This window comes from Flagellimonas flava (genome assembly GCF_900129665.1).
In the GTDB taxonomy this organism is placed as follows: domain Bacteria; phylum Bacteroidota; class Bacteroidia; order Flavobacteriales; family Flavobacteriaceae; genus Flagellimonas; species Flagellimonas flava.
The window spans coordinates 806,440-864,110 of the sequence record NZ_FQWL01000001.1 but is presented as its reverse complement, the minus strand read 5'-3'; the positions used below and the strand labels follow the sequence as shown (position 1 = coordinate 864,110).

General features: G+C 41.4%; 63 protein-coding genes (1 of these 63 running past the window's edge). 44 read left to right on the top strand and 19 right to left on the bottom strand.

Annotation, left to right across the window (positions count from 1 at the left end; all coding sequences use genetic code 11):
• The first annotated feature begins 118 nt into the window (after positions 1–118).
• On the top strand, positions 119–2,554 hold the full coding sequence (locus BUC10_RS03975) for a TonB-dependent receptor (protein WP_084732524.1): 2,436 nt from the start codon (positions 119–121) through the stop codon (positions 2,552–2,554).
• 9 nt (positions 2,555–2,563) lie between these two features.
• Here BUC10_RS03975 and BUC10_RS03970 read toward each other — a convergent pair whose 3' ends face one another.
• Entirely contained in the window at positions 2,564–3,757 is a 1,194-nt protein-coding gene (locus BUC10_RS03970; protein ID WP_073176581.1) for an MFS transporter, read from the bottom strand.
• Positions 3,758–3,838: 81 nt separating this feature from the next.
• Here BUC10_RS03970 and BUC10_RS03965 point away from each other — a divergent pair, with 81 nt between their 5' ends.
• Entirely contained in the window at positions 3,839–4,417 is a 579-nt protein-coding gene (locus BUC10_RS03965; RefSeq protein ID WP_073176580.1) for a Crp/Fnr family transcriptional regulator, read from the top strand.
• A 4-nt stretch (positions 4,418–4,421) separates the two neighbouring features.
• Here the strand turns inward: BUC10_RS03965 and BUC10_RS03960 are convergent, their stop codons facing one another.
• Together BUC10_RS03960 and BUC10_RS03955 are read right to left on the bottom strand one after the other, a co-directional pair.
• A complete protein-coding gene (locus tag BUC10_RS03960; RefSeq protein ID WP_073176579.1) occupies positions 4,422–5,339 on the bottom strand; it encodes an EamA family transporter in 918 nt (305 codons plus the stop codon).
• A gap of 110 nt (positions 5,340–5,449) precedes the next feature.
• A complete protein-coding gene (locus BUC10_RS03955; RefSeq protein WP_073176578.1) occupies positions 5,450–5,779 on the bottom strand; it encodes a hypothetical protein in 330 nt (109 codons plus the stop codon).
• A gap of 223 nt (positions 5,780–6,002) precedes the next feature.
• Here BUC10_RS03955 and BUC10_RS03950 point away from each other — a divergent pair, with 223 nt between their 5' ends.
• Positions 6,003–6,515 carry a YceI family protein gene (locus BUC10_RS03950; protein ID WP_073176577.1) on the top strand — a complete coding sequence of 171 codons (513 nt, stop codon included), beginning with the start codon at positions 6,003–6,005 and terminating at the stop codon, positions 6,513–6,515.
• 163 nt (positions 6,516–6,678) lie between these two features.
• On the opposite strand, the gene BUC10_RS03945 is transcribed toward BUC10_RS03950, so the two are convergent.
• From BUC10_RS03945 to BUC10_RS03895, 11 genes are all read right to left on the bottom strand, one after another.
• The gene (locus tag BUC10_RS03945; RefSeq protein ID WP_073176576.1) at positions 6,679–7,110 is read right to left on the bottom strand and encodes a hypothetical protein; all 432 of its coding nucleotides are present in this window, start codon (positions 7,108–7,110) and stop codon (positions 6,679–6,681) included.
• Positions 7,111–7,120: 10 nt separating this feature from the next.
• Positions 7,121–7,372 (bottom strand): acyl carrier protein, encoded by a 252-nt coding sequence (locus BUC10_RS03940; RefSeq protein WP_073176575.1) that lies wholly within the window; start codon positions 7,370–7,372, stop codon positions 7,121–7,123.
• Positions 7,373–7,378: 6 nt separating this feature from the next.
• Positions 7,379–8,650, bottom strand: a complete 1,272-nt coding sequence (locus BUC10_RS03935; protein ID WP_073176574.1) for a beta-ketoacyl-[acyl-carrier-protein] synthase family protein — start codon at positions 8,648–8,650, stop codon at positions 7,379–7,381.
• On the bottom strand, positions 8,640–9,098 hold the full coding sequence (locus BUC10_RS03930; protein WP_073176573.1) for a 3-hydroxyacyl-ACP dehydratase FabZ family protein: 459 nt from the start codon (positions 9,096–9,098) through the stop codon (positions 8,640–8,642). Before BUC10_RS03930 ends, BUC10_RS03935 begins: the two co-directional genes overlap by 11 nt.
• Positions 9,099–9,100: 2 nt before the next feature.
• Positions 9,101–9,883, bottom strand: a complete 783-nt coding sequence (locus tag BUC10_RS03925) for an SDR family oxidoreductase (protein WP_073176572.1) — start codon at positions 9,881–9,883, stop codon at positions 9,101–9,103.
• A 9-nt stretch (positions 9,884–9,892) separates the two neighbouring features.
• A complete protein-coding gene (locus BUC10_RS03920) occupies positions 9,893–10,948 on the bottom strand; it encodes a type III polyketide synthase (protein ID WP_073176571.1) in 1,056 nt (351 codons plus the stop codon).
• Positions 10,948–11,661, bottom strand: a complete 714-nt coding sequence (locus tag BUC10_RS03915) for a methyltransferase domain-containing protein (protein WP_073176570.1) — start codon at positions 11,659–11,661, stop codon at positions 10,948–10,950. The genes BUC10_RS03920 and BUC10_RS03915 overlap by 1 nt, the downstream gene beginning before the upstream one ends.
• The gene (locus tag BUC10_RS03910) at positions 11,661–12,827 is read right to left on the bottom strand and encodes an NAD(P)/FAD-dependent oxidoreductase (protein WP_262493184.1); all 1,167 of its coding nucleotides are present in this window, start codon (positions 12,825–12,827) and stop codon (positions 11,661–11,663) included. The genes BUC10_RS03915 and BUC10_RS03910 overlap by 1 nt, the downstream gene beginning before the upstream one ends.
• A 34-nt stretch (positions 12,828–12,861) precedes the next feature.
• Entirely contained in the window at positions 12,862–13,557 is a 696-nt protein-coding gene (locus BUC10_RS03905) for a YiaD family glycine zipper/OmpA-like lipoprotein (protein ID WP_073177157.1), read from the bottom strand.
• A gap of 4 nt (positions 13,558–13,561) precedes the next feature.
• Positions 13,562–14,047: a lipocalin family protein gene (locus BUC10_RS03900; protein ID WP_073176569.1), complete on the bottom strand. Its 486-nt coding sequence runs from the start codon at positions 14,045–14,047 to the stop codon at positions 13,562–13,564.
• 89 nt (positions 14,048–14,136) lie between these two features.
• A complete protein-coding gene (locus tag BUC10_RS03895) occupies positions 14,137–16,113 on the bottom strand; it encodes an alpha-ketoacid dehydrogenase subunit alpha/beta (RefSeq protein ID WP_073177155.1) in 1,977 nt (658 codons plus the stop codon).
• Positions 16,114–16,224: 111 nt separating this feature from the next.
• On the opposite strand from BUC10_RS03895, the gene BUC10_RS03890 reads away from it, so the two are divergent.
• The 5 genes from BUC10_RS03890 (at position 16,225) to BUC10_RS03870 (ending at position 20,410) form a co-directional block, all read left to right on the top strand.
• A complete protein-coding gene (locus BUC10_RS03890; RefSeq protein ID WP_073176568.1) occupies positions 16,225–17,175 on the top strand; it encodes an isopenicillin N synthase family dioxygenase in 951 nt (316 codons plus the stop codon).
• A 3-nt stretch (positions 17,176–17,178) separates the two neighbouring features.
• On the top strand, positions 17,179–17,508 hold the full coding sequence (locus tag BUC10_RS03885; protein ID WP_073176567.1) for a translation initiation factor: 330 nt from the start codon (positions 17,179–17,181) through the stop codon (positions 17,506–17,508).
• 145 nt (positions 17,509–17,653) lie between these two features.
• Entirely contained in the window at positions 17,654–18,586 is a 933-nt protein-coding gene (locus BUC10_RS03880; RefSeq protein WP_073176566.1) for a DUF1835 domain-containing protein, read from the top strand.
• Position 18,587: 1 nt separating this feature from the next.
• Entirely contained in the window at positions 18,588–19,454 is an 867-nt protein-coding gene (locus tag BUC10_RS03875) for a nucleoside phosphorylase (protein WP_073176565.1), read from the top strand.
• Positions 19,455–19,561: 107 nt separating this feature from the next.
• Positions 19,562–20,410 (top strand): substrate-binding domain-containing protein, encoded by an 849-nt coding sequence (locus BUC10_RS03870; protein ID WP_073176564.1) that lies wholly within the window; start codon positions 19,562–19,564, stop codon positions 20,408–20,410.
• A 1-nt stretch (position 20,411) separates the two neighbouring features.
• On the opposite strand, the gene BUC10_RS03865 is transcribed toward BUC10_RS03870, so the two are convergent.
• On the bottom strand, positions 20,412–20,816 hold the full coding sequence (locus BUC10_RS03865) for a response regulator (RefSeq protein WP_073176563.1): 405 nt from the start codon (positions 20,814–20,816) through the stop codon (positions 20,412–20,414).
• Positions 20,817–20,899: 83 nt separating this feature from the next.
• On the bottom strand, positions 20,900–21,565 hold the full coding sequence (locus BUC10_RS03860; protein WP_073177153.1) for a uracil-DNA glycosylase: 666 nt from the start codon (positions 21,563–21,565) through the stop codon (positions 20,900–20,902).
• Positions 21,566–21,641: 76 nt separating this feature from the next.
• Between BUC10_RS03860 and BUC10_RS03855 the strand changes: the two genes are divergently transcribed.
• Genes BUC10_RS03855 through BUC10_RS03845 form a run of 3 tightly spaced genes read left to right on the top strand, consistent with a single transcriptional unit; the run spans position 21,642 to position 26,006 of the window.
• Complete coding sequence (locus BUC10_RS03855; protein ID WP_073176562.1) at positions 21,642–23,147, top strand: YfcC family protein; 1,506 nt, start codon at positions 21,642–21,644, stop codon at positions 23,145–23,147.
• A gap of 32 nt (positions 23,148–23,179) precedes the next feature.
• On the top strand, positions 23,180–23,782 hold the full coding sequence (locus tag BUC10_RS03850; protein WP_073176561.1) for a short chain dehydrogenase: 603 nt from the start codon (positions 23,180–23,182) through the stop codon (positions 23,780–23,782).
• Positions 23,783–23,834: 52 nt separating this feature from the next.
• On the top strand, positions 23,835–26,006 hold the full coding sequence (locus BUC10_RS03845; protein ID WP_073176560.1) for an endonuclease MutS2: 2,172 nt from the start codon (positions 23,835–23,837) through the stop codon (positions 26,004–26,006).
• 139 nt (positions 26,007–26,145) lie between these two features.
• Here BUC10_RS03845 and BUC10_RS03840 read toward each other — a convergent pair whose 3' ends face one another.
• Positions 26,146–27,759: a thiol-activated cytolysin family protein gene (locus BUC10_RS03840; protein WP_131819039.1), complete on the bottom strand. Its 1,614-nt coding sequence runs from the start codon at positions 27,757–27,759 to the stop codon at positions 26,146–26,148.
• Positions 27,760–28,067: 308 nt separating this feature from the next.
• Between BUC10_RS03840 and BUC10_RS03835 the strand changes: the two genes are divergently transcribed.
• On the top strand, positions 28,068–29,933 hold the full coding sequence (locus BUC10_RS03835; protein WP_073176558.1) for a tetratricopeptide repeat protein: 1,866 nt from the start codon (positions 28,068–28,070) through the stop codon (positions 29,931–29,933).
• Between the two features lie 12 nt (positions 29,934–29,945).
• Here BUC10_RS03835 and BUC10_RS03830 read toward each other — a convergent pair whose 3' ends face one another.
• Positions 29,946–30,188 carry a hypothetical protein gene (locus tag BUC10_RS03830; RefSeq protein ID WP_073176557.1) on the bottom strand — a complete coding sequence of 81 codons (243 nt, stop codon included), beginning with the start codon at positions 30,186–30,188 and terminating at the stop codon, positions 29,946–29,948.
• A 250-nt stretch (positions 30,189–30,438) separates the two neighbouring features.
• Here BUC10_RS03830 and BUC10_RS03825 point away from each other — a divergent pair, with 250 nt between their 5' ends.
• Both BUC10_RS03825 and BUC10_RS03820 read left to right on the top strand, forming a co-directional pair.
• Complete coding sequence (locus BUC10_RS03825; RefSeq protein ID WP_073176556.1) at positions 30,439–31,938, top strand: S10 family peptidase; 1,500 nt, start codon at positions 30,439–30,441, stop codon at positions 31,936–31,938.
• A gap of 433 nt (positions 31,939–32,371) precedes the next feature.
• Positions 32,372–33,457 carry a putative porin gene (locus BUC10_RS03820; protein WP_073176555.1) on the top strand — a complete coding sequence of 362 codons (1,086 nt, stop codon included), beginning with the start codon at positions 32,372–32,374 and terminating at the stop codon, positions 33,455–33,457.
• Between the two features lie 296 nt (positions 33,458–33,753).
• Here BUC10_RS03820 and BUC10_RS03815 read toward each other — a convergent pair whose 3' ends face one another.
• Positions 33,754–34,002 carry a hypothetical protein gene (locus BUC10_RS03815; protein ID WP_073176554.1) on the bottom strand — a complete coding sequence of 83 codons (249 nt, stop codon included), beginning with the start codon at positions 34,000–34,002 and terminating at the stop codon, positions 33,754–33,756.
• A gap of 218 nt (positions 34,003–34,220) precedes the next feature.
• Between BUC10_RS03815 and BUC10_RS03810 the strand changes: the two genes are divergently transcribed.
• From BUC10_RS03810 to BUC10_RS03665, 30 genes are all read left to right on the top strand, one after another.
• Positions 34,221–35,249 carry a PIN domain-containing protein gene (locus BUC10_RS03810; protein WP_073176553.1) on the top strand — a complete coding sequence of 343 codons (1,029 nt, stop codon included), beginning with the start codon at positions 34,221–34,223 and terminating at the stop codon, positions 35,247–35,249.
• Positions 35,250–35,363: 114 nt separating this feature from the next.
• On the top strand, positions 35,364–35,792 hold the full coding sequence (locus tag BUC10_RS03805) for a hypothetical protein (protein WP_073176552.1): 429 nt from the start codon (positions 35,364–35,366) through the stop codon (positions 35,790–35,792).
• A gap of 189 nt (positions 35,793–35,981) precedes the next feature.
• Positions 35,982–36,557 carry a Crp/Fnr family transcriptional regulator gene (locus tag BUC10_RS03800; RefSeq protein WP_073176551.1) on the top strand — a complete coding sequence of 192 codons (576 nt, stop codon included), beginning with the start codon at positions 35,982–35,984 and terminating at the stop codon, positions 36,555–36,557.
• Positions 36,558–36,630: 73 nt separating this feature from the next.
• Positions 36,631–37,332 (top strand): hypothetical protein, encoded by a 702-nt coding sequence (locus tag BUC10_RS03795; RefSeq protein ID WP_073176550.1) that lies wholly within the window; start codon positions 36,631–36,633, stop codon positions 37,330–37,332.
• A 131-nt stretch (positions 37,333–37,463) separates the two neighbouring features.
• Complete coding sequence (locus BUC10_RS03790) at positions 37,464–37,886, top strand: VOC family protein (RefSeq protein ID WP_073176549.1); 423 nt, start codon at positions 37,464–37,466, stop codon at positions 37,884–37,886.
• A 157-nt stretch (positions 37,887–38,043) separates the two neighbouring features.
• On the top strand, positions 38,044–38,898 hold the full coding sequence (locus tag BUC10_RS03785; RefSeq protein WP_073176548.1) for a CPBP family intramembrane glutamic endopeptidase: 855 nt from the start codon (positions 38,044–38,046) through the stop codon (positions 38,896–38,898).
• 51 nt (positions 38,899–38,949) lie between these two features.
• A complete protein-coding gene (locus tag BUC10_RS03780; protein WP_073176547.1) occupies positions 38,950–39,516 on the top strand; it encodes a Crp/Fnr family transcriptional regulator in 567 nt (188 codons plus the stop codon).
• A 64-nt stretch (positions 39,517–39,580) separates the two neighbouring features.
• Entirely contained in the window at positions 39,581–40,036 is a 456-nt protein-coding gene (locus BUC10_RS03775) for a DoxX family protein (RefSeq protein WP_073176546.1), read from the top strand.
• Positions 40,037–40,135: 99 nt separating this feature from the next.
• Positions 40,136–41,128 carry a TlpA disulfide reductase family protein gene (locus BUC10_RS03770; RefSeq protein ID WP_073176545.1) on the top strand — a complete coding sequence of 331 codons (993 nt, stop codon included), beginning with the start codon at positions 40,136–40,138 and terminating at the stop codon, positions 41,126–41,128.
• 125 nt (positions 41,129–41,253) lie between these two features.
• Entirely contained in the window at positions 41,254–41,664 is a 411-nt protein-coding gene (locus tag BUC10_RS03765; protein ID WP_073176544.1) for a hypothetical protein, read from the top strand.
• 117 nt (positions 41,665–41,781) lie between these two features.
• Entirely contained in the window at positions 41,782–42,153 is a 372-nt protein-coding gene (locus BUC10_RS03760; RefSeq protein WP_073176543.1) for a YybH family protein, read from the top strand.
• 115 nt (positions 42,154–42,268) lie between these two features.
• Entirely contained in the window at positions 42,269–43,201 is a 933-nt protein-coding gene (locus BUC10_RS03755; protein ID WP_073176542.1) for a carbon-nitrogen hydrolase family protein, read from the top strand.
• A gap of 31 nt (positions 43,202–43,232) precedes the next feature.
• Positions 43,233–43,412, top strand: coding sequence for a hypothetical protein (locus tag BUC10_RS03750; protein WP_073176541.1), 180 nt, complete (start codon positions 43,233–43,235; stop codon positions 43,410–43,412).
• 54 nt (positions 43,413–43,466) lie between these two features.
• Positions 43,467–44,234 carry a hypothetical protein gene (locus BUC10_RS03745; RefSeq protein ID WP_073176540.1) on the top strand — a complete coding sequence of 256 codons (768 nt, stop codon included), beginning with the start codon at positions 43,467–43,469 and terminating at the stop codon, positions 44,232–44,234.
• Positions 44,235–44,328: 94 nt separating this feature from the next.
• Positions 44,329–45,114: an alpha/beta hydrolase gene (locus tag BUC10_RS03740; protein WP_073176539.1), complete on the top strand. Its 786-nt coding sequence runs from the start codon at positions 44,329–44,331 to the stop codon at positions 45,112–45,114.
• A 118-nt stretch (positions 45,115–45,232) separates the two neighbouring features.
• Positions 45,233–45,613, top strand: coding sequence for a DUF1428 domain-containing protein (locus BUC10_RS03735; protein WP_073176538.1), 381 nt, complete (start codon positions 45,233–45,235; stop codon positions 45,611–45,613).
• Positions 45,614–45,744: 131 nt separating this feature from the next.
• A complete protein-coding gene (locus BUC10_RS03730; protein ID WP_073176537.1) occupies positions 45,745–46,317 on the top strand; it encodes a hypothetical protein in 573 nt (190 codons plus the stop codon).
• Positions 46,318–46,356: 39 nt separating this feature from the next.
• Entirely contained in the window at positions 46,357–47,247 is an 891-nt protein-coding gene (locus BUC10_RS03725) for a TolB family protein (RefSeq protein WP_073176536.1), read from the top strand.
• A 146-nt stretch (positions 47,248–47,393) separates the two neighbouring features.
• Complete coding sequence (locus BUC10_RS03720; RefSeq protein ID WP_073176535.1) at positions 47,394–48,773, top strand: S41 family peptidase; 1,380 nt, start codon at positions 47,394–47,396, stop codon at positions 48,771–48,773.
• A 29-nt stretch (positions 48,774–48,802) separates the two neighbouring features.
• On the top strand, positions 48,803–49,486 hold the full coding sequence (locus BUC10_RS03715) for a hypothetical protein (RefSeq protein WP_073176534.1): 684 nt from the start codon (positions 48,803–48,805) through the stop codon (positions 49,484–49,486).
• A gap of 69 nt (positions 49,487–49,555) precedes the next feature.
• On the top strand, positions 49,556–49,924 hold the full coding sequence (locus BUC10_RS03710; protein ID WP_073176533.1) for a hypothetical protein: 369 nt from the start codon (positions 49,556–49,558) through the stop codon (positions 49,922–49,924).
• A 248-nt stretch (positions 49,925–50,172) separates the two neighbouring features.
• Positions 50,173–51,237: a ribosome small subunit-dependent GTPase A gene (gene rsgA / locus BUC10_RS03705; protein ID WP_073176532.1), complete on the top strand. Its 1,065-nt coding sequence runs from the start codon at positions 50,173–50,175 to the stop codon at positions 51,235–51,237.
• A gap of 64 nt (positions 51,238–51,301) precedes the next feature.
• Positions 51,302–52,357 (top strand): succinylglutamate desuccinylase/aspartoacylase family protein, encoded by a 1,056-nt coding sequence (locus tag BUC10_RS03700; RefSeq protein ID WP_073176531.1) that lies wholly within the window; start codon positions 51,302–51,304, stop codon positions 52,355–52,357.
• A 33-nt stretch (positions 52,358–52,390) separates the two neighbouring features.
• Positions 52,391–53,239, top strand: a complete 849-nt coding sequence (locus BUC10_RS03695; protein WP_116465736.1) for a DUF5694 domain-containing protein — start codon at positions 52,391–52,393, stop codon at positions 53,237–53,239.
• Positions 53,240–53,350: 111 nt separating this feature from the next.
• Entirely contained in the window at positions 53,351–54,220 is an 870-nt protein-coding gene (locus tag BUC10_RS03690; RefSeq protein ID WP_073176530.1) for a nuclear transport factor 2 family protein, read from the top strand.
• A complete protein-coding gene (locus BUC10_RS03685) occupies positions 54,217–54,420 on the top strand; it encodes a DUF4345 family protein (protein WP_313785461.1) in 204 nt (67 codons plus the stop codon). Before BUC10_RS03690 ends, BUC10_RS03685 begins: the two co-directional genes overlap by 4 nt.
• Before the next feature lie 86 nt (positions 54,421–54,506).
• Complete coding sequence (locus BUC10_RS03680; protein WP_073176529.1) at positions 54,507–55,745, top strand: amidohydrolase family protein; 1,239 nt, start codon at positions 54,507–54,509, stop codon at positions 55,743–55,745.
• Positions 55,746–55,846: 101 nt separating this feature from the next.
• Positions 55,847–56,407, top strand: coding sequence for a Crp/Fnr family transcriptional regulator (locus BUC10_RS03675; RefSeq protein ID WP_073176528.1), 561 nt, complete (start codon positions 55,847–55,849; stop codon positions 56,405–56,407).
• A 68-nt stretch (positions 56,408–56,475) separates the two neighbouring features.
• Entirely contained in the window at positions 56,476–57,354 is an 879-nt protein-coding gene (locus BUC10_RS03670) for a sterol desaturase family protein (protein ID WP_084732521.1), read from the top strand.
• Positions 57,344–57,671: the start of an ABC transporter six-transmembrane domain-containing protein gene (locus BUC10_RS03665; protein WP_073176527.1), read on the top strand. Its footprint extends 518 nt past the window's final position; the window shows 328 of its 846 coding nt (coding positions 1–328); its start codon is at positions 57,344–57,346; its stop codon lies off the right edge, out of view. The genes BUC10_RS03670 and BUC10_RS03665 overlap by 11 nt, the downstream gene beginning before the upstream one ends.

Below are 57,671 nucleotides of genomic sequence, written 5' to 3'. Positions count from 1 at the left end.
AGCTCGAAAAAATGATGGATGTATTCCAAAATCCCCTCTCATAAATCAATTCCATACCGTGGTCATTCTCTTTTGAAGAAGCAAGTGGAAATAGGCTTCTTGCCTTCAAAACACAACAATGCAACGTATTCAAATTCTTTTTTTAATAGGTTTTCTGGGAATTCATGGTATGTATTCTCAGTTAAGCGGTTCCATAACCGATGAACAAGGCACAGCCATTGCCTACGCCAATGTTCTGCTCTTACGGCAAACGGACCAAGAGATATTGACCGGTGGGACCAGCGACGAGTCTGGGCACTTTCGACTGGACCAACCTCAACCTGGTCAGTATATCTTAAGAGTGAGCCTGCTTTCTTACGAGAACTGGGAGTCGGAACCCTTTGAAGTGGTTTCAAATTCAAAGGAACGCACCTTCCCTCCTGTTACCCTGGCAGAATCCGTAACCCAACTGGATGGTGTTTCCATTACCGCACAACGAAAACTAATCCAGCGTACACCAGAAGGCAATGTGATCAACGTACAGCAAAGCATACTGACCAAAGGCAGTAGCGCACTTCAATTGCTTGAGCGTTCTCCCGGGGTTATCCTGGACCAGCGAAACAACAGCTTCTCTTTAAACGGTAGAAGCGGTACACTGATTCTTATCAATGGAAAAACACAACGTATCCCTACCGAAGATCTTATAGCCCTGCTCAATGGCATGAGCGCGGACAGCATAGAAAAGATTGAACTGCTCACCAATCCATCCGCCAGATATGATGTGGATGGCAATGCCGGAATCATCAATATTGTATTGGCCAAAAATGAAAACACTGGACTACGGGGCTCATTTGGAGCCAATCTGGGCTATGGGGAAGGGTTGAAAGAAGGGCACAATTTTTCCTTGACCTATGGTGGGGAACGGGGCAGTTTATTTGCATCTTATAATTTTTTATATGATGACACTTTCAGTGGTTGGATCGCTAAGGGCGTTTCGGATATTCCCGTACTTGGCGGCAATACATCTATTGAGTTTAAAAGTGACCGCTTTGAAATCAACCGAAGTCACAATACCAATTTAGGCTATGAACACCAGCTATCGGAACATTCAATTTTAGGCGGAGGATTACTCTATAACCATTCCAGACCTAAGCAAAGGATTCAAAATCGCGGGCTTTACGAGTTTCAGGTCAATCCTTTCCTGGAGGCACAAATAGAACTCAATGGGGCAGGAAGATGGTCCAATATAAATCCATCCCTGTTTTTTGAGAGCGCTAACGAAAAACGCTCGTTTCAGATTGGAGCGGATTTTATCGGCTATCGCAGCAAAACTCCAAACCAAGTAAGAAGCGATTATTTTGATCGGGAGGGCCTCCCTTTCGACCCAGAGAATGAAATATATAACCGTGGAAATCGGGGTCTTAATGAGACCGATATTAACATTGGGGTCTTAAAGTTTGATTATCAAAAGCAACTTAGTGAAGCGGTATCCTTGGAAGGTGGGATTAAGGCATCTTTGAGCGAGACCATAAATGACGCCCGTATAGAAATCCAACAAGGTGATGTTTTTATTTCCGATGAACGCTTTATCAGCACTATTGAGAACCGGGAAAAAATTGGTGCCATCTACGGGATTGCGGCTTTTTTACCCAACACCAAAACGGATGTACAGCTAGGGCTTCGCTATGAATATTGGGATCAGGCCTTTGACGATTCCAGCTTGGATAGAAGTTTCGGTAAGCTCTTCCCTTCCGTGTTCTTAACTCGATCATTTTCCGATACCACTTCCCTGAACTTGGTGTACAATAAGCGTATCACCCGTCCCAACTATTCTGATTTGGCCTCTTATCTGAGTTATAACGGTCCCACCTCCGTCTTTAGCGGAAATCCACAGCTACTGCCGGCAATTACGGATAATGTTAGCCTTACCTACAACAACAAGGGTTTTAACATCTCACTAATGGCAACCAACGAACAGAACCCTATAGCACGCTTTCAGATTACCAGAAACGACCTAAGCAATATAGCGGTGATTGCTCCAGTGAATCTGGACTACCAGCGCAGTGTGGATATGCAAACTAACCTTCCAATCCGACTGAGTCATTGGTGGAACCTGAACCTGAACGGCACCATAGGTGTACGGAACTTTAAATTGCTGCATACCGTGGGCCAAGTGGCACATTCCTACTTTCATTACAATTTTAATGGGAACCAGACCATGCTGCTTCCAGGAGATTTTTCTTTTGAACTTTCTGGTTGGTATACCTCTGAGCATTTTAATGGAAGTATTCGCATAGATGGTTTTGGAGCTTTAAATGCGGGTATTAAAAAAGACTTTGCCAACGGAAGCAGTCTTCAATTTGCTGTGACCGATATTTTTCAAAGTGTGGATATCCGTTCTCGAATTGGTGTTTTGGATGAGGAGGTATACGGCGATGTTTTTACCGTGGACTATAGTCCAGAATCCGGTTTTTCACGAATTTATAGGATCAGCTTTACCTACCCCTTTGGAAACTCAAAAGTGAAAAAGGGTAAAACCCGTTCTGGAGCGTCCACAGAGAAATCAAGGATTTAGACCAAAGTTTTAGCTTCTTTTTTTTCGTTTAGACCTAAGTAGTAGATAACATATACCGATAAAAGATAGGAAAGCGCATACAACCAAAATAATTGGAATTCGTTGTAAACTTTGACCGTAATACCAACCTGAGACCAGGGCGCCCAATCCAATCCCTGCTTCAAGAGCAATGAACATGGTGGCAATAGCCTTTCCTTTATAGTTAGGTTTACTTAGGTCGATAGTCCAAGCATTGATTCCAGGGGAGACAATGCCCATACCCAAACCATAAACAGTTGCGCCTAAAATCAATCCATTCTTTGAAGGTATTCCCGCTAACAAGGTCAATCCAACGCAGAGTAACGCCATTCCAATCCCAATGACCTTGGTTCTCCCATGGATATCGGAAAGCTTACCCGCAACTACTCGTACCAAAAGAGATGCCACAGTAAAAACGATAAAAAATACCCCTTTGTTGGTATAACCAACTGCTTCCGTCCAATCAGGAATCAATGTCAGTACCACCCCAAAAGCAATATAAGAAAGGAAAGTAACCACTGCCGAAGGCAAGGCCTCCTTGGCGATGATTTCATGCTTGTGAACTCGAAGTAGGTTCCATTTAAATCGGCGCCTAGTGGATAACGTCTCTCCAAGGTTAGCGATAAGAACCAACGCCACTAGGGACACTAGGGATGAGCTGTAGAATAGTACCTCATGGGAGAAATGAAGTTTGATGAGGCTACCTAGTGCTGGACCTAACGCTAAACCTGTACTGAAAGCAATTCCTTGAATGCCCATGGCTTCCCCCAATCTATTTGGCGGAACAATATCGGAAACATAGGTTGAGGCAGCCGTAGGGGTAAAACCCGTTGAAAAACCATGAAACAATCGGAGCAATAAAAACCCGAACACCGAGGTGAAAACCGTGTAGAGTCCACCGCATACCAAACAGACCAAACCCCCAATGAGCATGACCGGTTTTCTACCGATGGTATCCGTGAGTTTTCCACTAAAAGGTCTGGAAACTCCGGCGGTAAGGGTAAACAAGGAGATAATCAGTCCAATGTATTCTGCTCCTCCCATGCTAGCCAAATAAGAGGGCAATTCTGGGATGAGCATGTTATAACTCGCCGAAAAAAACAAGGAACCTAAACAGACCAAAATAAATTTGGGGGAATACAAACGTTTCTTGGATGATTTTATGTTGATTTCAGCTGTTGACATCGGCATGCGGATGTTGTAATTTTATGGGCAAAGGAATGATATCCTCTAAACAAGCAAAAGGACATTTGTCCCGGTTATACTATGATCAGAACCAACATCACCCTATCCAATTACATGAACAAGCTCTGGGAAGCCGGAAATGTCGGGGTGCGACGAGAAGCCTTTGGACCCAAACAAGAAATAATAGCTCAGGACAGAAGGTATACCAAAGTGCATGTGATTACAGAAGGCATTGTCAAGTGCTTTATTTCCGATGAGAACGGTAAAGAATTTATCCAGGAATTTTTGGGGGTTGGCATGGAATTCGGTGAGCTGGAAGCTTTTAATAATCTAACCACAATTTGCTCTGTGACCTCCATTACCAACTTGGAAACCTTGTCACTAAGTCATAATCTCTACAATAAACTTTTAGATGAGGATAGAGTATTCAATAAACTTATAATGAAATCTTTAGCAGACAAAATAAGATATAAAGCTCCGCGTCATTCCTATCAACACGCCTACCCTATTGAGGACAATATTATTCGCCTTAAAGAAACGTTTCCAGAGTTTACCGAGGTGATATCCAAGAAAGATATTGCCAACTATATCGGGGTCACTCCAAGAAGTCTAAATAGGGCTTTAAAAGAGCTCAAGGAAAAATCGGATCGCTCCAAATAGCAAACTACCGCTTGAAACGCTCGAAAATGGCTATTTTCTTTTTGGTATTGATAAAATAAACCCCGGTTAACAAGATAGCTGCCGCCAAAATGGACTGCTCCGTAATCTCCTCTTCTAAAAAATACCAGCCCAAAATCAGTGCCACAATGGGATTAACATATGTAGAGGTAGCTACCTTTTCTGGTGACACTCGCTTTAGCAAGTAGTTAAAGGAAGTAAAGGCAACAATACTACCGAAAACAACCAACAGGATCATCGCCCATTGCACATTGCGGCTCCAGGTCAAGGGTGAAGACCACTCTTCCCCGAAACCGACACTCATCAACGCCAACATAATACCGCCGGTGAACATTTGATACCCGGTATTTACAAAGTAATTGGAAGGTAGGTCGGCCTTGGCCACAAAAATACTGGCATAGGCCCAACTGATCATGCAGGCAAAAATCATAATCATGCCAAGAACAGAACCTTCCTTGGTAATAATCTGTTTTTGACTTACCAGTAAATAGATACCTACTACACCAAAGAAGACTCCTATCAACGATGTGGGCTGAATTTTCTTTCCCTGCAGTATCCACATCATTAGAAGAATGATCAGGGGCTGGGCAGAAATTTCAAGTGCAGCAAAACCAGAATCTACAAATCTTAGTGCCCACACCACCACTCCGTTCCCAAAACTTAGAAACAGGAAACCTGCCAAAATGGTGTTCAAAAATTGCTTTTTGGTGATGGTAATGGGTATACCCATCAAACGCGCCAGTCCGAAAATCAGCAATCCCGCCGTTACAAACCGAAAAGACGCTAGCATAAATGGGGGAAGCTCAAGAACCGCAATCTTGTTCAGCAGATAGGTAGATCCCCAAATGACATAAATCGCAAAAAAAGCAAGGATAACAAGGGTGGTGTTTGAAGACTTTCCCATACGCAAATGGTCGGTTTTGGCCCTACAATATTACGCATGTTTACGCCAGCAAAAAATAAATCGCCCCGAAAGTTTAAACGATGGTTTTAAATGAAAAATGAACTGCTATACTAGTGATATTGACCCGTAGCCAATAGGTAGGCCGCGATGTCCCTTTCCAATTCCTTAAAGCGCTCCAAATGGGACTGGATGTCCCCATGGAGTTTCTTTCCTTGCCCGGTATTTTGATTTATTAGCGAGACAATTTGTTTCTGTTGGGCCGAAAATACCTTAAAACTGTGTCTCAAATCGTATAGCTTTTCAAAGCAGGAAGAATTATTGGGTTCGCAGGTATAGGAGTTTACTTTTTTGGAGAGCCGTTGAATGATATTGTTGTTTCGTTCCAAACGAATCACAAGTTCTTGGAACCGCTCCCTTCGCTGTTCAGTTGCACTTGCCATAGCTTTTTTGTTTACATATTTAGAGTCCCCTAAATTCTTCCTTTAAATTAGTAATTATCCTACATTTATCCACTAAATAAACTTTAATTTTTTGCTAATTAACATCCACTATTGACATTTTGAACCCCTTCCAAATTGAGGAATAACAAAAATGTCCACTATCCAATATATCCAGATCCGCTCCTTTGGGACAAGGTTTTCCTTATTTTTGGACTAAAAGCCTATGATACGCACCATTTTTGTTTGTCTTTTACTATGTTCACTCTCCTCTATCCTTTTACAAGCTCAGGAAGCAAAAATCAGTTCTGGGGACATTGGTTTCGAATTTGTCCATAATGGTGTTAAGGGCACGTTCGGAGGATTCAAGTCAGAGTCTACCATCAATTGGGATGCTTTAGATCAATCAGTGTTTAAAGGCAGTGTTGAATCCAAAACCATTAGTACCCGAAACGGTCTGCGAAACTGGTCCCTGCGAAGCAGCAAATATTTTGATGTTGATGACTACCCATTCATCTCCTTTGAGAGCACCAAAGTTGAGCAACAAGGTTCCAATATTTTGGCTACAGGGAATCTGACCATAAAGTCCACCACCAAAACAGTGACCATTAACTTTTCGCGGGAGAAGAGTCAATTGGTCGGACTATTCTCACTATACAGTAGTGATTATGATATAAAAATTAAAAAGAAACGGGAAGACAATTTGGTGAAAGTCAGGATGGAGTTCGATTTGGAATAGATTTTAGATAGGAGACTTGAGAAGCAAGAACCAAGACTCAGAACTCAGAACTCAGAACGCAGAAATCAGAACGCAGAAATCAGAACTTTTTCAGGCAAAGGGTAAAGGGTTAGATTATTGGCTACTCGGATTTTCCGACTACTCTTTACTATAGACGCAAGACTCAAGACTCCTTGCGAAAAAGTGCTGTATAAATTTTCCCAACAAGCCAATTTCCCAATGGAAAATACAGTGCAAAGAAAAGCGCCATTCCCAAGCTAAAGTTTCGGATATTAAAGAGTTGGTCCAAGATATTATCTGGATAGGCATAAGATGTTTGCAGGGCATACCCACCAAATTCGAGCAGTCCCATGGCCACCAAGCCGTAGGCATATTGCATATGGAATGGAAGTCCGCGAAATATCAAAGAAATGGGAACCATATACAGAATGTAACAGCTTATCACCTGCCACCAGTAGGTGAACTGGGCAATTTCCACTTGTTTCCCAAACCAGTCCATACCCATGCCCCAAGCAAAGTATACTAAACAATAAACAGCCAACAATCTTTTATCGACATTTACTTTTTGGAGCACAAAATTCACAAATTCCTTCATGGCTATGGGGTTATTTATCAGCGATTTTTTTGTCGATAATATTCAGTGCATCAGAAACGGTTTGCATCCCGTCCATATCTTCATTTTCCAACATAATATCAAAAGTGTCTTCCACATCCAAGACAATGTCGACAAGGTTGGCCGAATTGATATTCAGTTCCTCTATGAAATTACTTTCCGGTTGGATGTCCATAGGAGAAAGGTCATCTGGAAGATAGGTACTTACAATGGTCTTGAGTTTTTGATAGCGCTCTTCTTGCATTTGAATTCAATTGGGATAGGTCCTAAAAATAACACAGGCGTTTACATCTCCAAAGCCAAAACTGGCTTTTGCCAAAATTTTTACTGGATGTCCCCTGGTTTTCAAAGGAATTTTAGAGTCTGCGATCATCGATTTGATTTCTGGATGCAGGTCTTCGCAATTTACATTTCCATAAATACGCTGTTCCTTCAATTGAAGTAATGCCCCAACACATTCAATGCTTCCTGCCGCTGCCAAACAATGACCGATCATACCTTTGAATGAATTTATATGAGGGAAATCTTCGCCTGATCGGTTCAAGGCAGTGCTCCAGTTTTTGATTTCCTGGGCATCCCGACTGGTTGCCGTAAGATGTCCATTAATGGCGTCCACCTGATTGGGTTCAACTTCGGCATCCTTTAGTGCTTCTAGGATGCATCGGACAACCGCAGTGTTGTTGGCGGCCGTCATACTTCCGGTTCCCCGCTGTCCCCCACTATTGCAATGACCTCCCAAAACCTCTCCATAGATTTTGGCACCCCTGTTTTTTGCACTTTCCAAGGATTCCAAAACCAAGGCCCCAGACCCGCTTCCGGGGACAAAACCCGAGGCCGAGGCGCTCATAGGCCTACTTGCCAGCTCAGGGTTATCATTATAATTCCTTGGCAGAATCCGCATCGCGTCAAAACCGCCCCAGACGTACGGTCCGCTATCACTACAACTTCCCACTAACATTCGGGTCGCTTTCCCAGCTTGTATGCGCTCATACCCCATTAGAAGTGCCTCAGTACCAGTGGTACAGGCCGAAGAATTGGTAGTGACCTGGTTTCCGCATCCCAACATGCCTCCCAAGTAGGCGCTTATTCCACTGGCCATAGTCTGGACTACGGACGTACTGCCCAAACGCCTTACATTCCCTTCGTCTACGCGGTAAATGGCCTCTCGAAACTTATCCACCCCAAGTATTCCTGTTCCAAAAATGATTCCGCTGTCCCAATCGGGCTTCACCTCCGCTGCACCCAATCCTGCGTCTGTCCAGGCATCCCTGCCGGCGATAACCCCATAAATTAGGCCATTAGAATTCAGTCCTTTCAATTGAACATTAGTAAAGTAAGAGTTTAGTTGAATAGATTCAATGTTCGGTTTTCCAGCAATTTGACATGAAAAATTTAATTCTTGTAATTGAGGCTGGAAGTTTATTCCCGATTCCAAGTTCCCCAACGCCTTAGCGAATTCTTGAAGCCTAACACCATTGGGGGCGCACACACCCATTCCCGTAACAACTACCCTATTTCTCATCCGCATTGCTTTTGAACATTCCCTCCAAGATTCCCTTGCAGACCAATCTATCCTCCGCATTAAAAAGTTTGACCTTACACTTCAATTTATTAAAGCGGAAATACTCTTTTTCGGACTTCACGGTCACCTTCTCTCCTGGAAGCACGGGTAAGTAAAAATCCATTTGGGAACGGCTCATGGCAATTTTCAGGTTTGTAACCGCCACAAGGTCCATTTGTTGGTCGAGCAAATAAATCCCCAAACAAACCAGACCTATCTGAGCACAACACTCCGTCAACAATACTCCCGGAGTAACGGGGCTGTTTTTAAAATGACCTTGGTAAAACAAGGCATCAGCTTTGAACGTATAATGGCCACACACCGAATTTTGGTCAAGATTTGTGAGCCCATCAACGAAAAGAAAAGGTTCCTGATACGGTAAATGAGATAAAACTTCCTTTTTAGTCATAATTACTGTAAGCTTTCGCCTCCGTCCACTTTTATCACTGTTCCCGTAATCCATTTAGCCTCATCCAATGTCAAGAGATAGGCCGCGTTCGCCACATCTTCAGGGGAAGTGAGCCTGTTGTTCGGATTTCTGAGGAGTGCCGCCTTCTTAATGGTCTCGCTATTGGGAATCATTCGAAGCGATTTGGTGTCCGTTACACCTGCCTGAATACAATTCGCCTTGATGCCCATTGTCGCAAACTCCAAAGCAATGTTGCGCACAATGGCCTCCAAAGCAGTTTTGGCAGCCGAAACCGCTGCGTAGTTGCGAATAGCCCGGGTATTCCCTTCACTGGTAAACGCAATGATTCGCGTATCCAAAGCCATCGCCTCAGCATAAACCAAATCACGGACCCAGTCATAAAGGCTGATGGCCATGGCATCGATGGTGATTCGGAAATCCTGTCCCGTAAGTAAAAATGAATCCTGGCCAAGCATAGGTTTGACATTGCCTTTCGCAATACTATGCACCACAACGGAAATGGCTTTATCTGCTGTCAACTTCCGCACTTCCTCAATGAGTTCCCTGCGAGTTTCAGGGTTTACGGCATCTTTATTGTAGGAAACCAACTGAATACCATAAGAAGCAATCCGTTGAAAGCTATGTTGGATTTCTTCCATGTCGGATTTCCTATCCCTGTGGACGATGATCAGGTTAAACCCATGTTTCCCAAGTTTTTCGGCGGTAGCCAACCCCAGTCCACTACTACCACCCAAAACCAAAGCCCATTTTGAAGAATTCTGCATCTCTACTATTTACCACTCCAATAATACCCTTTGGGCAGAGAAACCAGGCCCAAAACTCAACACCAGTCCTTGCTCACCTTGAACAATTGCTCTCTCCAGAAATCGCTCCAACACATATAGCACGGTAACGCTACTCATATTTCCATAGTTTTTGAGCACCTCTCGGGTATCATCAATATTCTTCCCTAATTTACCAAACAATTCCTCAACAGTCCGCACGATTTTCTTCCCTCCAGGATGAAAAATCAAGTGGTCCACATTTTCGATATGGGTTCCATGTCGTTCCAAAAATGGGTGAACAATGGCAGGGAAATGCTCCGCTATCACTTCGGGGACAGCTGGGTCCAGTATCATTTTTAATCCAGTATTTGTCAAATCAAAACCCATTAAATGGGTAGCGTCCTTAAAATGATACATTTCTTCCCCAACTATTCTTGGACCATAAGCATCCTTTTCCGAGGACAACAGAGCGCAGGCCGCACCATCCCCAAAAATGGCGGCACTCACCATGTTCGCCATAGAAAAATCATTCAACTGAAAGGTTGCCGTAGGGCTTTCTACCGCCACTATTGCAGCTCTCTTCCCGGGATTGGCCCGAAGAAAATTGGCCGCATATATCAATCCGGAAACCCCAGCAGCACATCCCATTTCAGTTACCGGCAGTCTAACAATATCCCGTTTTAGCCCAAGAGCATTGACCAAATAGGCGTCCAAAGAGGGAATCATGATTCCAGTACAGCTAACGGTAATGATAAAATCCAGGGAATCACTTTTCCAACCGGCATTTAAAAGCGCTTTTTCAAGAGCTTGCGTACCCAACGCCTTGACCTCCCGTGCATAGATCGCATTTTTTTCTTCAAAAGAGGTAGCTGTGAATACATCCTTGATGTTCATGATTCCATACCTTCGGTCCACTCCAGCACCTTCAAATATTTTAACCACCTTACGGTGATATCGTTCTTCCTGATCGGCCAACCAGATTTCCACAAAAGGGAGGATATCCGAAGTGCTTCTACTATACTTCGGCAACTGTTTGGCCACTTCAACTATACGAACTCCCTCCATTATTTGTTATGTCGATTGAATTCCATAACCCATACATACCGAAATGCCCATTTCCACTGGATAGTATGTGTTACGTTCGGTATATTTTTGGACAACTCCTCTAATTCCTCTTTTCTAAATCCTTTACTAATGGAAACCAACCCATCATTTTTGGCTACATCAGTTTTAATAAAAAAATAGCTGAAAACCTTAAATAAGTGGTATGCCCACTTACTGCGTTGAAGGTCATTGATGACGACTCCAACCCGAGCCAATTGTACAAACTTGTTCAAAAAGGTTTCGATACGTTCTGCCTCAAAGTGGTGCATGGTCAATGTATTGATGAGGATATCACAGGAAAGGTCATTTCCTGCTTCGAGGATGTCCACTTTATGGAACGATATGTGGGATAAATTTTCCGTTTTACACCTAGCAATATGCAGCACATCATCCCGTTGGTCTACCCCGATCATTTGATGCGAAACCCCATTTTCGCTAAGGAAACGGGATAATTTAACCAACATGGAGCCATCACCACAGCCCATATCCAAAATCGTATACGATTTTTTGAGGTCTTTTTTCACCAATTCCCAGACCCCATTCAAGGTTATCGACTCCCCACCCAGTATCTTGTTACATAAGTTGATGTCTGCATAGGCATTCTGAAGAACCTCAAATGGCATATTGGGGTCATCCATCAACTCATCTTTCCTACTTCTTAAGCTAAAATCCATTAGTTTATAATCGGAGAGCCGTGGGTATTTTTGATTAGAGATTCCAATACCAGTTTTGAACGAGCTACGGTATCCATTCCAAGATTAAACCACTTGGTATGCATCATAAGTGCTTGGAGCCGCCTTCCCATCCAAAGTCGTTTCCCAAATTCTTTTCGCCATTGTTTTTGATATCCCAATTCCATACTTTTTCTCGTTTTGTGAACTCCATTAAGAAACCGCTCAACTTCTGCCGAGGCTATTTTGGCACTATGTATGGCCATAGCCATTCCATTACCACATAACGGATGGATCATCCCGGCCGTATCACCGCACATTACGATGTGATTTTCAACTTGGGACTTTACATCAAATGAAATCTGGGCAATGCTCATTGGCTTCCCAAAAACAGGCCTGGCTCTAGCAATGAAATCCTTCAAAAAACGATTCTGTCCCAACACTTCCCTATTGAACCTCTCAATGTTACTTATTTTTCGAAACTGTTCCTCCTGAACCAAGTAACATAAATTGACAATCTCATTTTCCACCTTGGAAATTCCTGCATATCCACCCGGAAAGTTATGTAGGGCCACCACATTTTCGGGATGGTTATAGCCCTTATAATGACATTTTATACCGACCCAAGGAGATTTCTGCTCCAAATCTCTCCTGCCCATTGCAACATCCAATTTAGAACGCTTCCCATAGGCCCCAAGGACCACCTTAGCCTTTAATTTGGCTTTGGAAGCCAATTCCACTACAAAATCATTTGCATTGCATTGAATGTTTGTTACCGTACCAAAAAGAAAATGGACTCCTTTGGCCTTTGCTGTTTGATAGAGTAGATTGTCAAACGTATACCGGCTGATACCAAAACCTCCAAGAGGAAGTTTCACCTCAACCAATTTGCCATTTTTTGTGCTAAGTTGGAATCGATTTATTTCCGGGAGTCGCATAGAGTCCAAATCAACTCCCAAATAGTCCAAGTAGGGCCTCACTTCATTAGATACATATTCTCCACAGACCTTATGCCGGGGATATTCCTTTTTCTCCACAACGGTGACCTGCTTTCCCTTACCTGCTAAATCCAAGGCAGCCGTTAAACCAGCCAAGCCTCCCCCTACAACGAGCACTTCTGAGTCCTTCACTCCATGAAGATAGGGTATTGAAACAAAAATCCCGGCCAAAAGCCGGGATTAAAATTATGCTCGGAAGGAACTTTTAATTTTTTGTGCTCTGGTAGGCCTCTTGCTTGAGCTCATCACTTGCGACGATGGCCAATTCCACACGTCTGTTCTTCGCCTTACCTTCGGAGGTTTCGTTGCTTTCCCTGGGTTGGGTTTCCCCATACCACTTTGTGGTGAATCTTCCTGCAGAAATTCCTTTGCTCACCAAATAATCCGTAACTGATTCCGCTCGCTGTTGAGACAGATTCCAATTGTACTCTTCGCTTCCAGCACTATCGGTATGCCCTTCAACTAGAATCACGGATTTTGGATATTCCTTGAAGATTCCAGCCAACTTATCCAACGTTGTGGCAGAAGTTCCTTTTACATCCGACTTGTTGGTATCAAAATACACTCCAGCATCTTCATTAAATGTAACGTTGATACCTTCCCCAACTCTTTTGACCTCTGCGCCAGGGATTTCTTCCTCAATACGCTCGGCTTGGCGATCCATGCGGTTTCCAATGTAACCTCCAGCCGCACCACCAACAACGGCGCCAATGATAGCGCCAAGTGCCGTGTTTCCTTTTTTGCCAACGTTGTTGCCAATGATACCTCCTATAACGGCACCACCTGCAGCACCAATGGCCGCTCCCTTCTGGGTGTTATTGGCGTTTTTAACCGTATTACAACTTATTATCAATCCTAGGGCCAAAACAACGGCCATACTTTTTCTTACTATGTTTTTCATCTGCCTATTTTTTTGAGAATTCATATACAATTGTTACCAGTTCGCCCTCAACGGATACATTGGATTTCAGCACCATATTCTGTTCCGTCAGACTTGCTATATTCAAACGGTAACCAAGACCCCCTGAAATATCCTTCCTGTTCTCGTCAATAAATTTGAATTGTAGTTGACTGCTATAATTCTGGGAAGGCTCTACTACGGACCACCTAAAGAAGCGGTCACCACCTTGACAAAGAGAACTTTGTGAAATGGTGTATCTGCCTGTACTGTTGTTATCTCGAAAAAACCAGTCGCTGCCCTCAAAGCAGATGTCCTCAGCGTCATTAAAGATTACAGATTTGAAGTTTCCAGTATTGTTTTCATACGAAATGTTGTCCAGACTCCAAGAGCCACTGAAAAGGTTGCGCTGTGTTCTTGCACTTTTTGATACAGAACACGAAGTAAGTAATAGTCCAGCAAGAGCTATTACAAATAATCCTTGTTTTACCATAAGAATTGGAATTTAATTTTGAGTATATACGATTGAGACACCGTATCGACTCTTTTGAGTTGTTAAATAATTGTTAAAACACCTATTTATTAGTAAGCGTAGAGCGCAAGCATTGCCTTTTCAAAACGTTGCTTTGGCAAATAATGCGCTTCCAAGGCCTTGGCAAATGGCACCGGAGTCTCCAAACTACCCACCCTTTTAACGGGAGCATCCAAAAACTCAAAACAATTTTCCATCACCATGGCCGAAATATCGCTTGCAATTCCACCAAACAGCGTGTCTTCCTGTAAAATAATCAGTTTACCCGTTTTACGAACTGAGTCATAAACGGTTTCTATGTCAAGAGGTTGAAGTGTGCGCAAATCTATAAGATCTGCTTGAATCTCTGGGTGATTTTCCAAAATTTCGAGTGCCCAATGCACCCCAGCCCCATAGGTTACTATGGAAATTCGCTCTCCTCGTGTAAGTAAATTGGCCTTGCCCAATGGCAAGGTGTAGTAATCTGTTGGCACATCACCATAAACACTACGATAGAGTCCTTTATGCTCGAAGAAGAGCACAGGATTAGGATCATTAATAGCAGTATTCAACAGACCTTTTGCATCGTTGGGAAAGGCTGGGTAGACCACTTTAAGGCCAGGAGTCTTGGTAAACCAAGCCTCATTGGTCTGTGAATGAAAGGGGCCTGCCCCCACTCCCGCCCCACAGGGCATCCGAATGACCACATCCGCCGCTTGGCCCCAACGATAATGGACTTTGGCCAGATAATTTACGATAGGGTTGAACCCTGAACTGACAAAATCTGCGAATTGCATTTCCACCACAGCTTTCATGCCGTTTATAGACAACCCCATCGCGGCCGAGACAATAGCAGATTCGCAGATGGGGGTATTTCTAACCCTGCTTTTTCCAAACTTAGGAACGAAGCCCTCAGTGATTTTGAAAACCCCTCCGTATTCCGCAATATCCTGTCCCATTATGATAAGTTCATTGTGGGCATACATGGATTGCTCCAAACTCTCGGAAATGGCATCCACCAATCTTATATTTTTTGACTTTTTATCACAATCAACTTCCTTATATACAAATTCTTGATACACATTACTTAATTCTTTACTTTCATCAAATGAAACTGGACTTTCATCGAAGGCCCGCTTTAAATTTTCATTGATTTCATCACTAATGCCCTTTTTTGTGGCCTCAATAGACTCCAAATCCAAAACTCCCTCTTTAACCAAGAAATCCTCATAATTGGAAATCGGGTCCTTCTTGGCCCATTTTTTCATCAACTTTTCGGGAACATATTTTGTTCCACTTGCCTCTTCATGTCCACGCATACGAAAGGTCTTGAACTCTACCAAAATTGGACGCGGCCTTTTCCGCATCGCCTTACATAGCTCACTTACCTTTCTGTATACCTCAAGAATGTTATTCCCATCAATTATTCTAGATTCCATACCATACCCCTTGGCCCTATCCGCCAAGTTTTCACAATGGTATTGTTCGTTTGTGGGTGTAGAAAGCCCATAACCATTGTTTTCAATACAGAAAAGAACCGGCAAGTTCCATACCGAAGCCACATTCAGTGCTTCGTGGAAATCCCCTTCACTGGTAGCGCCTTCTCCCGTAAAAACAGCCGTGACCCTTTTTTTTCTGCGCAGTAAATCGGCTAATGCAATCCCATCGGCTACACCTAATTGTGGTCCCAAGTGGGATATCATACCAACAATCTTATGTTCCTGACTCCCAAAGTGGAAACTCCTATCCCTGCCGTTGGTGAATCCACTTTCTTTACCCTGCCACTGCCCAAAAAGACGGTGCAGGGGTACATTTCGTGAAGTGAAAACTCCCAAATTACGGTGCATGGGAAGAATATATTCTTCTGTTTTTAATGACTGGGTCACGCCTACGGAAATTGCTTCTTGACCAATTCCACTAAACCATTTTGAAATTTTACCCTGTCTAAGGAGTACCAACATTTTTTCTTCTATCATCCTGGGCTTCAACATGCCCTTGTATAGGTTCACCAATTCCTCCTGGGCCAAATCTCCAATATGGTATCTCATACGTTCAAATTCAATGGGGTTAAATGTAGTAAAAAAGCCGTCCATCATAGCTTAAACTTTATGAACGTCCATCAATATTTCATACCTTTGATAGACCAATAAATAACAATTATGAGTGCAATTCCAAGTGTTGACCTTCGCGATTTCGTGTCCGGTGATTCCGCAAGAAAAGAGAAATTTATCAAGGAAATTGGTGGTGCTTTTGAAGATATAGGGTTTGTGGCGCTCAGCGGGCATTTTCTGTCCGACGAGCTAGTGGATAAGCTCTATACCGAGATTAAGGGTTTTTTTCAGTTGCCCCAACAAGTGAAAGATAGATATGAGATTGACGGAATAGGTGGACAACGTGGTTATACATCATTTGGAAAAGAACATGCCAAAGGCAGAAAGGAAGGAGATCTGAAGGAATTTTGGCATTTTGGCCAATATGTTGAAAACGACCCAAAACTTGAACAGGAATATCCGGACAATGTATTGGTGTCGGAACTGCCAGAGTTCAATGCAACAGGCAAGGAAACCTACAAGATGCTGGAAAAAACAGCAAAGTATGTGCTTCGTGCACTGGCATTGCACCTTAAACTAGAGGAGACTTATTTTGACGATTGGATTAAAAATGGAAATTCCATTTTAAGACCAATTCACTATCCTCCAATTAAGACTGAGCCCAAAAATGCGGTAAGGGCGGCTGCCCATGGAGATATTAATTTGATTACCCTTTTGATGGGGGCTCACGGTAAAGGTCTCCAGGTACAAAATCATGAGGGCGAATGGGTAGATGCCATCGCTAAACCAGATCAACTCATGATCAATGTTGGTGATATGCTCTCCCGCTTGTCCAACAACAAGCTTAAGTCCACGATTCACCAAGTTGTGAATCCGCCAAAAGAACTTTGGGGTACTTCCCGTTACTCAATCCCGTTCTTCATGCATCCGATAAGTGAAATGCCGTTGAACTGCCTGGAACATTGTATTGATGAAGAAAATCCCAAAGGTTTTGAGGATACCACCGCCGGGGAATATCTGCATGAGCGACTCATAGAACTTGGTCTTGTCAAAAATTAAATCATGGATTTACAGGACCAATTGAAAAACCTCTTTCCGGATCATGTGTCTGATGAAAGGGAGCCTATGGAAGCTGAGAAATCTAAATATTGGCTTCAGGACGACCCAATTATTTGCAAATACGAAAAACGCAAAGGAAAGCCCGTGACCATCTTAGAAGGCTATAATGGAGCTGACAGTGATTTTAAAAAATTGACCAAGGATTTAAAGTCGCTTTTAAGCGTTGGGGGTAGTTACAAAAACGAAACAATCATTATCCAAGGGGATTATCGTGAAAAAATCATGACGTATTTAAAAAGCCAAGGTTTTAAGGTAAAACGTGTAGGAGGTTAGCAAGGAAGTTCCTTTTAAGAACTTTATGCCAATCAGTCTCTGTTAAAATTACTCCTTGACAACCAAGGTTTTACGAAAAAAGTTTTTGAGTTCTTGGTTTAAATCTTACATTTAATGCTCCTAACCGACGAAAACTAAGTTGAAAATGAAATCACTGTTGCATATTACCAACGGGGACTCTTTCACGTCAAAACTTCAATCGCTGCATCTTAAGGGAGATATCATTACTTGGAGGGAAATGCTCTGCGAGGGCAAAACCCTGTGCGCTGTGGGTAGTGAGTCTTTTTGGAAAACCCGTTTCGAATTTTTGAATAAGAATTACAAGGTTACCAAATCTTGGTTTGTGGAAAAGACCCTTAAGGAATACCGCTCCCTTTGTAACCATAAACAGCAGGACCAAATTGTGCTGTGGTTTGAGTACGACCTATTTTGCCAAATCAACATGCTAGCGGTACTAAGTTGGCTGAAAATGCATAGGAGGCATGCCGAAATTTCTTTGGTCTGTAGCGGCAGGGAGGACGAAAGTGAAAAATTATACGGTCTTAGTGAGTTAAGCGATGAAAGACTGCTTGAGCTTTATGAAAATAGAACCGTTCTATCCCAAGACGATATTGAGTTTGCGGATTATGTATGGCAACTTTATTGCAGTGATAATCCAATCCGTTTGGAAAATTTAATTGCCCATAACAACTTTCAATTTGAATACCTTTCGGAAGCCCTAAGAGCACATCTAAAACGTTTCCCTACCATCAAGAATGGACTTAATGAGCTTGAAAACAAGATTTTGCAAACCGCATTATCCGAGAAGCCAAAATCTAAAAGGGAATTGATGGGCAAAATATTGTCCAATCAAGGAGTTTATGGCTTTGGTGATACCCAATATGAACGAATTATTGGTTCCTTAAAACCGCTTTTTAGCTCGTTCAATCCTGTGAGGTTAACTAAAAAGGGAAAAGAGGTCCTGACCAATCAAACCAACTACTACTCGCAAATAAGCGAAAATCAGTTGTATTTGGGCGGTTCATTAAAGTATAGTTTTCTTTACAATTCATCTACAGACCGCATATTAAAATTGTAGTATGGCATTGGGCCACTCAGAGCTGATTCTGAATCCTGACGGCAGTATCTACCATCTGAACCTTCTACCAGAAGACATTGCCCAGACTATTATCACCGTTGGAGACCCTGATAGGGTTCTTCAGGTTTCCAAATATTTCGATTCCATTGAAATTAAAAAGGGGAAACGAGAATTTCTGACCCACACCGGTACACTTAACGGAAAAAGACTGACCGTTATCTCGACAGGTATTGGAACGGACAATATTGACATTGTTTTCAACGAATTGGATGCCTTGGCCAATGTAGATTTTACAACCAGAAAAGTTAAAGAGCAAATTACAGCTTTGGATTTTATACGGATTGGTACATCTGGTGCGATACAAGCTGACATCCCAATTGATTCCTTTCTACTGAGCGATTCGGCCATAGGCTTTGAGGGACTTTTGCACTTTTATGACACTGGACAACAAGACAATCATCAACTGGCAGGTGAACTCAATTCGTTCTTGGGCTGGAGTGGACAAAATATTACCCCTTATGCCTTTGATTGCGACAACACCCTCAAGGATAAATTTACCGATAATCGTATACGATTTGGTATAACTGCCACTAATTCAGGATTTTATGGTCCGCAAGGACGAAGCATACGGCTAAAGCCCCGCATTTCCGATTTCAATGAAAAATTGGCGTCGTTCTCATACCAAAATCAGCATATTACAAACCTAGAAATGGAGACGGCGGGAATCTATGGGTTGGCCAAATTACATGGACACCGGGCAATTTCACTAAATGCAATCCTCGCCAATAGGGCCACGGGTGAATTTTCAAAAAAAGCCTTACATACTGTGGATAGTCTCATTCGTTTTGCCCTGAAGAAACTTGGATAAGCCCTTTTTTGCGACCTCAATAGCTAATCCCGGGAAGAGTTAAATTCCGGAGAAAAGCCTAATTTGGTCCCACTATGGAATAATTGACTATTTGAAGAGCGAATTGAATGAAAAAAGTTAGAATTGTTGGTGTACCGGAACACTTTAACCTTCCCTGGCATATGGCCATAAATGAAGGAGCTTTTGAGGAACGTGGCTTGCACTTACAATGGACAGATATCCCTGAAGGTACGGGCAGAATGTGCAAAATGCTACAAAATAATGAAACGGATTTGGCTATTGTACTGACCGAGGGTATTGTAAAAAGTATCGCCTTGGAAGGAGGTGCCAAAATTATACAAGAATATGTCTCCTCTCCCCTGCTCTGGGGCATTCATGTAGCTGCGAATAGCAAGCGTTCAGTCATTGACCAATTAAAGAACGACCCGGTGGCTATCAGTAGAATGGGCAGTGGGAGCCACCTGATGGCCTATGTGCATGCCCAGGATCAAAATTGGGATACGGAAACACTACAGTTCGATATCATCAACAACCTGCAAGGCGCCATTGAAAGCCTTAGTAATGGTTCCGATGCCTATTTTCTTTGGGAATACTTTACAACCAAACCTTTGGTGGAACAAGGCATATTTAAACGATTGGGGCATTATGCTACCCCATGGCCCTGTTTTATGGTTGCTGCAAATGAAAAGTTTTTAGCCACCAATCCCGGTTTGGTGGATCATATCTTGGAAGTAATCAATACATATACCTCCGAATTCAAACGGATTCCCAGTATAGATCGGACATTAGCCAATAGATATGGTCAGCGCTTGGAAGATATTCAGGACTGGCTTTCCAAAACCAATTGGGGCAATTCCCAAATCTCTCCGGAAATTTTGAATAACGTACAACAACGTTTATTAAGCTTGGGGTTAATAGAAGATGTAAAACCAGAAAGCACCTTTTTTCATGGTTGACTCAGGAGAAGTGCTTGTTAATCAACACTCTAAACTTTAAGTCCGACAACGGTTTCTGTGCAGTATCCCTTACATTCGGGTTTGACATGGCTAAAGCTGTTGTTTTTTCGGTGTCCAAAGCAGTCAACATGACTACGACCACGTTTTTCTTTAATCGATCATCAAATTGTGCCTCATAGGAATCTAAAAATTCCCAACCGTTCATTACGGGCATGTTAGTGTCAAGAATCAACAAGCAAGGTAAGGTTTCTTCGGGGGCAGCCGTTGTCAAAAAATCGATGGCCTCCTTCCCATTTTCAACCGTATTCACCACCAAATTATTATCCAACTGTCTTAGAAAAAACTTATTCAGGAAGTTGGTGGTTTCATCATCATCAACAAGTAAAACCGATTTCAGTCTGCGCAACGTATCAGAATTTTCGTATGGAGTTATTTATGTAAACGTAAGAATTTACCTTATATTTTTGCCAAAGTACCCAAAGAATTAATTCACCAACTTATCAACGGCTTGCCCATCTGGGCTAAAAGCTGATTTGTTTTGCTAAAATGCTGGTTCCCAAACCAAAGTCCTCTGTTGGCACTTAAGGGGGATGGATGACCAGAAGTAAGGATATGATGTTTTGATTGATCAATAAGCGAAGCTTTCTTCTTAGCGAAGCCTCCCCAGAGCAGAAAAACAACACCTTCCTGTTGCATGGAAACTGTTCGGATAACCGCATTTGTAAATTGTTCCCATCCCTTTTTCTGATGACTTCCCGCCTGATGAGCCCTAACGGTCAAAGTGGCATTCAATAATAACACTCCTTGTTGAGCCCAACGTTCCAAATTTCCGCTCTTGGGATAGGGCTGTTCCACATCTGTCTTGATTTCCTTAAAAATGTTGACCAGCGAAGGTGGATGGGGAATACCGTCCTTAACAGAAAAACATAAACCATTGGCTTGGTCGGGGCCATGATAAGGGTCTTGCCCAATAATAACCACCTTGGTCCCGTAAAATGGACAGTGGTCAAAAGCGGCGAAAATATCCTGTCCTTTTGGGTAGCAAGTGTGGTTTCGATATTCCTGTTTCACAAATTGCGTTAACTTTTGAAAATAAGGCTGCTCAAACTCATTTTCCAATTTCGCCTTCCAACTGGGTTCTATAGTTACGTTCATGCCTTCCTTATGCTTGCTTTTAGCGGATAAAACTAAAAATAATATCTTTCGGTCGTTCTTAAAAAATCCTCCTAGCATGAGTGTCCTCGAAAAATTCAAATTTCCCACTGCACATACGGTTCTGTTTATTATTGCAGGTGTTGTAGCTATATTGACCTGGCTAGTTCCTTCCGGGCAATATGACCGATTGTCGTACGATGCAAATGCCAATGTATTTCTAAAGTTAGGCCGTTCGGTGCAAACGGAGCTTCCCGCAACGCAGGAGACTCTAGATAACCTGCACATCCAAATCCCAGTAGAGAAGTTTAAGGAGGGTGCCATTTCCAAACCCATCAGTATTCCCGATACCTACATGAAGCTCGATGGGAACCCCCAAGGTTTTGTGGGGTTCATTCAAGCCCCACTTAAAGGTATTATGCAATCAGCAGACATTATACTTTTGGTGCTCATTATTGGCGGATTAATCAGTATTGTAAACGCCACCAGAGCCTTTGAAGCCGGGATTGCTTGGCTGGCAGAAAGACTAAAGGGCAGGGAATTTATTCTTATTATTATGGTGACCACTCTTGTGGCCTTAGGGGGAACAACCTTTGGTTTGGAAGAGGAAACTATAGCCTTTTACCCCATTTTAATCCCCATTTTTTTGGCTGCCCGCTATGATGCTTTGGTCTGCATAGCCTCTATATATATTGGCTCTTCCATTGGTACTTTAGCTTCAACCATAAATCCGTTCAGCACCATCATTGCCTCAGATGCAGCGGGAATCAACTGGACGGAAGGACTAAACGGTAGGCTTATCATGCTGCTTTTGGGATTGGTGCTTTGTATCGGTTATATCATCCGCTATGCCAATAAGGTCAAAAAGAATCCCTCCCACTCGCTTATCTATGACCAATTGGAGGAAATAACCCAACTGTTTTCCCTGTCCAACACCGCAGCAACCATCAAGCTGAACGGAAAGTTGAGATTGGTGCTGATCATATTTGCAAGCTGCTTTTTCATTATGGTGTATGGGGTTTCGCAATTGGGTTGGTGGTTTCTGGAAATGACCTCGGCCTTCCTAGCAGCCGCTTTGCTAATTGGGGTCATAGCTCGAATTAACGAAAAAAAATTCGTGACAGAGTTCATGAACGGGGCCAAGGACTTGTTGGGTGTTGCCTTCATTATTGGGATTGCGAGAGGAATCACCGTTTTAATGGAAGATGGTCAGGTGAGCGACACTCTATTGTATTATGCCACCCAAATTACTACAGGAATGCATAAAGGCTTGTTCATCAACGTCACATTTTTGATGTATAGCGGCCTAACCTTTTTTATCCCCTCTTCCTCGGGAATGGCGGTTTTGACCATGCCCATCATGTCGCCCTTGGCGGACAGCGTTGGCATTGGTAGGGAAATTATGGTGAACGCTTACCAATATGGGGTTGGACTCTTTAAATTCATTAACCCCACGGGAATTATTTTGGCATCCCTGGCTTTGGTCAACGTAGGGTACGATAAATGGCTTCGCTTTACTTTGCCCCTAGTTTTACTGCTGGCAATTTTAGCAATGGCAATGTTGACGATTGGTGTTTATTTTTAATAATTTCGACTAAAAATAAACAGCATAATAAAATGAAAATACTCATCATAGGTGGCAAGGGTACCATTGGAAAGACAGTTACGGAATATCTTAATCAAAATCACGAAGTGATGATTGCGGGCAGAACTTCAGGGGATTTTATGGTTGATATTGCAGATAGCGGTTCTATTGAAGCTTTGTTTTCTCAAGCGGGGAAGTTTGATGCTATTGTCTGTATTGCAGGAGAAGCCAAATGGGCGGACTTTGACGCTTTAACCGAAGAAGATTATTATATAGGCCTGAAGAGCAAGCTCATGGGACAAGTCAATTTGGTCAGAGTTGGGCAACATGCTTTGAACCCAGGGGGTTCCATTACGCTCTCCGCAGGTATTCTTGCGGATGACCCCGTAGTGAAGACGGCCAGCGCTGCCATGGTCAACGGGGGTATTCATAGTTTTGTACAGGCAGCTGCCCTGGAGACAAACGGCAAATACAGACTGAACGTGGTTTCCTTGGGACTGGTGGAAGATGCCTATGAGCGCTACAAGGACTACTTTCCTGGCCATACACCTATATCCATGCGGAAGGCAGTGGACACTTATGTGAAAAGTATTATGGGAAAAGAAAATGGAAAAGTTTTCAGAACCTACAACTAAAGCCCTTTGTCAACAGGTGCTTTCCCTATCTTTGCCGGGCTAGGAAACGAAAATGCAACACATTCATCCCAAAACCCTCCAAGATTTAGAATTCCCAGTCGTAACTGAACAGGTTGCGGCTCGATGCAATACCGAATTGGGAAAGGCAGGGGCGATTAACATTGCTCCCATCCAGAATTTGGATACCCTCATGGCCGTTTTGGGTCAGACCTCGGAATATCTAGCCTCCTTTTCCAATGATAATCGCATTCCCAACCATAGCTTTGATACCATCAATGCGGAACTTAAGTTATTAGACATTGAAAATACCACCTTGGAAGTGCAAGGTTTCAGACGAATTGGAGCCATTTGCAAAACGGCCGAAATCCATCAGAAATTCTTTAAAAAATTCAAGGAATATTATCCGTTACTGTCCTCCTATGCCCATGAACTGGAACTCCAGCCGCAAATTCCGGCTGCAATTGATGCCGTTATTGATAAGTTTGGGGAAATCAGGGACAACGCATCTGATGAGTTAAAAAGCATCCGAATTCAAATCAATGAGGTGCGCGGCAAAATCAATCAAAGCTTTGCTGCCGCTCTGGGGCGATACCAAGGTCAGGACTTTCTGGATGAAATCCGAGAATCTGTAGTGGAAAACCGAAGGGTACTTGCCGTAAAGGCCATGCACCGCAAAAAGGTCAAAGGCACTGTTATGGGCAGCTCCAAGACGGGAAGCATTGTGTACATTGTACCAGAAGCCACCCTTTCCTATGCTAGGGAACTGAACAATCTGGAGTTTGAGGAGAAAGAGGAAATCCAACGTATCCTCAACCAATTGACCAATGAAATACGCCCCCACTCCTATTTGTTGAAGCTTCAACAAGCTTACCTTACCCACATTGATGTCACCGCCGCCAAAGCCAAGTATGCTGATGAAATGAATGCCCTACTCCCTGAAATCAATAGCAAAAAGGAACTTTTTCTTAGGGATGCCTATCATCCTTTGTTGTTTTTGACGAATAAGCTTAAAAACGAAAAAACCTGGCCCCAGACCATTCAGTTGCACAAGGAGAATAGGATTATTGTCATTTCAGGACCTAATGCTGGAGGAAAAAGTATTACCCTTAAAACCATTGGACTACTTCAAGTAATGCTTCAATCTGGGCTGTTAATTCCCGTTCATGAAAGAAGTTCCGTTTGTTTGTTCGATAAAATTTTGACGGATATTGGGGACAACCAATCGATTGAAAATCATCTCAGCACCTACAGCTATCGATTGAAGAACATGAACCAGTTCCTCAAAAAGTGCAACAGCAAAACACTGTTCCTTATCGATGAATTTGGGACAGGGAGTGATCCTGAATTAGGAGGAGCTTTGGCAGAGGCCTTTTTGGAAGTGTTCTATGAACGTGAGGCCTATGGGGTCATTACCACCCATTATGCCAACCTAAAGGCACTGGCCAACGAATTGCCACATGCCACCAACGCCAATATGCTGTTCAATTCCAAGACTTTGGAGCCTACTTTTCAGTTGATTCTGGGCGAAGCAGGAAGCTCGTTCACTTTTGAGGTAGCCCAAAAAAATGGGATTCCCTATAGCCTGATCAATAAGGCGAAGAAAAAAATTGAGCGAGGTAAGGTACGCTTTGATGCCACCATTGCCAAATTACAAAAAGAACGCTCCAAGATGGTGCAGACGGGCTCTAGACTACAAGATGAAGAGACAAAAGCCCGTGAAGAAGCAGAACGTTTGGAAAAACTAAATGCCAAGATCAAATCCAAATTGGAGAATTATCAGGAATTGTATGACCATAACCAACGAATGATCCATTTGGGCGATAAGGTCAACACTGCAGCCGAACGTTACTTCATCGACAACAAAAAAAGGCCCTTGATTTCTGAGCTCCTTCGCATTGTGGAAACCGAGAACAGCAAACGGAAAAAGACAACCGCAAAGCAAGCCAAGGCCAAACAAGCACAGAAAAAACAGGTAGCACAAGAGTTGGAAAAGAAAATCGTAAAGGTCCGCCAGGAAAAAAAGGTAGAGAAGAAAAAATCCGTCCAAAAGGAAAAGAACAAACCTAGACCCGTTTTCAAAATTGGTGACCGTGTTCGTATGCAGGATGGAAAGGCAGTGGGCAGCATCGACACTCTGGAAAAAGGAAAGGCCGTTGTCAATTATGGGATGTTCACCACCCAGGTGAGTGTGGACCAGTTAGAGTTGGTCGAAGCTAAAAAATAAACCCTTGTGTCATTCCCGCGAAAGCAGGAAACTTTATTGGACTCCACATTAAGTGCGGAATGACAATTAGAATAAAAGAACAGCCGGCATCAAGTTGTTGAACCCAACCTGAGCGGCCGACTGCTTGCATTATCTTGTCCTAATTACAATTTACACTCTGGAACGTGTACTCAGTGCAGAGACCTAAAACACGCTTGGAACAATAGGCCTCATAACAATATTCTTTATCCAAATACCCAAGCTTTTTTTCCCCAAGGGTTCTCCAAGCCAGGTCCCAGAACTGGAATTGAATCGTGACATCATGTGCGCCCTTGGGTGGGGCCATGCTAAAGAATATGTTCTGTTTATCCACTTTTTCCCATTCAGTCTCTTTTACCGTCTGCGTGCCCTTCACTTTGTAAGAGAATCGGAATCGTACATCCACCAGAATCTCTTTTCTAAGCTTTGCATTCTTATGGACATACTCAAATGTGGTGCATTTTTCAACACGGTAGTCGGTGTTATACCCCATTTTCGCAATTCTGTTATCCTTTAAATACTTTACGGTATAACCAATTGGTGCTCCAGGGTTATCACGACTATAGAGCGCTCCTTCTGAAATGACATAGTTAAGACCTCCTTTACCTTCTTCTATTTCACTACCAGTGATTACTTCAGTGGCTACTTGTGCGTTTCCACCGATAGTCACCACATTAATGGTCGATTCTTTGATGATTTTCTCATACTCCGCATTAATTTCAACAGTAGCGCCTTTTTTAGCGGTTTTATATTCCAAAACAGCTTCTAGGTTTACATCGGTTTCCGTATCCGTAGTTTCCATGCGCATCATAATAATTCTTCCATACTGCACCGAGCTGACATAGGCTGGTGGATTTTCATTGGAAAGAATGGACTGAGCCGTTGCCAAATCTACATCATTGCCAAAAACGGCAGCAGGACTTTCCGGGGTTTCCATGACCACATCATAAAAAACCTGTCTATACAACAACGTAGCTACTCTTTTCTCTGTGGTCTTTGTATAATCAAATTGAGATTCAAAAGATGACCCTTTGGACCATTCGGTGCTTACACCCAGATCAAGGCTCATTTGTTCCCTGCTATATGCGGTAGTTTTCTCAAAATAAGTGTCCGCATCTATTTCATAACCCTGAGGTTGGATTTGGGAATTCCAATATTCCAGAGCCTCATCAATGCTCGCCTGTGTATTCTGAAAGGTGGGATCATCCACGGTGATATTGCCGCCCTCTCCTATCCCGGGTAAATCTACCCTAAGTTTTGTCGGTGCCTTGGAAACTTGCAAGGGCAATGGAGCTCCATTCAATAATTCTCCATTTCCAATGACCAACGCTCCGGGGTAAATTACACCTATAGTTGGATCAAAGACCACTACGTCCTCAAAGTTTGAACGGATATTATAGTCAATAGTTCTACATTCTGTAACCCAACCCAAATCGGTATTTTTATTGGTTCGGTCATTGGTCGGCACCGTGCCGGTGGTGCTTTGAACATTTAAAATTTGTTCGGGATCATAGCTTAAGTTAGCTATTGCCTCATTGATTGCATCAAGATCTTGATTGTTTTCTGGTTCAGGAGTTGGCTCTTCTGGAGTCTCAGTCTCAGGGTTTTCTCCTCCACCGGTTTCAACTGGTGGTTCAACAGGCTCAATTTCGCTACCACAGGAAATTACACCTAATAACGATACACTTACCAGCATTATCATAAATACCCTTAAGGCTTGGTGTTTTGTTTTCATAACTTTTTGGTTTTTAGGATTCAACACCCTAAACCTAGAGGAGAAAAACGCCCATCCCTAATTTTCACCATGGACAAAGTATGGACAAGCAGCATGGATTTCATTGAAAACCACCATGGACAGCAGGTTTTTACCAAAAGCTAAAAATACCTGTGAATATCAATAAAATCAGCACTTAATGAGCTTTATTGATTTTTGTGAATTGGATAATTTCATGGACTTTTTATGGACAAGCACTTTTCACCCTCTGGAATCGAGCATTTTGGTAAATGATATAATTGGTATCTTGGTAAAACAATCATCATTCCATGAAAAAACAGATAACTCTTTTTACGATTATCATGTTTTGGCCAATTTTTACATTTTCTCAGCTGCAGGGTCAAAAGCGTATCGACAGTTTACATACCGTTTTAAAAAGTCAAAAAGAAATTGCATCCAAAGTTTCCACTTTAGAAAAATTATATGAAACCGCAAGTTATCTGGATTCAGAAAAAGGGAAACAGTATGCTTTGGAAATTATCTCCCTTTCTGAAGGTGATTCATATCCATTGGGCATGATCATTGGAAATTTTAGCCTAGGTGGATACTACTTCACCATAAGAAAAATGGATTCTGCAACGCTTCACTTTCAAAAAACCCTTGATTTAGCTTCCCAACATGACTTAAAAGATAACGTTGCTGGAGCATTGTCCAATCTATCGATAATTGAAGGTGATAAAGGTAACTATAGGAATGCCATACGACTAATGGACTCTGTAACACAAATTTCGTGGGACAATAAAGACTTCCTTAGGTATGGTGTTTCATTAAATACCAATGGTAACAATTATTATGAGCTCGGACAATATTTGAATGCGATGAACTCGTTTAAGAAGGCCCTTGAAGTATTAGATACTATAGATAGGGAAGTTTACCGAAGGGGTGACGTCTATAGAAATATTGGAAAGCTCAACTATCAGCAAAAAGATTTTAATCAGGCGATAGAAAATTTTACAAATGCCTATGAAATTTACAGGGAAGTTTCAGATAACCAATATAGTGCCCATGTTCTCAATGATATAGGCAATGTTTATATTTACTTTAAGGATTACTATAAGGCTATTGAATACTTTAATGAAAGTTTTGAAATCAGTCAAGAATTTAACTTTCCTGAAGCTGCGGCAAATGCCCTTTTCAACATTGGATATGCTCAAAGGGAAAATGGGAACTACCAAGAAGCGCTGAACTATTTCACTAAAGCAGGCGAGATCAACACTTATGACCAGTCTTCTTTAAACTATGTACTGGAACTATATCATGTAGGCTTAACGTATTCACTTTTAGGTAATAATAAAAGAGCTATAGAATATCTGGACAAATCTGTGCGTTTGGCCGACTCCCTTAAGATTTCCAATGAACTTAAACATGCATTGGGTTACAGGTCCAAAGCATATGTTAATGCAGGCAATTACAAATCGGCCTTTGAAGATTATGTCGCTTCGCAAAAAATCAAGGACAGTCTGTTCTCTATTGAGAAAACCAAGGCAATTGAGGAATTGGAGACTATCTACGAAACTGAAAAGAAGGAAGAAGAAATCAACACCCTAAACGAAAAAGCAAAGGTGGACAAACTCACCAAAGGCCTCTATGCCGGCGGTATGGCCTCTGCCCTAGCCTTTTCAGGGCTTTTGGTATTTGGTTTTAGACAACGCATCAAAAAGAACAAAATAGCTCGGGAAAAACAAGAGGAAATATACAAACAGGAAATTGAGCACAAGAAAAAAGAACTGACCAGCCAAACTTTGCATTTGGTGCAAAAGAATACCTTTATCCAAGAGCTCAAAGAAAACCTGGAAAGCCTTAAAAACTCTCCGGAAAAGTTCAAGATGGAGTTCCGGCGCATCGTCATGCTCCTTAAAAAGCAAAATGCCTCCGACAAGGATTGGGAGGTCTTTAAATCCTATTTCTCCGAAGTCCATAACGACTTTGACCAAAAACTAAAGACCCTTTATCCTGATATTTCAGAAAAAGAAATTCGTCTTGCCGCCTTTTTACGGATGAACCTTACCACCAAGGAGATTGCAGCTACGTTAAATGTATTGCCAGACAGTATCTTGAAGTCCAAATACCGATTAAAAAAGAAATTAGAATTGGACAAGGAAATGGATTTAAGCAGTTTTTTAAATACCCTTTAAGAATTGATCTCTTTAATTACTTTTCATGGTTTGCACCCTGCTATTGCTGCTGACATTACTTTGTGCGCTCATAGGTCGCGATGAGGAACCACTACTTCTCATTGAATTTGGCCTTGAAGAACTGTTGGTAGCTGAAGAAGATGATTGAACCTCCAAAACCTGAAGATTTTCTGCCTCTTCCATGCTTTCCGTTGTACAAGCTACAAACGAAGCAAAGACAAACATTATGGCCGACAAATAAAATAGTTTTTTCATTTTTGAAGTTTTAACTGGCTGAATATATCAATTTATAAGGTTATTCTTACTAGTTTTTCCGAATTTATCTGAACCTTTTTTCCATAAAATCTAATACACGGTGGTTTCCTAAAGTCCAAATACCGCCTGAAAAGGAAATTGGAGTTGGACAAAGACATGGACCTGAACACTTTCTTAAATACCCTCTTGAAAACCACATTAAATCAATTTTTAGTCTTATTTTGAGGTCAAATCAAAACAACCCAACCTCATGAAAAAATTGGCTTTTGCCCTAGTCCTGGCTTTCCTTGCATTTCCATGCTTTGCACAAGAAAAAACAACCAAAAAGGAAATCCCTGATGGGGAAATTTTTAGCTCCACCCAATCGGTTACCATCAATGGAAAGACGATATCCTTGGCCACAGAAACTGGAACGGTGCAGCTCCGGGACGAAAACGACAAGCCCATCGCCCTATTTGGCTTTACCCACTACAGAAAAACAAATGCCACCAACAGGCCTATTGTGTTTGCCTTTAACGGAGGGCCTTTGTCCGCTTCCTTCTGGCTACATTTTGGGGTCTTGGGGCCAAAGCGTATAGAAATCAATGATCCCGCCTATACCAAGCCAGCTCCTTATAAGGTGGTGAACAATCAATATTCCATTTTGGACAAGGCCGATTTGGTCATGATAGACCCCGTAGGGGTAGGCTTTAGCAAACCCATTGGCGATGCCAAGTGGGAGGACTTCTGGGGCGTGGACCAAGATATTCGCAGTATTGGTCTGTTCATAGAGCAATTCATTATCCGAAGCGGCAAAATGAACGCACCCAAGTATTTGTTGGGCGAAAGCTACGGTACCTTCCGAAATGCGGGATTGGTAAAACATTTGCAAGACAAGGGCATTGCCATGAACGGGGTAATCATGGTATCCGCCGTTTTTGATCTACAACATTTGCTATTTGGACCTGGAGACGATACCGCTTACCTTATTCATTATCCCACCTATGCAGCAACGGCCTGGTATCACAACAAAGTAAAAAACAAAGGGGAAAGTTTGGAGGCCTTTTTGGACGAAGTACGTGCCTTTACCCAAAACGAGTATGCTCCTGCCCTGCTCAAGGGCGACCAATTGAGCGCTGCCGAACGAAATGCAGTGGCCCAAAAGCTGGCCGATTATTCCGGGCTGAGCCAAGACTTCTATCTCAAGGCCGACCTACGGGTTACGAATGGAGAATATTTTCAGGAACTCCTTAGGGATAAGGGACTTACAGTGGGTCGTTTAGACTCAAGGTTCACAGGTGTAAATGAGGATTTATTATCGCAAAACTCCTTGACCGACCCTCAAAGTGATGCTATTTCTCCACCCTATATTGCCGCCTTTAAAGACTATCTGTACAACGACCTTAAGGTGCGAAAGGATTTGAGCTACACCACAACCGCCAGCACCCGTAAAGGCTTCAAATGGGACTGGAATCACAATGGGAACATCATTTGGAACATGCAGGTGGCCGTGACCACCCTGCCGGACATGACCTCCGCCATGAAACGCAATCCGGACCTAAAAATCCTGATTTTGAACGGCTACTACGATCTTGCAACCGTTTTTTACGGCGTGGAACGTTCCATAGACCATATGGGATTGGATGCCGAACTCAAAAAGAACATCATCATGAAATACTATGAGGCCGGCCACATGATGTACACCCATATTCCTTCCATGGCCAAGTTTAAAAAGGATGTGGACGAGTTTATTGATCAGACTTCTAACTAAAAGTTCAAACTCAATCTCAAATTCAAGAGCTAAATGTCAGTTCGAGTGATTCCAACAAGGTTGGAATTGTATCGAGAACCAAATGGTTTCCGAAGGAAACTGTATCGAGAACCAGGTGGTTCCAATGGTAGGATGACCATTTCTCGATACAAATTTTCCGTTCCGAAAAATTCACTCTAAATGACGCCAATTGTTAAACTCAAGCTCAAGTTCAAATTCAGTGTTGCGGTATCCTTGGCCCTTTCAACTTGGGAAATCAACTCAAAAAGTTGGAAAATAAAATGCTAAAACATGACATTTGTTCTTTATTGAACGCTGACATTCCACGAGCTTAGCAACATAATCTAACGGAACACCAATAACAACCAACCCGGACCACAATTTGAAGCGGACATTAGTTTTTCTGTTTTGCACCGGCCTATTGTCATTTCCAATGCAGGCCCAGGTAGATTCGCTTTTGTCCAAATTGGATTTTGCGGCCGACTTTCGCTTTAGGGCAGAACAGGACTGGAATTCCCAAAAATCCGACGGCAGTTTTAGGGATGACCGCTCACGGCTCCGATACCGAGCACGGGTTGGGGTTACCTACGAGGACGACTGGTACGAAGTCGGTCTGCGCATCCGTACGGGAAACCCCAGAAAACAGCAGGACCCCCAACTCACCTTAGGTGATAACTTTCGGGAATTTGGCACCCTGCCCATCGCCCTGGAAAAAGCCTACTTTAAGGGTGAATGGTCCAACTTTATGTTCTGGCTGGGCAAAAACTCCTTTCCTTTTGTTAAGAGTAACGAGCTTTTTTGGAGCGACAATGTGTTCCCAGAAGGGGTTGCTTTGAGCAAGGGTTTTTCGTTTCAATCCGGGGTTTTGGACCTTTTGGAACTAAAAGCAGGGCATTTTATCATTTCCACCTCGGGCAAGTCCTTTGATCAAGATGCTTATTTTCAAGGGTACCAGGTCTACAGTTCGTTTGCAAAGAAACAGGTGGAGCTGTTTCCGTCTATCTATCTATTTAAAAATGTGCCCAATATTCCTGATGGTGCAGATACCTTTGTGTTGGATTATACCATTTTACACCTAGGGTCACGGGTAAAGCTTCTGGACCACCCGGGGATTTCCATGGAACTGGACCTATACCAAAACATCCAAGACTACGGCACGTTGGAATCTATCCCCGAAGATTTTAAAGATGAACGATCGGGTTGGGTCTTGGGTTTAGCCTACGGAGGTCTAAAACAAAAAAAGGACTGGTTCTTTAAGGCCAGCTATGCCTGGTTGCAACGCTATGCAGCCGTTGACTTTTTGGCACAGAACGATTGGGCCCGATGGGACTACTCCGCCTTTGACTCCCCGGATGGCCGACTCACCAACCTTAAGGGTATAGAATTGGTGGCCAGCCATTCGATTCACAAGAACATAAGCCTTACCACCAAATACTATTTTGTGGAGCAGTTGGTTCCCTTGGGCCCAGCCTTGGAAACCGGCAGCCGAATCCGTTTTGATATTGATGTGAGGTTTTAAGAAGTTCAAATTCAAAGCTCAAATTCAAAGCTCAAATTCAAGAGCCAAATGTCAGTTCGAGCGCAGTCGAGAACCCATTTGTCCAATGGCACCATAACCATTTCTCGATACAAATTTTCCGTTCCGAAAAATCCACTCGAAATGACGTCGATTGTTAAACCTAAAGCTCAAACTCAAGTCCAAATGCAAAACTCAAGCTCAAATTCAAGAGCCAAATGTCAGTTCGAGTGGTTCCGACGAAGTCGGAAGTGTATCGAGAACCAAAATCAAAAATTTAAAATTACTTGGACTGTCAATTATCCATTTTCAATTTCGGCTATCCGTTCCCAAAGCCCTTTCATCCAATAGAGGGCCACTTTTTCAGGGTCGTCCAAGGGGCCTTCGGAGTGGTACAGCGCTATGTTATGGATGTGTTTAAGGGAATGCACCAAATCTGGGGCATCTAGGGGATTGATAAAATCCAAGAGTTGGGTTTGTGCCGGGCTAAGCGGCGTTAAGACCGCTTTGCAGTGCGGACATCGCTTATGACTTTTTCCGTTAGGCATAAGTTCATATTTTGAAAGTTACGCATTGCGAGATTCTCAAAATGTGTTGACGCTTCAAATATACAGTTTCTTAGAAAATAGAAAGTGACAGCAAGTTGATAACTCCTAATAACTATGACGGAAAACCGCTTGGAAGTGAAGGAAATTTCGGGGAACTTAGTTTTTAATGTTACAGGTGAATAAAGTAGGGGCTTGAAACTTAAAATTAAATATCATCAATGCGAAGGACTATTGTTTTTGATACCAACATTTTAAGAAGTGATTTTCTTTTGGTGTCGCATAACTTTCGGGTTTTTCTAGATTTTTGTAAAAAAACCAATTCTACAATCCTCATACCGACTATTGTTTGGGAAGAATTATCGGAACTTTATAGGCAAGAACTTAAAACAAGACTTGACAATTTAAATAAAAGTAGACAGAGTCTAAATAATCTACTAACAAATCCTAAACAGTTTGAGAAGGAAACTTTAGATATCGAATCCCTTGTTAGCGATTACATTTCCCATCTTAAGCTTAAGTTTGACCATCACCTTAAAACAATTGAATACAGAAACATTTTCCTCCCTGAATTAGTTAAAAGGTCAATACAAAGAATAAAGCCAATTTCAACAAAAGGTGAAGAATTTAGAGATGCAATCCTTTGGCTTTCTATCATAGACTATCTAAAAGAACGTAATTTTGAATTTGAAGTTTCTTTTATAACCGGAAACATCAAAGATTTTTCCAATAAGGATAACACTGATTTGCACCCAGATCTTTATCACGAATTGGAGGAATTAAGGCCCACTTTAAAATTGTACCATTCGTTAAGTGCATTCACAAAAGAAATAGCGGTTAAAATCGATTTTATAACGAAAGAATGGATTATAGAGAATATTGATTGGGACAGGATACAAAGTGGTGCGGAAAGGGCAGTAAATGGGATAGATCCAGCTTATTTTTATGAATATTATTACCGCCGTAATGTAGATAACAACAATTTGGAGTATTGGGATATTTTATGGGCAAGGTTTAACACTGATATTGAAGAATTTCATGTTTTTCAACGTGATGGCATAGAAAACTATGGAATTGAAGTTCATCTACTTGGCGATGCTGAAATAGAGTTTGAGAACGATAAAGAACAACATTTCAATAGAGAGGTAGGTTTCGGTACAATTATTTATCTTTTTATTGCATCGGGAAGTATTGTCGATTGTGATGACTCCTTTGCTGTGGAAGAAACAGGTTTGGACTTTTATAATTGAGGTTCCACCGTTCCGCCTCTCCCGCAAAATCACTTCGGCAGGCTCAGTGCAGGTATATAAAGCCTAACTTTGACAATAGCCAAAAAATAGCTAGGACCAATGCATTGAACATAAATGAAGCATAGAAACTATATTGATACTTTCTTAAAGGGGATACAATTGTGGGAAAAATATTCTTGGGCTCTTGGAGTTGCCATTTTAGTATTTGGAATCTCGGTTTATGTCAATTACTACTCAGAGATACATGCGAATGAGGCGGAAACTCATGGGGTTATTTATAATGTAACGTCCATGCGAGTGGGGAATTTTAGTGGTCCCGTGTACAAATATAAATTTGGGTATCTGGGGAAGGATTATTTTGGAACATCGACAAAAAATCATCCTGAAAGGATAAAAATTGGGCGCATTTTTAAAGTGAAGTTTTCTGCAAAAGATCCAAACAAAAATGAGATTTTTTTTGAGTACGAGTATTTGAGAAAAATAGTTTTAGATACCCTAGGACGTCGAGACACGCTATATTTGATCAAAAACCAAACACCCTAATCCCATACTATTCGGTGAAAGCACTATCTCTTTTTAGATATTGCAAAGAATATCTTGGAGTTGATTTAGAAACGGAGCCCCCGCTCCCGCAAGATTACTTCGGCAGGCTCAGTGCAGTTGTATCTTATGGGCTGCTTTAGGTTTAGACAAATAAAGAAAATACAACCGAGACCGCTGTAATATGACAAAATGAACAATAGAGAATCGTTGGTAAACTTTATTTTAAGTGTGGTCAAAATTTCAAAAGATGATGCTGAAAAAATTGCAAACACATTTCATCCGATCGAGTTCCAGGAAAAAGACTATTTGCTAAGAGCGAATGAAGTAAGCGATGATTACCTCTATTTGGAGCGTGGATTAATGCGGACTTTTCTCTACAACTTGGAAGGTGAAGAAATTACTATAGACTTCTTTACGGAAGACAATATTGTATTTGAAATTACCTCATTCTTTAATCGGATTCGTTCAGAGGCCTATATTCAGGCCATTACAAAATGCAAAGGGTTTAGAATTTCTTATGAGGAATTAAATACCCTATTTCATACCAAACCTGCATTCAGAGACTTTGGAAGAGCCATTTTGGTAAAGGAATTTATTGCTTCCCAAGGAAGAAATTATGGGATGATAAATCGTACCGCCAAAGAGCGATATCAGAACCTTTTAAGCACAAAACCCCAAATACTGCAATATGCACCACTAAAGTGCATTGCCTCTTACTTAGGTGTTACCGACAGCACTTTGAGCAGGTTGCGAAAAAAAATGTAGATTTTTACTTCTTGCCTTTTGTCAAGTGGATTTTAATCCCACGCATTGAACTTTGCAGTAAAGTTTACTAGTGATGGCAGAAATTTCTACTTCAATCGAAATACTTTTTATGGTCACAACCTTGGTTACGTTGTGGTGTTTTTATCAAGCGCATAAAAGTGGAAGGCAGCTTGTAGGTATCTTCATTTGGATGGCGGTAGTTGGGGTCTTGGGATATTTAGGGTTTTACCGAGTTCAAAATGCCATACCCCCAAGATTTGTTTTTCTTTTGCTTCCCGGCATCCTTTTCGTTATCGTCCATTTTTTCCTTACCAAAAACAATATCGTTGGCAATGGGCACAATCTGAAATGGTTGACTTTAGTACACACCATAAGAGTTCCTGTAGAAATAGTATTGTACTATGTTTTCATAGCAGGTTTTATACCAGATTTAATGACTTTTGAAGGCTATAACTATGATATTCTTTCGGGTATTTCAGCACCCATAATTTATTATGCCGTGTTTGTGAAAAAATGGATTGGAAAAAAGGGGCTTCTACTATGGAATTTCATTTGTTTGGGATTGTTAGTCAATATTTTGACCATAGCTTTTTTAAGTGCTGAAACCCCAATTCAGCAATTGGCATTCGACCAACCCAATGTTGGTGTAGCTTACTTTCCTTTCGTTTGGCTACCTGCCGTAATTGTACCCATTGTTCTTTATTCACATTTAGAGAGCATAAAAATTTTGTTGGAGTTTCGAAACAATACTGCTGCTAACAATGTCCAGAGGTAATTGCCCGTTCTTACCTAATTCTAAAAATCCCCTCCCCCGCTCCCGAAAGATTGTATCTTGTAGGCTACTATGGCTTTACATAAGTAAAGAAAACATAGCAAAGACCGTTGTATGCAATTTGAAAATAAGATATGATTGGACATAAAATTAGGGGCCTGGGAGAAGTAGTCCTGCGCGTAAATGATATGGAATTGATGAAAAATTTCTATCTGAAAACTATAGGATTTGAATTGATGCATGAATCTGAGGATTATACGTTCTTCAAAATTACAGAGGGTGTCGGAGGCCATACCCAGACCTTGGCATTATTTGCAAAGAATAATCTATCTGCCTTTGATGAAGAGTTGCGAGCTTTAATGCCAGAGAATACCACATTACATCATTTCGCTCTCGAAATCGAATTACTGGACTATGAAGAAATACTGACCCTATGTAAAAAGAATAAAATAGAGTATGTAACCAAGATATTTGAATGGGTTAAATGGAAATCTATATTTATCAAGGATCCAGAATCAAATATTGTTGAATTTGTTTGTTATGATCCCGAGATTTAAAAGCTGAATAGAACAATGGCTATAATTACCCTAGCTCCAGCAAAATCACTTCGGTGGGCTCAACACAGGAGTATCTTCTGGGGAGGCTAGCTTAGCTAGAAGTAAAACAGCACAACCGAGACCGTTTTTGCTTATTTAACAAACCCAAATTTTAGTAATGAAACTTACCCTAAAAAAAGTACTTCACTTTCCCTTGATCAAAATAGTTTTAGGAATTTCAATATGTCTTGGCGTACTTATCGGAATCCAAAACTTAATTTCAAAGCCTTTGGTAAGTAGCCTAATCGACAACAAGTCAATTGGTGATACTATAGTAAATTATATTTCTGTAATTGTTCTTCTATTAACCTACTATTATTTTTTCAAAGTGTATGAAAAAAGAGAGATCAAAGAACTGTCCAAAACCAACTTAAAAACAGAATTGTTTGGAGGTTTTCTGTTCGGATTCTCCGTTTTATCGATGGTTATATTGACACTTTATGTATTAGGCTACTACACAGTTGACAGTATCTCTGGTTTTTCATATCTATTGGCGCCATTTTCGTTTCTGGTAATTGCGGCTTTAATAGAAGAAGTTTTTTTCAGACTCATTATTTATAGGATTATGGAAAAGTGGTTGGGAACTTATTTGGCTTTGCTGATAATATCCATAATTTTCACGGTACCACATTTGCTCAACGACAATGTTACATTATTGTCGGTTCTATTACTGTTGACTTTTGGTTTTGCCCATAGCATAATGTACACCTATACAAAACGGCTGTGGTTACCTTTTGCGTTTCATTTGGGATGGAACTTCGCACAGCCATTTTATGGTTCCAATCTCTCCGGAACGGAAGAAGAACCTATAATCAATTCCAATTTTGATGGGCCTATTTTATTGATAGGAAGTGACTTTGGCATAGAGGATTCAATTTTGTCCATAACTTTACTACTCATGGTATGTGTTCTATTTTTAAAATTGTCCATACAAAAGAATAGAATAGAAAAACGCAAACTACAGTGGCTGTAAAAACACCAAGAAACCACAACCAAGAACCTTAGGCGTAAATTAAAGTACAGCATGGAAGAGATTAAAAAGTTCATAGATACTATATATCCCATGAACGGTGCCGATTGGAACTTCTTTTCTTCAAAACTGCGCACGGAAACCGTAAAGAAAAACACTGCCCTAATAAGAATTGGCGAAGTTGAGAACTACCTGTCCTTTATTTCCGAAGGGATTGTGCGTTTCTATATTCCCAAAGAAGAAAGTGAATTGACTTTTGGTTTTTTATTCGAGAACGAATTTGTTACTGCTTATGATTCCTTTATCACCCAAACACCCTCCCATTATCAAATAGAAACGCTGACAAACACAACTCTGTGGCGAATAGCATTCCAAGACCTGCAAGAGGTCTATAAGAAAACCGAAAGCGGAAATGTAATTGGCAGAAGAATGGCGGAAAACATGTTTTTGATAAAGTCCAAAAGAGAAATTTCCTTACTCCACAAAACGGCAGAGGAACGGTATTTGGACCTGTTCCGGGAACGCCCCAAATTATTGAAACAGATTCCGCTAAAATACATTGCATCCTATATTGGGGTAACGCCACAAGCCTTGAGCAGGATACGGAGGCGAATTACTTAACTTGGGTTCATTGTCCATCCTAAGATCATTTATAAACTTTGTAACTGAATTAAAGGAAGACAACATGAAACCATTACTCGTTTTAGTATCAAGCTTTGTGATTGCGATTTTTGCGGTAAGAATTCTTACCAAGGAATATGATTTTGCCTTATCGGCAAGAATAGCCATGTCAATAATGCTATGTTTTACGGCAATCGGGCATTTTGCATTTACCAAAGGGATGTCCATGATGATCCCGCAATTTATTCCATTCAAAACAAGCCTTGTCCACCTTACCGGACTCTTTGAAATCCTTTTGGCAATTGGCTTGCTTATTCCTAAGGTAAAAGTGGTGAGCGGATGGGCCTTGATCATCTTTCTGATATTGATGTTACCCGCTAATATTTATGCTGCAATACACCAGGTAAACTACCAAAAAGGAACATTTGATGGGAATGGTCTTTCCTATCTATGGTTTAGAATTCCATTGCAATTCCTGTTTATTGTTTGGGCCTATGTCAGTTCCATTCGGATGCTGTAGTTAAAAAGCTTCACTCCGGAAAGATTGTATCTTGCAGACTATCTAGCTTCTTTGTGAACAAAGAACGCTAAGTTCAGATCATGACCAAAAAAGATAGGAATGAAAAAAATAATTTTCTGGATAATTACCTTGCTGATAATTTCATGTAGCGAAAAAGTAAAACCTGAGTTCTCCTTAAATGGAACAACAAACGGGTTCGAAGATGGGACAACCATATATTTGGCAGTGGGAAACAATGTGATTGATTCCACCTCAGTTCAAAATAACTCCTTTGTCTTTAAAACGAAACTATCCAATTATCCCGCTCAAGTAATTTTAAGAACTTCGGACTTCTCACAATATCGATTTTTATGGGTGGAGGATAATCCCATGACTTTTGATGCAACCAAAACTGATTTTAGAAACGCCACGGTGTCAGGTTCAGCGCCTGAAAAATTAAGCTATAAACTCTTCCAGGAAATAGACTCCCTACCCAGACAAGAACGAACGGAAAAAGAAAAAGAATTTGTTAGGGACAACCCCAATAGTGTGGTTAGCGCATATATACTATCCGTTTATTCAAATGCTTGGGGGAAAGAAACAACTCAAGAGCTTTTCAATAAATTTTCTAAAGAAAATAAGAATTCAGGGTACGGAGAAAAAATTCAACGATATATTGAATTAAACAAAGAGCTAAAGGTTGGCGAACAGTTTGCAGATTTTGAGATGGGAAATCAAAATGATATTCCGAAAAAATTGTCAGATGTACAAGGTAAAATCATTTTGCTCGAATTTTGGGCCTCTTGGTGTGGGCCTTGTCGCAAGGAGAATCCAAATCTGGTAAAAACATATGAAGAATATAACCCGAAAGGATTTGAAATATTTGCCGTTTCGTTGGACGAAAAAAAAGAAGACTGGATTAAAGCTATTGAAAACGATGGTTTAAAATGGGAGCATGTAAGTGATTTGAAGGGACGAGCTAATGAAGCCTCACTTATTTACGGAGTTAATGGTATTCCGGACAACTTTTTGATCTCAGAGAACGGGGATATAATTGCTCGGGATTTGTATGGAGAAAAACTTAATCAAAAGTTAGCTGAACTATTGAATTAATTTCACTCCGCCTCCCACAAGATTTTAGGTAATAAATCGTTTATCTAAAACCATATTAACAATTGTAACCCGAAATCTGATGCAAGACTCAACTTGCGCAAATAGTTATAGCTAAATAAAACACCATGAAATTACTGATCAGTACCGCGGTAGCACTTCTGTGCTTTATCAAGTCTCCACAAACCGACACTACTTCTAAAATCATCTGGAACAACGATTTTGTTGGGGAATGGGTCAACGACAAGAAACAGAAAACCATGGTCTCCAAGTGCGAAATTGCTTATGAAGAAATAGGCCTGTTAGTCCAAATGTGGGGCGATTGTCAACCTACAGCCTGCAACTGGGGAGAAAAAGTGTTAGAAGAGGTTGAAGATGGAACCCAATCCTTTGACCTTATTTGGACATCGGACTTTGCAGAGAGCGCCATAACCTATGAAATGGTTGGCGAGAAGCTCAAAATGACCCATAAAAGGCGGTATACGGATAATTCGGGCAGGGAAGATATGACCTTTGTAGAATTTTTCACCAAACAATAGCGTACCGCATTCGGTTTTGATTTCCTCCGATACGACAAGATTCCCTCTCAAGGGTCAACTACCTTTGATCTATCTAAAGAAGTCAAGGCCGAATCGGTTAATTACATTTAACAAAAAGTGAGTCCAGAAGAATTTATTGCTGCCTACGAGACCGCTTTGGGAACCCAAAGTTGGAAGGCCGTTGAGCCTTTAGTGTCCGAAAATGTCGGTGTTACCTTTTCCGATGGAACGGTGCACATGGGGAAAGCCAATGTTCAAAAAGCATTTGAGAAAAATTTTCAGACCATCAAGAATGAAAAATATGGCGTTGAAAATGTTGAGTGGTTGGTAAGGAATGAAACCTATGCAGTTTATTTGTTCGAATTTTATTGGACCGGAATCATAGATGGAAAATCGGTTTCCGGAAATGGGGTTGGGACCTCCGTCTTGATAAAGGAAGGTGCCAGATGGAAATTATTGACCGAGCATTTGGGAAGAAAAAGCAGGTAACACAGTTTTTAGGCGCTACCTCCCTACTTTAAAATCATTTCACTTTGCCCATAAATGGCTGTATCTTGTTGTAAATTGGGACTATCAACTTTTGTTGGCCATTAAATACCAATAGATGAAGGTTAAAGTAGGTTTAATCCAAGACAGTCCAGTTTTCTTTGACAAGGAGAAAACTATGGACAAAGCGGAACAACTCACCAAAAAATACGCAAAGCAAGGTTGTGATCTGCTTGTTTTTCCCGAATCGTTTATACCAGGTTATCCCAGAGGCTTCTCATTTGGGGCCAAAATAGGAAGCAGGACAGACGACGGAAGAAAGCTATACTCGGAATACTATAAAAATAGCATAGACTTAGAAAGCGATGATCTTAAAAGACTTGAAAAGTTGTCAAAACAAGAAAAAGTCTATTTGGTGATCAGCGTCACAGAAAAGCAAAGCACCAACGGAAGTCTGTACTGTTCCATGCTCTACATCTCCCCTACGAATGGTCTTCTAGGGGTTCATAGAAAAATTAAGCCCACGGGTTCTGAGCGAATTGTTTGGAGCGAGGCGGATGGGGAATCCCTCGTCACCTTTAAAACGGAAATAGGTAAAATTGGTGGGCTTATATGCTGGGAAAACTATATGCCTTTGGCTCGGATGTCCATGTATAAAAAAGGGGTTGAAATCTATATTGCCCCCACGGCGGATTCAAGGGAAGGATGGACAGCGACCATGCAACATATTGCTTTGGAAGGGCGCTGTTTTGTTCTCGGCTGCAATCAATACTTTACCAAATCTATGTACCCGGACACCTACCAATCTTTGGTAACAAACGAACCGGAAAATTTATGCCCGGGAGGCAGCGTCATTGTGTCTCCTTTGGGAAAGATCATTGCGGGGCCCCTATTTGACAAAGCCGGAGTTTTGGTCGCGGAATTGGATTTAGAGGAAATCAATCGAAGCAAGCTGGATTTTGATGTCATCGGACACTACTCCAGAAATGACATTTTTAAGTTTGAGGTGGTAAACCAGCCTCCAACAAAGGAAGAAAATACCCCGGAGTAAAAAATATGGTGCATTTGGGAGTTAGTATTGTATGAAGAAAAAGTACATTTCTTACTTCGTAATCCTAATCCTTATTGGAATTGCCATGAATTATGTGGGGATTTTTGGGGTTATCATTTGGGGCATGTCCAAGCAGATTGAAATGGACAAAAGGTACGGTCTTTATCATGAGGCCAATGGTTTTACCTTGTTGGTGGAAAAATCCCTCTAAAAAAGGTACCTTGTAATTGCAAAAGAGCAATGCGCACTTAAAATAACGAATGCCATGAAAAAGTTGAAGTATTTTTTTATAACCTTTGTATTGCTCTTCATCGCCCTTGTAATTTTTGCAAAAGTCCCAGAAAAGAAGAAAGAACATAAAACAACTCATTTTCATTTTATCTATAGCCATAGTATTGACCAGTCCAGCGTTGTTAGACTTTCAGAAGTCCTGGAAAGTAGCTATTCAAGAATTGGCAAGAATCTAAAGACTATACCTTCAGAAAATATTGAAGTAAATATTTATTCCCAAAGATGGAGATATTTCCAAGCTACAGGGTATTGGAACGCTTCTGGAAATATCGAAGGAATATCCAAACTCCATTTCATGGAAAATGCCTGGTTGGATACAGAGATTTCTAAAATAGCCGTACATGAATTTGTTCACACCATAGTTCTTAAACTTCTCATAGAAAGGGAACCCGAACCGCTGGACCCTGTGCGGTTCGATGAAAAATTCCTGACCTTCCCAGTGTGGCTTTGGGAAGGGATAAGTGTTTATGAAGCAGGGCAATTTTATGCCCCAAAAACTTTGGCCTATTTCGATAATGGAAATTACCCACAGATTTCAGAACTAAACAATCGTTCCGACGGACAAAAGATATACACTTGCGGTTATACCGTAATTGAATATATCCTAGAAGCGTATGGAAGGGACAAATTACTTGAACTTGTCACCTCCTACGGAGATTTAAAAAAAGTGTTTAACCTAACCGACGAACAATTTTCCAACAATTGGTATGATTTTGTCAAGGACAGGTACAAATTAAAGTGAAGACCATCCATCTTTTTTACCCATACCCTTAAAACATCTCCGCCTTGTTTTGTTTAGTTGTATCTTGTATAACAGCATCAAAACAACACAGATCATGAGAACCTTGTCCATTGCCTTAATTGGATTTGTACTTATTCTATGTGCGTGCAAAAAAGAGCCAAAAACAGAGCCTGAAAAGGAGAAATCCGTGGGCTCGGAAATCAGTTTTTATACTCCAGACAGTATCCAAATCTTTGGAGATCTCTATGAACTGGACAGACAAGGAAAAACCATCCTGCTCTTTCATCAGGGAGGATCTAATGCCCGGGGTGAATATGCACCCATTATCCCAAAACTTATAAAAGAAGGCTACAATATTTTGGCTATCGATCAACGCGTGGGTGGGCAATTTTATGGCAGTTATAATCGTACCCTTGCCAACATTCCCACTAACGGTTTTGATGACGGTTATGGGTATTGCGATGCCTACAACAATTTAGAGACAGCTTTGGATTTTATTATGGAAGCAGGGTTTACGGGAGATAAAATTATTTGGGGGAGCAGTTATAGCGCTGCACTTGCCATACATCTGGCCCACAACAGACAGCAAGATATTAATGCCGTCTTAGCCTTTTCACCGGCATCCGGTAATGCGGTGAAAGATTGCCTTCCCAATAAATATTTTGAAACCATCAAAATACCCCTGCTGCTCCTTAGGCCTCCCCATGAAATGGAGCGCGAAAACTCTAAAGCACAGTCTGATTTGGCAAAAACACATGGGCATCAAACCTATGTGCCCAAAAGTGGCGTCCATGGTTCCTCCATGCTGGTAGCAGAGCGAGTAGGTTCGCAGGTTGATGACACCTGGAAGGTTGTGCTGTCCTTTATCAAAAAGATTTAGGCCCGGACCGGTCGCATTATTTAGGCCTTTCTTCTTAAATTTAAGAGAATTCATCGCCCGGAAGATATAATCTAACGGGACAATCCATTACATCAATATTAAATCAAAAAAAAATATTATGGCAAACTATATCGATGGCTTTGTTCTTCCTGTTCCCAAGATTTATTTGGATGAATATAGGCAAGTAGCTGAAAAGGTAGCTCAGATTTGGAAAGCGTATGGTGCAATTGCGTACTTCGAATACCTTGGCAATGATATGGTGCTGGAAGGTACTAAGTCCTTTATGGAAGTTGTAGCCGCCAAAGAAGACGAGGAAATTGTTTTTGGTTGGGTGGTTTTCCCGTCCAAAGCAGTACGCGACCTGGCCAATAGCAAGGTTCCTTTGGACCCCAGGATGACGGACTTGGTGGCACCCCTGGTAAATCCAGAAAAATTGATTTTTGATGCCAGCAGAATGGTCTATGGGGGATTTAAACCCTTGGTAAGGTCCAATGGATAGATGACCTCACCTTTTCCTGAGTATTCGCCTTACCAAGGAGTAGATGCTGTTTGTAAAACAAGAGCTCTTCGTATAAATTAGTTTAAATTGCCAGCTAAATGCGTCATTAAAACTTGCGAAACCTTACCTATATGCATAAAATCCTGCTCATTGCCTTTTTTATTGGGATTGCATGCGTCTCCTGCAAAACTTCCGAAAAGGAAATTGATCAATTGGACATTACAAAACAATACTACAAAGCTCTTGACGCTTCCAATCATATAGTTATGTCGAACTTGCTCACAGACAGCCTTCTGACAAGGGAAACCGAGTATGATTATGAACAGGTATTCACTTTGGACCAATATAAAGAGTGGGTAAAATGGGATGCCGTGTTTGAGCCCACTTATGAAGTGCTATCCATTCTAAAAGAGGATGAGATCGTAAAAGCGACGGTTTCAAAAAACGATACCAGAATTCAATTTCTTCATGGAGGGTCCATAGTGACCAATCAGGTCCTCCGTTTTAGTGAGGACAAAATCAAGAGTATTGAAACCACAAAGTATGTGGTATTTAATGATTCGCTATTTGTAAAAAACCGTGAGGAGTTCTTAAGCTGGATGGAGCAAAACCACCCAGATTTAAATAACTTTATTTATGACCAAACGGAGGCCGGAGGCATGAAGTATCTGAAGGCCATTGAGCTGTTTACAAACCGAAAATAAGGGCAAACATTGCAGAGGTTGGCGTTGTTAAATATTCTCATGTTGATTGCGGCTTTTCAGGCCATTGGACAAGGAGTCAGTGTTGACTATTTGGGCCAAAAACCTCCTGGCCTTAGGGCGGAGTTGTTCCATAGCGGTAGGCTAGTAGAACACCCAAAAGGGGAAAAACGGAGTTTTAACCTAGCTTTTTCCCCAGATGGGAAGGAACTATTTTTTTCGTATTACAAAGCCACTGAGGAGGAACCAGACCCAACCTATGAGATAAAAACGTTCAAGCGTATAAACGACAAATGGGTAGGCCCTAAAACAGCTTCATTTTCAGGCAAATATTCTGATGTGGATATCAATTTCTCGCCAGACGGAAATCATATTTTCTTTGCTTCCGAAAGACCACAACCCAATTCGGCAGGATTGGACATTTATTATTGCACAAAAACTAAAGAGGGTTGGTCTAAACCCATATATGCCGGAACGAACATCAATACAACCGAAGGAGAGGTGTACCCGAGTATTTCAAAAAAAGGAAATGTTTTCTTTCGATCATCGCGATTAAGTGGATATGGCAATGATGACATTTATAGAGCCAAATGGACAAATGGAAACTTTTGGAATGTTACGAATCTAGGTCCTAATGTGAACTCTAAATATGGAGAAAGCAACTCGGTCATCGCTCCGGACGAAAGTTACATTCTTTTTTGTACATCAAGACCAGAAACCAGAAACATTCAACAGATTTACATCTCCTTCCAGATTGGGGAAAATATTTGGACAAAGGCAGTCAGTGTGGGTCAGGAAATAAATACGGAAGCTGGAGCGGGTTCCCCCACCCTATCACCAGATGGCGAGTTTCTTTTTTTTAAAAAATCAAAGGAACCCCATAGAGGCATTTATTGGATCAGCACCAAAGTTTTCCAAAAACTAAGACCTTGATGAGTTGTTACCACCCATTTCTATAAGGTACCTATAATATCTAATCTCCGCGTAGGCCAGATCACTTTTCCTTTTCCAATTCTGTGTATTTTTACTTTTCCCTGTAACGTTCCATTCCTATATTCGTCAACACTCAAAACCAATCCATGAAAAAGTATATTTTTCTCACTTTAATTGTATGCGCGTCCTTTCGTCAAGAGCTAAAAGGGCAACAATTTGGGCAAAAAGAAATCCTGCAGGATCTAGATTATCTCTACGAGTCATTAATAGAGGCCCATTACGACGTCTATGCCTATGTGACCCCAATAGATTTTAGGTCCAACTATCAAAGGGTTAGGAATTCCATCACAAAGGATTCTTTGAGTTTATTGGAAACCACCAATGTTTTTCAAAAAGTGATTTCGGCTGTTAACAACGGCCATACGGAAATAGACTTTCCAGGCGCTTCGTATGGAGCCTACGCGCACAGCGGGGGAACGGTTTTTCCTTTGGAAATCGCCTTTGAAAACGGCAAAAGCTGGGTAAGAAAAAACTTTTCGGACCATCAGGAAATTCAAGTTGGTACGGAAATCACACATATCAATGGTGAAACCATGCAGGCTATTTTGGCTAATATTTATCCACAGGTCTCTGCCGAACGCACCTATTTTAAAAATGCCAAAATCGAGATGTATTCCTTCCCAAGGTATTACTGGCAGATATTTGGGGAACAGGACACGTTTGAAGTCGACCTTGTGTTAAATGGCACCTCCCATAAAATCATTCTCAATGCCATAAATCTCATAGAAGGCTATGAAATGAAACGCAACGAGGTATTGAACGCCACAATGACCCTAAGAATTGATGACACGGCTGCCTACCTAAACCCTGGTAATTTCTCGGGTGATGAAGCCAGGTATCAGCGCTTTATAGATTCATCTTTTGTGGAAATCAAGAAAAACCAAAGCAAGAACCTTATTGTGGATCTACGTAACAATGGAGGAGGCAATGATTCCTTTAGCGATTATTTGGTGTCCTACTTAGCGGACAAGCCCTTTAAATGGAATTCCAGTTTCACCCTCAAGACCAGTCAATTCCTGAAGGAACATACGCGAAAGAACAATGACACCACGCAAATCTTTTTTAAAGAAATATTGAGACATGATAATGGGGAAGTATACGATTACGCTTTTGATGCATACCAGCCCCAGGAAAAGGAAAAGCGATTTCATGGAAAGGTCTATGTTTTGGTAAATAGGCAATCTCACTCCCAATCTGCCGTCACCGCGGCCCAAATCCAAGATTACAACTTCGGAACCATTGTAGGGGAGGAAACGGGTGATTATCCCTCCTTGTATGCCTCCCAATTTCAGTACGCACTTCCAAATACGGGAATTCCGGTCAAAGTATCAAAAGGGCGGATAGTCAGGGTCAATGGGAGTACCAAAAGTGAGGGTGTAATCCCTGATATCGAAATCCAAGATCATTTATTGGATGAAAAGGATGAGATATTGGAAGGATTATTGGACCGATTAAATCACAATTAAAACCTTGGTTTCGACAACAATTGAAGGCCATGGACGTTCTTTACAAGGATATCGGAAACTTCATGTCATCTTGCTTTTTTCAGCTTCGATTTTTCATTAAAGGAACCAGAACGTTTACATGTAAACTGATTTACTTGGTTTGGTTATGTTGCTTTTTCCAAGGTAACGCCCAGGGTGACAGCAATGTAAAACTGAATCTAGAACCCGGTATACTGCTAAATACAAAATCCGAGAATTTAGGTTTTCTTTTCAACATTGAACCAACCATAGCTATTTCGGTAAGAAGTGTAATTGGTTTACGATTTGGTGTGGCCATAAACTCCCATCGATTTGAAAATAACAATAGCTCCCAGTTTAATTTTGATGAAGAAACCGATCATGCAGTGCTGTCCTTCGTTCCCACATACAATTACTATTTAAACGAAAACTATAACCGGCCGTACTTGGGCGTTGGGTTTGGTTACTATGTAATCTCTACCATCGATATTGCAAACCCTTCCGAAGACGTCTCTGAAGGAAGCACAAACAATCAATTCGGAGTTTTGGCCAGAGGGGGAATGGAATTTGGAAGAACCAAAATAGGACTGGAATACAATTTCATTTCAAAAGCTGAGGTCAGCATACCGAATGGGCAAATAATAGGGAAAGTCGCCAATAGTTATCTGGGGCTTTCCATTCGGTTTACCATAGGAGGCGGTAGCAGGCAAATTTAATTTTAAAATTTACTAGGGCAACCTTTTCTGGGATCAGAGCGTCTATTCTGTAGCTTCTAAACTCGCTTCATGGCCCCGATAAAAATCACAAAACCATCTACAATAATTGGTTCTGTACTATTAATTCTGATAGCCCTTTTTCATGGAAGTGGAATTGGGTATGTGACCAACCTTATGGTGAAATCCAATGCTGAACCGTTTCTAAAGGAGATTTTTCCAATCCTGTTTATTCTTCCAACATTACAATTATTGGGACTTGCCATCTTTGGTCTGTTGACTCTCGGGATGCAACATGAAGTCAAAAAAATACTGTTTCTTATTGCTATCCTCGTCATTGTCAATTCCATTTTAGCTCTGTATTTGGGGGCCATTGTCCCGAGTGTGTTGCTATTCTTTTCCTCATTTGCGTTCACGGTCGGCGGAATCAAAACAACCTAAAATATTTCCGTAAGGAAAATGGATTCCCTAATTTTACATTATACAAGAGTTTATGACCTCTACCATAATATCATATTTGGATATTGTAAAATAAGATAGTCGATTACTAGATTGACTATCACCTTTCTACTTCGGGAACCTTCCGAAGTACAACTCCTTTTTACATTTTACAAACAATTTTGATGGATGGCCCCTACCCTATGATTTAAATCATAGGTCATGCTGACCAACAAAGCAAATCATTCAATATGAAATTAAAAGATTTAGGATATAACAACGAAATCGAAAAATTAAACTTAGCAACCGGTCAAGAAGATCTTGTTGTCGGCAGAGTTATCACTGAGCATAAGGAAAGGTATATCGTCCAAACCGAACTAGGAGAATTCGAAGCTGAAATTACTGGAAACTTAAGGTACACAGCAACAAGTCGGGCAAGTTTTCCCGCGGTTGGAGACTGGGTAACCTTAATGGTATATGACGCACACAGTGCCATCATTCATAAAATCCTACCACGGTTCTCTACCTTATCAAGGAAGGCCGTAGGCCGGTTGGGGGACATACAGATTATAGCTGCAAACATTAACTATGCCCTTATTGTACAAGCGGTAGATCGAGATTTTAACCTTAACCGTTTGGAACGTTATATTACCCTATGCCACAATTCACAGATTGAACCCATAATTGTACTCAACAAGATTGATTTGGTAAACGAAGTACAACTATCTGCGATGATGGGGCACATTCAAAACCGGATGCCAGCGGTACAGCTTCTAAGCGTAAGTGCTCAAACACAACTAGGCTTGGAAGAGCTGAAGTCGCTTATTGAGCCTGGTAAAACCTATTGTCTTTTGGGGTCCTCGGGGGTGGGAAAGTCAAGTCTTGTAAACGTCCTTTCCAAAAAACAAAAAATGGAATCCAAGGCAATAAGCGAACAATCCAACCGCGGTCAGCATACCACTACCCATCGGGAGCTTTTACTATTGGATGGTGGTGGGATTCTTATAGACAACCCGGGAATGCGGGAAGTTGGTATCACTGATACTGCCCAAGGGTTGGAGAAGACTTTTGACACCTTGTTGAATTTTTCTGAAAATTGCAAATTCAAAGATTGTACCCACACTGTTGAATTAGGTTGCGCTATTATCGAGGCAGTGGAATCGGGAACTGTGGATAAATCTCTTTACGAGAACTACCTTAAGATGGAAAAAGAAAAAGCTCATTTTGAATCGTCTATCGCTGAAAAGCGTAAAAAGGATAAGGACTTTGGAAAAATGGTGAAACACTTTAAAAATCTAAAAAAGTCAAAACGATAAGTATTCTGACCATGGGAAGATTATATATTGTAGGTTGGTTATAAACTCAAACCCTAAATTAAAAATGTTGAAAATCGCATCAATATTTTTTTCACTCATTTCGGTCCAATTGGCAAGCTCACAGCAGAATTTTGAATCTGTTTTCAATGATTTCGAACGGCCTTTTAGAAAAGATATACAGATAGATTTTGAAGATTCTCTTGGGAACTCGGGATATTTGCCGGTCTCTGTCTTAAAAGGTGCTTCGGAAGGTCCTGTTTTCACCATGGTGGCCGGGGTTCATGGCTATGAATATCCCCCCATCATGGCTGTACAGGAGCTGTTAAGGGAAATTGACCTTCAGGAACTTAAGGGGACCTTAATAGTGGTCCCCATAGCGAACACTGCCTCCTTTTTTACCCGTACCCCATTCATCAATCCTCAGGATAAAGCCAACTTAAACAATGCTTTTCCCGGAAAGTCGGATGGAAGTATCACCTATAAATTGGCACACTATATTACAGAGCAAATCATTCCTGTAAGCGATGTCTTTTTGGATATTCATGGAGGCGACGCCTGTGAGGATCTTATTCCATTTGTTTGCTATTACAACAATGTCAAAAAACCAGAGCAAACTGCTTTGGCACAGCGGCTTTCCGAAACAAGTGGTTTTAACTATGTGGTTTCCTATCCCTATACCATTACTGACGAAGAACCTGCGAAATACACCTTTAAGCAGGCCGTTCAGGATGGTAAAACGGCTTTGAGCATAGAATGTGGGAAACTAGGAAATGTGCAGCAAGAGGCCGTGGAACTTATAAAAAAAGGGGTCTATAATATGCTCAGGGAAATGAAAATGTATGGTATGGGCAAAGAGTCTTCTCAGCAAGATTTTGTTTCCCTGCATCAGCAGGTCTATATCGATTCCAATGTGAATGGTATTTTCTATAGTGAATTCAAGGCCGGTGATACGGTGGAAAAGGGCGATGTCGTGGGACATACCACAAATGTATTTGGAAAAGTTCTAGAAGAATACAAAGCGCCAAAATCCGGTGTTATTTTGTACAAACTAGCCACCCCTCCTATTAATATAGACGATACAGTAATGTGCATTAGTTCTAAAGTTTTAAAAACCAATTAGTAATATCATAATTCATCACAAAAAACAATCCTTATGCTACGATTTTCAATTCTCCTGTTCACAGGACTGGCCTTGTCATGTACATCTTCTCCAAAGAAAACCACGAAAGAGACCCCATTAGCAAATCAAAAATCAATCCCATCAGAGGATAAAATACAAGTACTAAATTTTGCCACCTTTCATATGGGTGCCTCTTCGGATGCAAATACCGTGGAGTTTGATGAGGAAAACCAAAAAAACCAGCAGGATGCCAAGGCTATTGCAGAGTTAATTTCGGCATTTGAACCTACCGTAATCTGCGTGGAAGTCCCTCCCAGTAAGAATGATGAGCTTAATGAAAACTACAGAGCGTATCTTAATACTCCTGAAAAGGCATCTACCTACTATGGTGAGGTTGGCCTTGTGGCCTTCGAAGTGGGTAGGAGGAACAACATTGCCCTTCTCCACGGGATTGACCATAAAATGGAATACAACTACCGCATCAATAGTGAATTGATCAATCTTTTGGATTCCATAACCTACAATAAGTTTCAGGCCAACCCTTTAGCATCTGTACAGGACATCAACCCATTGGAAGAAGAAATTCCCCTAGTGGAAAAACTCAAAAGAATGAATCATCCGAGATTTTTGGATTTCCTGATTACGGCAAATGCTGATATTCTTACCCATGTGGGAACTGAAAATGGTTTTGAAGGAGCCGATGAAGCCGCAAAATACTATCAAAGGAATCTTAGAATCTATGCCAACCTAAACAGGATACCACTGGATTCTTCTGATCGGGTTTTTATTTTATCAGGTGGAAGTCACACCGCCTTTTTAAACGGATTTCTGAAAAGAAGTTTGAAATACGAGGTGGTGGATACCTTTGATTACTTGAAATAGGAACACCCAAAACTATTCATCGGGCATTTTAAATTTGCGAGGCGGCTTTTTTTCCATACTTCAAATCTTTCTTACTGGTTTTAAGTAACTTGAAGCTTAAATCAATAAGTTATGCCTTGGAATGGAATGTTTGTGTTAAGTCTTTGCTTGGTTTTATTTGTGCCCTTGCATGCACAGGACAAAGTACCCGAAACACTAAACCCCAAATTCATTTTCCATCCCGATAATGTGGTGCAAAACACCGAGGATTATGCTGAAATCTATTCGGTCATGGGTAAGTACTACCAAGGTGTGGAAATGGCACAACCCGACCTTCTAGATGAAGTTTTTCACGAAACCTGGTTTATGAGGGATACCGATACACCCAATACCGCCACCCTCAATATTGAAAACAAGTCAAAGTTTATAAAAAGAGTGCAAGACCATGGCCCCTACCCTGGCTATGCCAGTGATAGGGTGTTTGCCACAGTGGGTTTGGCCAATGGTAACTTGGCCTTTGTCCGCGTCAACAAAGCGCCTAGTAGAAGTGCCACAAGTTTCGTTTTATTTAAGTTAAATGGGAAATGGACCCTCATGGATAAGGTATGGGCTGATGTTAGGGAAGGCTCTCAAACAGTGCATCGTTCCCTGGCCTATACGGCAACAGAGTCCTTGCTCCACTCCTATTTTGAGGCTTTGTCAACCTATAATGTGGAAAAGGTCTCTGGAATGCTCCATATCGGTTGGGACAAAAAATACTTAAACCCAAAAGGGCAGCTCAAAACCATATCTAAAACTGAGTTCTTAAAAACAATACCCGGCCAACAGCATCAGATTGATTTCAACCAATTGTTCGCCATAGAGCTGTATCATGATAATTTGGCGGTTGCACGAGTGGATTTTCCCTCTACCAATAGTACAAGCTTCTTCACCCTTTTTAAAATAAATGGAGTTTGGAAAATTACCAGTGAGCGGAGTTCTTCGGGACACTTCCTTGACTGACCTTAACAGGAATCTTTGTAACCAGTTTTAGGTTTACTTCGTTTGTTATGGCCGCCTTAGTTTTTCTTGGATTTGCTCTGGGCAGACTAAGAAGTATCGTGACCGATGGTAAACCGAACAAACAAATTGTTCAAGGTATCGGATTTGAGCTTGCCTTGGGAGTAGCTAATCTTCTTGTTTTGTTGAGCGACCTGGCATAGAACCAATATTCATCCGTTCTATTTGGTATTTATCCAAGGATGTCACATTCCTTTGCTAACTTAGTCTTTAGGTAAACCAAGCCGTCATGAAACAGCTCCTATTAGGACTTTTTTCCTTTACACTTCTAGCTTCCTGCAAAACAAATGTCGTAAATCACGCCCAAATCGAATTTACCCGTGGGCAATGGTTTAATGGCACTTCCTTTGAAGATCGGACCGTTTGGGTTAAAGACGGGGTTCTGCGGTTTTTCGAGGGAGAGGTTCAGAGCGATACCATTATAGACCTAGGTGGCAAATTTGTGACCCCACCATTTGCCGAAGCACATAACCACAATCTAGAAAGTGACTATAAGCTGGAAGAACGTATCAAATCCTATCTGGACAATGGCGTATTCTACGTAAAACTTCTTTCTTCCATAAAGAAAAGGATAGATCCTTTGATGCACCATTATAATAAGCCTACCGGAATTGATATTAACATGGCCCATGCCCCCCTGACCGGTTCGGGTGGCCATCCGATTGCCTTAAGAAAACGTTTTTTGGAGTACGGACACTTTGACGGGCTCTTCAACACCTTAAAGGAAATTGAATCGCATGGTTACCATATTATTGATACCAAGGAGGATTTGGAGTACAAATGGGAAGAAATTGTGTCATTTAAGCCCGATTTCATCAAAATCAACCTCCTCTATTCCGAAGAATACCTTACCAGAAAAAATGATACGGCCTATTTTGGCAAAAAAGGCTTGGACCCAAGTTTGGTGCCTGACATTGTAAAGAAAGCCCATGACCACAATTTACGGGTAAGCGCACACGTAGCCACGGCCCACGATTTTCATGTGGCGGTGGCGGCCGGAGTGGATGAAATTGCTCATCTTCCAGAGATTCATAACGGAAAGCCTATTGATTTGGAAGATGCCAAACTAGCGTTCCAAAAAGGAGTTGTTGTGGTTACTACGGCATCCTTGGTAACCAAAAACAAGGAAAAACCCAATTATGGGGCCTTGTTGGGCAATGTCCGTTCCAACTTGGAAATCCTAAAAAATGAAGGGGTAACCATGGCCATTGGCTCGGATATGTACAACGATAATTCAGTGGATGAATTCCAGCTGCTGCATAGTTTAGACCTGTTCACAAATCTGGAGTTGCTTAAAATGTGGTGTGAAAATTCGGCCACCACTACCCTTCCCTATAGAAAAGTTGGTTTTTTGAAAGATGGTTTTGAGGCCAGTTTTTTGGTGTTGGACCAAAATCCGTTGGAGGATATCAAAAACATAAACCAAACCATAACCTTAAGAGTAAAGCAAGGAGTTATTTTGGAATAAAGGAGACCATCTGTGCAAAGTGGGCCTGTTCAATGTTTTGATGATTAAGGTCATTACATTATTCTCATTAAATTTAGTCCCGCAGACGCTACTCGAAAATCATGCCCGTTCAGTACATCGCTCAACATAGTAGATTAAAAGAAAAGGATAAGCTTGAAATAGCCAGCTATTTTAAAGCATTGGATTTCAGTAATGGGGACCTTTTATTAAAAGAAGGTGCCTACACCAAACAACTGTTTTTTATACAAAAGGGGTTTGTACGCTCTTTCTATCGCTTGGAAAACGGAACGGAAAAGACACATTGGATTTACACAGACGATGATTTTGTTACATCATGGTACAGCTTTTTCACCTTGGAACCGAGCTTTGAAAGTTTACAGGTATTGGGTGACACAAGCGTATACTCCATCTCCATAGCTGACTACAAAAAACTATACAAACGAAATGAACCCTTTCGTGCGTTCATGAATGAATACTATCAGCAGGTTATCGCTGAAATGGACTACCTATCCAAGACTTTCATGCATATGTCCGCTAAGGAAAAGTACCTGTTCTTGCTGAAAACCAGTCCCAAGTTGGTCAGGGAAATAAAACTGGGCTATTTGGCCTCTTTACTTGATATCAGCCAGGAAACCTTAAGCCGGGTAAGACGACAAGTCTAGCTTTTTTTGATTTAGGTCAAAAAAATAACCATCCTCCTTTTTGAATTTTGCCCCATATAATTTGATATATGGAAGACATTGTACTTAAAATGGAGCAAAACATAGAATGGGTGCTTTTTGGCATCTTTGCCTTCTCTATGACCTTGGCCATTGTGGAATTCTTTTATGAACTCTACAAAAAGAAGATCAATAAATGGCGCTTGGGCGAAATGTGGGCCAGCTTTTCAGTCTTTATCGTGGCCCAATTTTTTGAGAAAATTGGCACGCTCATATTTGCTGGGTCATTTATTGTAGTTGCCAAATTTGTCCCCTGGGAAATTCCCGTAAACATTTGGACCACTTTGTTATGCCTTCTTTTTGTGGATTTCCTGTATTATGTGGAGCATGTCATTGAGCACAAAGTCCGCATTTTATGGTCGTATCACAGCATTCACCATAGTTCTCCAATTTATAACTACACCACAGCCCTCCGGGTCTCGTTTATAGACAATCTAATTACATGGGTGTTTTATCTACCTGCCATTGTTCTGGGTTTTAATCCGTATATCGTATTGCTAGTCTTCCTTTTGGTGTTGTCGTATCAGTTCTGGTTACATACGGAAATCATTGGCAAACTGGGTTGGTTCGAAAAAATCTTCATGACGCCCTCGCAACACCGTGTACATCATGGTTCAGATTCAATTTATCTGGACAAAAATTTTGGAGCCTTGCTTAGTATTTGGGACAGGATGTTTGGAACATATCAGGAAGAAAAGCATACCCCCAATTATGGTCTGACCAAGCAAATAAATACTATAAATCCCATTAAGGTGCACCTACATGAATACATCAATATTTATAAGGATGTAAAAGACGCCCAAAATCTAAAAGAAGTCTGGGGATATTTGGTCAATGGACCCGATTGGAAACCAAAAAGAGACCTAGATTCCAATCCCAATGAGTCCTAGAAAACTGTTCTATCAATACAAATGGCGTTTTACCTTGACCTACATATGCATTTTAGGGGAAGCGGCCCTCCTGCTTTTGTTCCCATGGTTCATAGGAAATGCCATTGACGATGTGCTAAGTGGCCATTTCAAAGGAGCATTTAATTTAGGCTTTCTGGGAATATTGTTACTTGTTGTAGGCGTTGTAAGACGAGTGTTTGATTCCCGATTTTATGCGGAGGTCTACAGGGAAGCTGGCGTCACGGCCATGGTACAGATTCAGGGTGAAAAAGTTTCGGTTAAAACGGCGCGACTTCACATGCTCGCTGAGCTTGTGG

Coding starts and splice junctions, on each gene's coding strand:
- BUC10_RS03950 (WP_073176577.1), top strand. CDS start 6,003: ATGATACGCACCATTTTTGTTTGTCTTTTACTATGTTCACTCTCCTCT.
- BUC10_RS03900 (WP_073176569.1), bottom strand. CDS start 14,047: ATGGTAAAACAAGGATTATTTGTAATAGCTCTTGCTGGACTATTACTT.
- BUC10_RS03845 (WP_073176560.1), top strand. CDS start 23,835: ATGCAACACATTCATCCCAAAACCCTCCAAGATTTAGAATTCCCAGTC.
- BUC10_RS03965 (WP_073176580.1), top strand. CDS start 3,839: ATGATCAGAACCAACATCACCCTATCCAATTACATGAACAAGCTCTGG.
- BUC10_RS03715 (WP_073176534.1), top strand. CDS start 48,803: ATGGACGTTCTTTACAAGGATATCGGAAACTTCATGTCATCTTGCTTT.
- BUC10_RS03810 (WP_073176553.1), top strand. CDS start 34,221: ATGCGAAGGACTATTGTTTTTGATACCAACATTTTAAGAAGTGATTTT.
- BUC10_RS03880 (WP_073176566.1), top strand. CDS start 17,654: ATGAAATCACTGTTGCATATTACCAACGGGGACTCTTTCACGTCAAAA.
- BUC10_RS03795 (WP_073176550.1), top strand. CDS start 36,631: ATGGCAGAAATTTCTACTTCAATCGAAATACTTTTTATGGTCACAACC.
- BUC10_RS03680 (WP_073176529.1), top strand. CDS start 54,507: ATGAAACAGCTCCTATTAGGACTTTTTTCCTTTACACTTCTAGCTTCC.
- BUC10_RS03675 (WP_073176528.1), top strand. CDS start 55,847: ATGCCCGTTCAGTACATCGCTCAACATAGTAGATTAAAAGAAAAGGAT.
- BUC10_RS03925 (WP_073176572.1), bottom strand. CDS start 9,883: ATGCAGAATTCTTCAAAATGGGCTTTGGTTTTGGGTGGTAGTAGTGGA.
- BUC10_RS03840 (WP_131819039.1), bottom strand. CDS start 27,759: ATGAAAACAAAACACCAAGCCTTAAGGGTATTTATGATAATGCTGGTA.
- BUC10_RS03775 (WP_073176546.1), top strand. CDS start 39,581: ATGAAACCATTACTCGTTTTAGTATCAAGCTTTGTGATTGCGATTTTT.
- BUC10_RS03855 (WP_073176562.1), top strand. CDS start 21,642: ATGAGTGTCCTCGAAAAATTCAAATTTCCCACTGCACATACGGTTCTG.
- BUC10_RS03970 (WP_073176581.1), bottom strand. CDS start 3,757: ATGTCAACAGCTGAAATCAACATAAAATCATCCAAGAAACGTTTGTAT.
- BUC10_RS03725 (WP_073176536.1), top strand. CDS start 46,357: ATGTTGATTGCGGCTTTTCAGGCCATTGGACAAGGAGTCAGTGTTGAC.
- BUC10_RS03740 (WP_073176539.1), top strand. CDS start 44,329: ATGAGAACCTTGTCCATTGCCTTAATTGGATTTGTACTTATTCTATGT.
- BUC10_RS03735 (WP_073176538.1), top strand. CDS start 45,233: ATGGCAAACTATATCGATGGCTTTGTTCTTCCTGTTCCCAAGATTTAT.
- BUC10_RS03815 (WP_073176554.1), bottom strand. CDS start 34,002: ATGCCTAACGGAAAAAGTCATAAGCGATGTCCGCACTGCAAAGCGGTC.
- BUC10_RS03940 (WP_073176575.1), bottom strand. CDS start 7,372: ATGCAAGAAGAGCGCTATCAAAAACTCAAGACCATTGTAAGTACCTAT.
- BUC10_RS03895 (WP_073177155.1), bottom strand. CDS start 16,113: ATGAGATACCATATTGGAGATTTGGCCCAGGAGGAATTGGTGAACCTA.
- BUC10_RS03905 (WP_073177157.1), bottom strand. CDS start 13,557: ATGAAAAACATAGTAAGAAAAAGTATGGCCGTTGTTTTGGCCCTAGGA.
- BUC10_RS03825 (WP_073176556.1), top strand. CDS start 30,439: ATGAAAAAATTGGCTTTTGCCCTAGTCCTGGCTTTCCTTGCATTTCCA.
- BUC10_RS03690 (WP_073176530.1), top strand. CDS start 53,351: ATGCCTTGGAATGGAATGTTTGTGTTAAGTCTTTGCTTGGTTTTATTT.
- BUC10_RS03860 (WP_073177153.1), bottom strand. CDS start 21,565: ATGAACGTAACTATAGAACCCAGTTGGAAGGCGAAATTGGAAAATGAG.
- BUC10_RS03750 (WP_073176541.1), top strand. CDS start 43,233: ATGAAGAAAAAGTACATTTCTTACTTCGTAATCCTAATCCTTATTGGA.
- BUC10_RS03820 (WP_073176555.1), top strand. CDS start 32,372: ATGCAGGCCCAGGTAGATTCGCTTTTGTCCAAATTGGATTTTGCGGCC.
- BUC10_RS03670 (WP_084732521.1), top strand. CDS start 56,476: ATGGAAGACATTGTACTTAAAATGGAGCAAAACATAGAATGGGTGCTT.
- BUC10_RS03915 (WP_073176570.1), bottom strand. CDS start 11,661: ATGGATTTTAGCTTAAGAAGTAGGAAAGATGAGTTGATGGATGACCCC.
- BUC10_RS03785 (WP_073176548.1), top strand. CDS start 38,044: ATGAAACTTACCCTAAAAAAAGTACTTCACTTTCCCTTGATCAAAATA.
- BUC10_RS03875 (WP_073176565.1), top strand. CDS start 18,588: ATGGCATTGGGCCACTCAGAGCTGATTCTGAATCCTGACGGCAGTATC.
- rsgA (WP_073176532.1), top strand. CDS start 50,173: ATGAAATTAAAAGATTTAGGATATAACAACGAAATCGAAAAATTAAAC.
- BUC10_RS03945 (WP_073176576.1), bottom strand. CDS start 7,110: ATGAAGGAATTTGTGAATTTTGTGCTCCAAAAAGTAAATGTCGATAAA.
- BUC10_RS03755 (WP_073176542.1), top strand. CDS start 42,269: ATGAAGGTTAAAGTAGGTTTAATCCAAGACAGTCCAGTTTTCTTTGAC.
- BUC10_RS03790 (WP_073176549.1), top strand. CDS start 37,464: ATGATTGGACATAAAATTAGGGGCCTGGGAGAAGTAGTCCTGCGCGTA.
- BUC10_RS03890 (WP_073176568.1), top strand. CDS start 16,225: ATGAGTGCAATTCCAAGTGTTGACCTTCGCGATTTCGTGTCCGGTGAT.
- BUC10_RS03850 (WP_073176561.1), top strand. CDS start 23,180: ATGAAAATACTCATCATAGGTGGCAAGGGTACCATTGGAAAGACAGTT.
- BUC10_RS03730 (WP_073176537.1), top strand. CDS start 45,745: ATGCATAAAATCCTGCTCATTGCCTTTTTTATTGGGATTGCATGCGTC.
- BUC10_RS03835 (WP_073176558.1), top strand. CDS start 28,068: ATGAAAAAACAGATAACTCTTTTTACGATTATCATGTTTTGGCCAATT.
- BUC10_RS03770 (WP_073176545.1), top strand. CDS start 40,136: ATGAAAAAAATAATTTTCTGGATAATTACCTTGCTGATAATTTCATGT.
- BUC10_RS03805 (WP_073176552.1), top strand. CDS start 35,364: ATGAAGCATAGAAACTATATTGATACTTTCTTAAAGGGGATACAATTG.
- BUC10_RS03700 (WP_073176531.1), top strand. CDS start 51,302: ATGTTGAAAATCGCATCAATATTTTTTTCACTCATTTCGGTCCAATTG.
- BUC10_RS03830 (WP_073176557.1), bottom strand. CDS start 30,188: ATGAAAAAACTATTTTATTTGTCGGCCATAATGTTTGTCTTTGCTTCG.
- BUC10_RS03885 (WP_073176567.1), top strand. CDS start 17,179: ATGGATTTACAGGACCAATTGAAAAACCTCTTTCCGGATCATGTGTCT.
- BUC10_RS03780 (WP_073176547.1), top strand. CDS start 38,950: ATGGAAGAGATTAAAAAGTTCATAGATACTATATATCCCATGAACGGT.
- BUC10_RS03960 (WP_073176579.1), bottom strand. CDS start 5,339: ATGGGAAAGTCTTCAAACACCACCCTTGTTATCCTTGCTTTTTTTGCG.
- BUC10_RS03710 (WP_073176533.1), top strand. CDS start 49,556: ATGGCCCCGATAAAAATCACAAAACCATCTACAATAATTGGTTCTGTA.
- BUC10_RS03975 (WP_084732524.1), top strand. CDS start 119: ATGCAACGTATTCAAATTCTTTTTTTAATAGGTTTTCTGGGAATTCAT.
- BUC10_RS03695 (WP_116465736.1), top strand. CDS start 52,391: ATGCTACGATTTTCAATTCTCCTGTTCACAGGACTGGCCTTGTCATGT.
- BUC10_RS03745 (WP_073176540.1), top strand. CDS start 43,467: ATGAAAAAGTTGAAGTATTTTTTTATAACCTTTGTATTGCTCTTCATC.
- BUC10_RS03800 (WP_073176551.1), top strand. CDS start 35,982: ATGAACAATAGAGAATCGTTGGTAAACTTTATTTTAAGTGTGGTCAAA.
- BUC10_RS03955 (WP_073176578.1), bottom strand. CDS start 5,779: ATGGCAAGTGCAACTGAACAGCGAAGGGAGCGGTTCCAAGAACTTGTG.
- BUC10_RS03930 (WP_073176573.1), bottom strand. CDS start 9,098: ATGACTAAAAAGGAAGTTTTATCTCATTTACCGTATCAGGAACCTTTT.
- BUC10_RS03870 (WP_073176564.1), top strand. CDS start 19,562: ATGAAAAAAGTTAGAATTGTTGGTGTACCGGAACACTTTAACCTTCCC.
- BUC10_RS03720 (WP_073176535.1), top strand. CDS start 47,394: ATGAAAAAGTATATTTTTCTCACTTTAATTGTATGCGCGTCCTTTCGT.
- BUC10_RS03935 (WP_073176574.1), bottom strand. CDS start 8,650: ATGAGAAATAGGGTAGTTGTTACGGGAATGGGTGTGTGCGCCCCCAAT.
- BUC10_RS03765 (WP_073176544.1), top strand. CDS start 41,254: ATGAAATTACTGATCAGTACCGCGGTAGCACTTCTGTGCTTTATCAAG.
- BUC10_RS03920 (WP_073176571.1), bottom strand. CDS start 10,948: ATGGAGGGAGTTCGTATAGTTGAAGTGGCCAAACAGTTGCCGAAGTAT.